The organism is Thiofilum flexile DSM 14609, from assembly GCF_000380185.1.
Taxonomy (GTDB): domain Bacteria; phylum Pseudomonadota; class Gammaproteobacteria; order Thiotrichales; family Thiotrichaceae; genus Thiofilum; species Thiofilum flexile.
In genome coordinates this window covers 115344-159159 of sequence record NZ_KB904802.1, presented here as the reverse complement: position 1 = coordinate 159159, position 43816 = coordinate 115344, and the positions used below count along the sequence as shown (strand labels likewise).

Below are 43816 nucleotides of genomic sequence, written 5' to 3'. Positions count from 1 at the left end.
CAGGGCAATCGCTTGAATCAAGTTATTGATTAAATTGAGATAGTTAAAAAGTCAAAAGTAAATTTTTCATGGAAAATTGCTCTGATTACTATCTCCCATTATGCTTAACTTCTGAAATATCATAGATTTACTTCAAGCGATTGCCCTGATTCCGCCCCCTCCTTTACCAATTGTCCCACCGCGCCCTATGAATGGATCAAAAGTCACCTACCACGATGACACCATTGCGATTAATGGCTATCGCATGGACTGGTGTTTGCAGTGGGGAAAATATTGTGGGCAAAACGCGGCAGATGTGTGGTGCCAACGCGTTAATAAAACCAAAAGCTCAGTACGCGCCACGAACTTTAAACGCGCCAATGACATCGGTCTGACATATGTCTTACAGACTAGAATGGTCTGTAATGCGCCTACTTGCGATGGTTTTGAATACATAACGTGTGAACTAACGGGTGACTAGCCCACTTGCGTTTGGCAGTGGGAAATCATTGCTACTGCCAAGCATTTGATACCGTTAATTGAGGAGATCGATCATGGTCAACAAACTCATAATCGCTATAACACTCATCGCCGTTTGCTCAATGGCTTCCGCTGCCAATGCCCAAGCTGTGCAACGCACGGTAGGTGGAACCTGTTACGCCTTTGGTAAGGCAGGGACATATATCCGCGAACCAATTTCTGGAAAACTGTGGTGTCGAGTCGGCACACGCGAAAGTGAATGTGGCGGTGTACCGGATCTATGCTCTGATCCGCCTCCGCCCAAAAGTCAGAAATACCGAGCACCTACCGGCTCATTCAAGAGTAAGCCGGACAAAACCTTACAATAAAAGAGGGCGTATCGAAAAGGAGATTTTCTATGAACCGCTTAACTTATATAGCACTGATAGGTTTATCACTATGGTCATCCGTGACCTTAGCCAACTCGCTAACTCATCAAACCTTCCCTGATTTAACTATCAAAGCCACTCAAGAGATTGAGTATTATGCAGCAGCAACTTGTAAGAACTCCGACAAACCTAAAAAGATAGGTTGTAAGTTCACCTGTAAACCCTGTGCCGTGCCTGTGTGTAATAACGGGGTGTGGGAGTTAGAGCAACAAGAGTTGGGTGATTCCTGTAAACCCCCACGTATTAAAATCCCCAACGACGACAGTATGACCTGCAAAATCAAATCTTATGAATTTTGTCCACCAAGTTGTCGCGACTGCACCCGTGAATAACCATGACCCATTGGATGCTTATCATGAAAAACTTATTACAACTGCTACTTCTAGCCAGTGTATTAGTATTTAGCTCAGAGGTGGCTGCTAGAGACAATGCGCCCACCACTCCACGCACTAGCTATACCTGCTCTGGTCTTACATGCCAATGTAGCGGTGAGGATGATTGCAATAAAATGTTTGAGGATAAGGTATGTGGTGATATAGCCACCTGTGATGATAGAACAGGTATTTGTAAGTGCTTTATTCTAAAGCGCATACCTAAGTATACCAGACCACCAACAGGCATTTATAAACCACCTACTCAGGTAAACTGAAATGGGTGTAAGAGGCTAAATAATTAAACCATCCAGACCTTGAATCAAAGCTAGATTACGGTGTAGCTCTAGCTCTTTTTGATTTAAACCCAGTTGAATACGCTGCTTAGCCTCGTTCAATTGGGTTTGATGGTTGGATAATAGGGGAATATTCAGGCGCTCAATTAAATGCTCAGCTAAAACAATAAACTGCCAAGCTTGCCTCAACTCACCCAGCTCAACTTTTGCCACGCCAATACCGCGCATGACCTCCACCTGCCCCGCTTGATCTCCCAAACGCAAATAATCATTGAGGCTCTGCTTAAAGCATTGCAGGGCAAGGGCTGGATTATGATCATGTAACTCTATCCAACCTAACATGCAGTGTGCTTGAGCGCGATACAGCAACATGCCTAACTTTTCTGTGACCTCTAAGCTTTGCTGTAGATAGGCACGAGCAAGTTTAGTTTGCTGTTGTTGCCAATGTACTCGCCCCAAATTAACCAATGCATAAGGCAAACTTAAAGTCACACCGAGTTGTTGATGTAAAGCGATACCTTGCTCCAAGGCTTCAACCGCCCTGTCATACTGCCCAAGCCCCAATAATGAATGCCCTATATTAACTAGATTGAGCTGGTAGCCCCCTTGATCACCTAGCTCGGTAAAAAGCTGCTTACCTTGCTCACCACATGCCAGCGCATCTTGATAACGCCCTTGTAAGCGCCGTAATACTCCAAGTGCCACCAAGCCACGCGCTAAGGACACCGATTCACCCTGACGCTTTACGACCTCGGTACCATGTATTAAATAGCGCTCAGCAATCTCATGCTGATCACTTAACGCTGCAATCCCTCCTGCTACTATTGCCACTCGTGCTTGATCTAGATGGGAAGACATCGTTTGATTAAGCGCCAAAAACTGCTCGGAACAGCGATAACCTTCTTGCCAGTGATTCGCTAAAAACCAAAACATACCCAAAGCACCCGCCAGTTTTAAACCTTGCTGGACTAAATCGGTGTTGTGATAAGTGCTGCACAAATGGAAACATTCACGAAAATTATCATGCTCACTTTCAAGCCTAGCAATCCCACTTAATTGCTGCTGCCCCAAAATGCCTGTATCCACGCTAGTGGCTAACTCAAGGTGATAATCCACAAAACGTTTCATGCTCAATAGCGGTTGCCGTTGAAAGCGGCGGGCACTGGAGTATTGACGCATAACTTCATGCAACGCAAACTGCCCATCCAAAGCACGACTAAGCATGGATTTATCCATGAGATTACGCACATCGTTTAAATTCGCCCCCGTTACATTAGCAGCAGCTTCTCGACTAAAACGCCCCCGAAACAAAGATAAGCCCTGCATAATGTGTTGCTCATGGGTACTTAGCATTTGCCAGCTTTGTTGCAAAACGGTATCTAAGGCAGGCGCACTAATAGCCTCTGTGGTCTGCACCCCCACCGTTTGAAAATAGCGCTGCAACTCCTGCAAAATCTCATGACAGGACAAACAACGCACCCAACTTGCAGCAATTTCAATCCCCAATGGCAAACCATCCACTAAATTACAAATGGCTTGAATCGCTTGCTGCTCATCCAATGAAAAAGTGCGTTGTGGGCTTAGTCGTTTAGCAGTGTGCAGAAATAGCTCATACCCTGCATCTTCTTCATAATCAAAAGCTTTTAAACCCGCTAACGGATAGAGCCACTCACCATAAATATGCAACAGCAAACGCGACGTAACTAAAATTTTAAGATTCGGATTAGTTTCTAAAAGCGCCTGACATACTCCATTTTCAGGTAATAAATGCTCCATATTATCCAAAACTAATAAGCATTGTTGTTTGCCTAAGGTGTATTGTAATTGAGCTAAAGGGCTGCGTTTACCTTGTAAGGAAATACCCATAGCGTTTGCGATGGCAAGAGGGATTAAATCAGGGTGCTGCACAGGGGCTAATTCCACCCACCATACCCCATGTTCAAATTGCCCGATCAAGCATTTAGCCACCGCTTTAGCTAAACGGGATTTACCAACCCCACCTAAACCTAATAGCGTCAATAACCGGCAACCAGAATCCTTAAGCCGCTGCTGCAAGTCATTTAATTCGGTAGTGCGCCCTAAAAAAGGTAATAAATCCTCTGGAAGATTAGTCGAGTGATTGACAGAAGTATTAATAGGTTTGGCAATTAATAGATAACCACGCCGTGGAATGGTTTGCAAAATCTCATGATTATGGTCATGTAGAGCACGACGAATATCTGCAATACATTGCACGAGAGAATCGTCAGTAACGTAAACCTCACTCCAAACTTCACTAAACAATTGCTGCTTAGATACTACGGTATTGGCACAGATAACCAACTGATGCAGAACACTTAATGATTGTTGGCGCAAAGGACAAACATGATTCTGTGTATCCAATAACTGTTGCTGCTGAAGATCATAGTGATAACTACCCAGTAGCACTTTTGTCATGACACTACTTTTAAATCCTAACCTTGACAAGATAAATAGAATTGTAGCATGCTGATTGTAGCTTCATATTACTATTTACCTAGCCGTTTTGGGTTTAGTGAATTTTCTCACTCTTAAAGCACGATTTTTTATTTTTCGTGTTATGCTTTAGAAGAGTTGAAAAATTCTGTTAATAAACTCCCGATCACTTTATCATGAATCTCCACGGATTTAGAAAAGTAAGTCGTCTTGCATGCCAGTCGCTTGATATGGGTGCGACAGTTAAGATTCTGATGCTCAATGGACTAGCTATAGAGCTACTAGCCATTTAACTCTTCTAAATCATAACTCTAGAGAGTAATGACATGGCAATCATTGTTGCAGGTAAATTGATAATTAAATCTGGCTCGCGAGATGAGTTCGTTGATAAATCTTGTGAAGCCATATTATTGGCTAGAAAAAATGAATCTTGTATGGATTTTTCGGTATCACCAGACCCTATTGATTTAAATAGAGTAAACATTTTTGAAAAATGGAAATCTCGTTCTGCACTGGATACCTTCCGAAAATCAGGCCCAGAAAATAATCTATTTTCACTCGTGGAATCTTTTGATGTAAGTGAGTACGAATTACTTTAAATCAAACTCTTAATCAAAATTCGATGGATTTTCCCGAAGGACGGCATATGTTGCTAGAGCTGGCTCATAATTTTTCTCCATCGCCTGTTTAATATACTTCAATGCCGTATTCCAATTCCTTTCAACACCATCTCCTCCTGACAGATAGCAACAGGCTAGCTGATAGGCAGCCTCTGGAACACCTGCATCAGCGGATTCAATTAACAATTTTACTCTTCTAGATTCACCTTGTTCATAAGACTCATTCCACTCCGTTAAACTTATAGTTGAATAAAAATAGGGGGCATAGGGATCATGTCTATCCAAATATTTTTTAATATAATTATAAAGTTTTCTAGCACTACCTTGATCATAAAGCTTTTTTGCTCTTGCGATTTCTAATGCGTTCATAACAATATCCAACTTAACGAAGTTTCATTATATCACCCTTCGGGCTAACGCATAGCCACTGGGCATTTGGATCTTATAAAAAATAGTATACAACCGTTATAGCTCATTAATTTCAATATATCGCTCAGCGCAAACTCCAACCCTGCTTCCTATTCCTTGCTATCATCACCGTCATTGAGAATAACGTAGACGAGGTTGAATAGAATGAATCTAGTCGTTGGAGCCAATCTGGCACTCAGTGGTACACGGTGGGACTTCTCCCTCTCCTTCCCTATTGATATTCGCTACGATCTGGGGCTTGCCGTATTACCCGTGGATGAAAGCAAGCACCTAGTCGCCGACACCGTACTCGCCCATCATCCCAACACCCATTGGCTCACCTCAGAACTCGTCAATAATGGCACCCAATTTAATCTCACCTTTGATACCAATCGCCTCCCCGACACCCGCATCACTCGCCTTCAACTCGTGCTGTATCGCTACGGTGCCAAAGGCCCACTCGACTTTGCCCAGCAAGTCACCCTACAGCAAGAAAACGTATTCACTCACACCCTTGACCTCAAACCCATTAGCGCCTCAGCACTCATTATTGCCGAACTCTATCAACGCAATGGGGCTTGGAAAATTCGTGCCCTCGCCGAAACCTCAGCCTATGGCTTAAGTGCATTAGGACGACGTATGGGGGCTGAGATTGATGAGCGCTCGCCTCACTCCCCCTCTAGTGGTAGCTATGGCGCTAGTAATGAACGCCCTGAGGCCTGGTCAGGTACAGGCTTTTTAGTCTCCCCTAATCTATTTATGACCAATGCCCATGTAGTCGAAGGCGCACGACAGCTACGTCTCACCTCAATTCAGGGCAAACTCGATGCCGAGGTCGTCATTAGCGATGAAACCAATGACCTTGCTTTAGTACGTGCCGCCTGCCCTAGTCACATTCACCCCCTAGCCTTTCGCAAAACCAGCATTGGCTTAGCCGAACCGATTACCACCCTAGGCTACCCACTCGCTAGTATTATGGGTTCTGGGATTCAAGCCACTCAGGGGGTAATTTCTGGCTTATTTGGTGCACAAAATGATATAAGGCTGCTGCAATTCACCGCCCCCATTCAACCCGGCTCTAGTGGCAGCCCCTTACTAGACAATACGGGCGCGGTGTTAGGGGTAGTGTCATCCAGTTTTGTTAATACCCAAAACATGAATTTTGCTGTGCGTAATGTGTTAGCGCTCGCTCTCCTTGAAGCGGTACAAGCCCCGTATCAGCTACAAGTGAATGAACGCACACTCAGCACCGCACAAATTGCCCAACAAACCCAAGCAGCGATCTGGCGCGTAGAATGTATGAGTTAATAAATGCAAATAGAAACCCAACAAGTTGAACTGACCACGGGCACTTTAACCCTACATATTGCCTCTCAGCATAGTACCTATACCCCTTATGATTTATTTGGCTTTGCGGAGCGCCGCAATCCTAAACGCTCTTTTTTATTTGTCTCTAAAGTATTAGGGCGGCATATTCCGGTTGCACCCTCCCTTATGCGCCGAGCGACCGATACCCTCGCACAACTCATACCGGATGACTTACCCACTCCCTTACTCGTAATCGGTATGGCTGAAACCGCGATTGCCCTAGGTGCGGGCGTGCATCAAGCTTTGAGTCGACGTTATCCGGATAGCCTCTACCTATGCACCACGCGCCACCCTTTAGCTCAACCGCTACTGGTGGAGTTTAAAGAAGAGCACAGCCACGCCACCCAACAAGTGCTACATTATCCCCACACTCCAGAGCATCAAACCCTACTCACTCAAGCCAAAACACTAGTCCTCGTCGATGATGAAGCTTCAACTGGTAAAACCTTTGCTAATTTAGTGGAGGCATTAAAGGGTAAGGGCTTAGAGTCCTTTGAACGTATTATCATAGTCACGTTAACAGACTGGTCAGGCGACCAAGCAGCTCAAAGCCTAGGCTCCAATGTGCAAAGTATTGCACTGCTCAAAGGCCACTGGGACTGGCAAGGCAATGGTCAACCCGCACCTGAAATGCCAGCAGTCGATGTCTTAGGCACAGGGGCCTGGCTCGCCAAAGCCGAAAATGATTGGGCGCGTTTAGGAGTGAGTACTCATAGGCTCCCTACTATAGCCGCAAGCATTACGGTTCAACCGCAAGAAAAAATCTTAGTCTTAGGTACGGGTGAATTTGTCTGGCCTTCCTTTTTACTCGCTGAGTATTTAGAGCAACAAGGTGCTACTGTGAAATTCAGTGCTACTACGCGCTCACCCATCGCCTTAGGGCATAGTATTCAAACGCGCTACTGTATTCACGATAACTATGGTCAGGGTATTGCTAACTTTTTATATAACGTTAGCCCTGAACACTACGACCGCATTCTACTTTGCACTGAAACACCCCAACATTTACTGGATCAAAGCCTGATCAAAGCCTTAAATGCTGAAGTAGTGGAGTTTTATCCATGAAGCCACTCATTCTGACCGACCTAGACGATACCCTCTTGCAAACCGCCCGCAAGATGCCGCCGGAGTCCGAAAAAATCGTGGCAGCTAATAATGCCGAGGGGCAACCTTTAAGCTTTATGCACCTGTGGCAAGCTGCTTTTGTGCAATGGGCGTTAGCACATACCACCCTGATTCCGGTCACGGCACGGGGCATTGAGTCATTTAAACGCGTACAAATTCCCTTTCGACACGGTGCGGTATGTCTGCATGGAGCAGCGATATTACAGCCGGACTACTCCCTCGATGTAGTCTGGCACGCACACATGCAAATCCAATTACACACCTATCAAACCCGTATCCCTACCCTACTCCAGCACCTATTGGATATAGGCCATGATCTTGGTTTAGAGCTACGCGGCTGGATTGAAGGGATTGAGGATTGGCATGCTTATGTAGTGATTAAAAGTACTCAGGCTAAGGCTGAAGAATTGGAGTACTTATGGCAACACGCACAGACCCAAGTAGACTGGAGCGGATTTTATCCGCATCAAAACGCTAATAATTTAGCTCTCATTCCTGATCCTGTGACTAAACAGGTGGCGGCAGCTGAAATCATTCGTCGCCAACAAGCCCACTATGGACGAGTCCCGATTTTAGGCTTAGGGGATAGTTCCTCTGATTTAGGGTTTATGGGTTTAGGTGATTTTGCTGCGTTTCCACCTGCAAGCCAAATCGGGAAACAATTATTATGATGCCTACGCCTTTACATGGTTCTTATGTGCCTGAAGATGTCACTTTTCTCTTACGCCTCACGCAAATGGACAGTACCGAGGTGGAAGAGAAAGAGCGTTTAATCCAAAGCGGAAAAAAGCATTATTCACAAATGATTAGTGTGGAAAAGCCACCCTCGCCTGAGCATCAAACCCTGTTTGAACACGCTTTAGCAGAGGGAGCCTTACGCTTAGCCACCGAAGTACAAACCCTCGCCCTAGCCTTAAAACAGCGCCGCCCTAATCGCCCCATTGTGCTAGTAAGCTTTGTCCGCGCGGGAATCCCTTTGGGGGTATTATTAGTGCGAGCGCTACGGGATTTAGGGATAGACAGCACGCATTACGGTATTAGCATTATTCGTGATAAAGGGATTGATATTGCGGCCTTAAATACCATTAGAGCGCAACATGATTTTGATGACCTTGTGTATGTCGATGGTTGGGTGGGTAAAGGGGCGATTCACTCCGAACTAGAGCGTTCGTTGCAACACTTCTATCCCCACACCCCAATTCCGTTTGTGGTACTGGCTGATCCTACGGGTAAAGCATGGCTTGCTGCATCGGGTGAGGATTGGTTAATACCTTTTAGTATCTTGGGTGCGACAGTATCAGGGCTGATTTCACGCTCGATTTTAAGTACCGATGGAGATTGGCATCAGTGCCTTTATTATCAGCACTTAGAACCCTATGATCGCACACAATACCTGATTGAAACCGTCGATGCTGTCCGTAAAACGCTCGGCACAAACCTAACACTACATTGGCCTGATACCCTACGCGCTGATTTACATACTCAAAGCCAAAACACTTTGCGCTTTATTCAAACTCAATACACGATTACTAATCTAAACCGTATTAAAACAGGGATTGCTGAGGCTACGCGAGCTGTGCTACGCCGTGTGCCTGAACGAATTTTAGTCCAAACCCCCGATGACCCTCATTTACAAATACTGAAACACTTAGCTAAGAACTATACTATTCCTTTTGAAGTACTCGGTCAGGATATTGCCCCGTATCGTGCCATTACTATCATTAAAAAAGCTATTTAGTCTCTCTAGTGTCAACCCTGTCAAAATAGGCTCAAATGGTATGATGTAACCCCTAAACACTCTACAATTCAAACCCCATTAGCCTGAAATCAACTATAACGACTCATTAAAACTATGCCAATAACACTATCCCCTTATCAGCTAGGTGCTACGTTATACGTGCCGGCTACTCATCACGATTTAGCTGATATTATTTTGCGTAATAAAATTCATGAACTGCGTTCTATGGTGATTTGTTTAGAGGACGCTATTCAAGAACATGATTTACAGGCCGCCTTTCACAATATTACCCAGTGCTTGCAACAGTGGGCGCATAGCCCTAACCCTAGCCGCCCTCTGGTTTTTATTCGCCCACGTTATAGTGCGATGGTGACGCAGCTCTTAGCGGCAATACCTCACATTGAGCTGATTGATGGTTTAGTACTGCCTAAATTTGATCAATACACCTTGCATACATGGACAACCGTTTTAGAATCCGCACCAGAGCATTGGGTTTATATGCCTACGCTTGAAACTAAAGCGATGTTAGATGCGGTACAAGTCCATCAATTACGAGAAATTTTGCAACAGCATCCGCTGCGAGAAAAAATTCTCGTACTCAGGATCGGGGGTAATGATTTGCTCTCGTGTTTAAAACTACGCCATAGTGCCGCTCATACCTTATATGATGGCCCCTTGGGTTATGTAGTAGCCATGTTAGTCAGCCAGTTCGTCCCCGATAATTTTTATTTAACCGCCCCTGTATTTGATTGCTTTAACAACGAACAGCTCTTAAAAGCAGAAGTGCAGCGCGATCTATTACATGGTTTGGTCGGTAAAACCGTTATTCACCCGCGTCAAATCGCCATTATTCATCAAGCCCTACAAATTGATGAGCACGATCTAGTTACCGCTCAACACATTTTAGATCGCTCTAAGCCTGCTGTGTTTCAATTTGAAGGAGCCATGTGTGAACCCTCCACTCATGAGCGTTGGGCCACGGAAATGCTAGAGCGAGCTAAATATTTTGGTTGCCGCTAACTATGTTGACTCCCCTTAGCCAGCCCTATGAGTGGGTCAAAGCCGGGGGTGATTGTTTCATTGGATAACGCTGCAAAGAATAATTTAAATAGCTGCGCTTGAGAGGAGATATTGAGTTTGAGATAGATATTGCGTCGATGGACGCGCTCAGTGGTCGGTGAAATACCTAATAATTTGGCACATGATTTAGAGGAGTGTCCTTGTAACATCATCTGTACCACTAATTGCTCTCGTTCAGTGAGTAACGACTTGCCAAAGAGCTGCATACTATCCTCCAACCATAAGGTTAGTTTAGTTGGAATAGGCAAGGTTACTAATGAGGTATGACGCTGAGTAGCTTTAATGACAATCGGGTAAAATAGTTGTAGATAGTTTCGTTCCACCCTTGAAAATGAGGGTAGCGCATCGGTACGCCCTAATGACAATAAGATAGCTCGCCGATGAGACAGAGGAATCAGAAAGCTCATTTCATCCTTTAAGCCAGAGCGCCCATAATAATCACGATAATAAACACTCTCAAAAAACCCCTGCGGCGCAATATCAACCAAGCGCTCAAGTGCATCCTCTAAAGGGGCATTTAGCCAACGCAAATAAAAGGGGCTTAATAAATAAGCACCTTTAAAATAATACGTTTGCATCGCAGTGCGATCACGCTCTGTCATCCAATCTAATAATATGACTGGGCTAGCCCCTCGTTGATACAGCAACACCACGGAACTATCCGCAGGTACTTGTAGATAGATAAAGCTCAACAACTTGTTATAAAACTCATCCGTACCCAAATCAGAAAATAAGGCTGCTAGTGGCTCATTTAAGGTCATTAAGGCGCATCGTTCCATCAAACAATCCTTTCGGGGGAGCAGTACTATTCATACCCTAGCATAATCCTTTAGCCCTAGCATAATCCTTTAGCTCCTTGATACGCTTGATTATAATCTGTTGTACTACTGCAAATGAGGTACATATCTCTCAACAGTGAATTGCTAGGCTGTATCTTATCAATGAGTTCTGCTGTTATAGTTTAAGGCTACTTCACTCACTTATTGGGCTAAGCTAAAGGAGAACAGGGTGTCTATGAGGCCATTTACTATCGCGGGTGTTCAAATGCAGTTATCTGCAACCTCATCCAACTTAGATCAAATGTACGCTAAGTTATCCCATCTTATGCTACGTTTTCCGTGGACACAAATGGTGGTCTTTAGTGAGCTAGCCGCCTTTGGGCCTTATCCTAGCTTCGCGCAACCCCTCCCCGGCCCTGCCGAACAAATCTTTCAACGCTGGGCCGAACAATTCAAAATTTGGTTAATTCCTGGATCGCTGTTTGAGGCCGTGGATGATAAAATTTACAACACTACCCCTATTATTAATCCGCAAGGCGAAGTGGTTGATCGTTATCGTAAGCAGTTTCCTTTTCTGCCTTTCGAGCGTGGTATTAGTGCTGGAGATCGCTTTGTAACCTTTGATATACCCGACGTAGGACGCTTTGGGGTATCGATTTGTTATGACATGTGGTTCCCCGAAACGACACGCTCTTTAGCGGCGTTAGGGGCTGAAATTATTATTCATCCGACCTTTACCGATACCATTGACCGTCAAGCAGAACTAACGATTGCGCGAGCCTCCGCTATTACTAATCAATGCTTTTTCTTTGATGTGAATGGCTTAGGAGGGTGTGGTAATGGACTATCGTGTGTGATTGATCCTTCTGGGCGGGTGTTGCATCAAGCGGGGACTATTGAAGAAGTATTCCCGCTGGAGATTAATTTAGAGCAAGTCCGGCACGAGCGCCAAAACGGCATTATGGGTTTGGGACAGGTATTAAAAAGCTTCCGTGATCGCGCGGTTGATTTCACTGTTTATGACAAAAGTACTGAACAATCTTACTTAGATAGCTTAGGCCCTATGCAATTACGCCGCCGCTCATAGGGTTTAACAGATGACTAAGTAACCGAGTAAAAGGAGTCGGGTATTGCCTCGGCAATCCTGAGCAGGGACGCTGCCTTCTAACATACAAGGATGTATGATTTGGCTTGCCCATGCACTTCTCAGGCTTGCGTGAAAAATCGTTTCGGATCATTTTTCACAGCCGTTGCAACAGCCTTAGCTAACGACTCTTGTGTGTCTACTGACAACAGTCAGGTATTTTGGTTATGAACACATAACCTCGCTTTTTTATTGCCCTACGTTTTCATCGCCTTTTTAGGAGCACCCTCGATGACAACCTTGCTACGTAATATTTCTGAAATACGCCGTTATTTTCATCGCAATGAAACCCCTATTTATTTTATTAGTGCCACTAACTTTAACCTTTTAGGGATTAATGAGTGGGTACGTAATTTTTACTATATCAACTATATTGACTGCTTTGATGGTCGCCACCCTGCCGTATTTGTACCAAGTGAAACACCACACCGCGAATTTGAAAGCATTGAAGATATTAATAATTACCTCCTGCAACATAAGGAAGTAATTGATTATTTAAAAAAACGCGGGGGTGATCCTAAAGCGGTCTTTTTAATGTTTGACGAAGAAACCGAGCAACTCTGCCAAGAGCTAGGGTTACAAGTCTGGTTTCCTAAAGCAGCTCTGCGTCAGCGCGTGGATAATAAAATCGAAACGGTACGGATTGGTAATCGCGCGGGTGTGCCTAGCATTCCTAATACCTTGGCAGAAGTACATAGCTATGCCCAACTGTGTGAGCTGGCAGAACAGGCCGGATTAGGGCGCGATCTGGTTTTACAAACGGCCTATGGTGATTCAGGGCATACGACTTTTTTCATTGCTAATGAAACCGATTTTGAACGCTATGCTGATCAAATTATTGGTGAGGGCGAAGTCAAAATCATGAAGCGCCTGCGAGTGCGGGGTTCTGCAATTGAGGCTTGTACTACTAAAAATGGCACCATTGTCGGCCCCCTCATGACTGAGCTGGTCGGCTTTAAAGAGCTAACCCCGTATAAAGGTGGTTGGTGTGGCAATGAAATTTTTGCCAATGCCTTTACACAAGCCATTCGTGATCAAGCGCGGGATTATACCTTTAAGTTTGGCGAAGCCTTACGTGAAGAAGGCTATCGCGGTTACTTTGAATTAGACTTTTTGATTGACCAAGATTCAGGACAACTCTATCTCGGCGAATTAAACCCACGGGTCACAGGGGCTAGTTCTATGACGAATCACGCCGCGTTTGCCCATGCCGACGCCCCCTTGTTTTTATTTCATTTATTGGAGATGAGTGATATTCCCTTTGAGCTGGATATTGCTGAAATGAATGAGCGCTGGGCACATCCGGATAATGTGGATAGCTGGAGTCAGTTAGTCATAAAACATACCGCTGAGAGTGTAGGCTATATTACCCATGCTCCCGAATCTGGCATTTGGCATATGGATGAACAAGGTCAAGTGACCTATGCCCGTTTTGATTATCATCGCCGCGCGGTAGAAACCGAACAAGAGGCGTTTTATTTACGCATTAGTAGCGTAGGTGATTATCACTATGAAGGGGCTGATTTAGGTATTTTAATTACCCGTGGGCGCTTGATGGATGATAATTTTGAGCTAAATGAGCGTGCTAGAGCGTGGATTAAAGGGATTCAGCAGTATTATCAAGCCGTACCGATTGAGAGTACCCCGCTGCAACCAGCCTATAACCTTGATGCGGGTGCCTTTAAAATCCTGTGATGATTAGCAACGGCATGAAATTACAATCTGGTTTTCATGCCATGCAAGAAGCATGGCCCGACGTACAATGGCAGGCTCTGTTTAATCGCACTTGGCCGCTCTATCAGCGCTGGTTTTTAAGACATGGCATGGGTCAGCAACCGACTTATTTACAAAGCCTACGCCAATTACGCGCCTATATGCCGGAGCTATTATCGGTTTATGAGCGCCTCTGTGAATTAGCTGGAGGAGGAGATACGGCCGCACGCTTTTTAAGTATGTATTGCCCTCCCCCCTATTATGTCAGTTGCTCACAGGCGGTTTGGACTAAAACCACACCCTTTTTGATTCGTAACTATGATTATCACCCCGCATTATTAGAGGGTACGGTGATACACAGTAGCTGGCTCGGAAAACCCGTGATGGCTAATGGCGACTGTCTGTGGGGGGTATTAGATGGCATGAATAGTGCAGGTTTAGTGGTGTCATTAGCCTTTGGTGGACGCAAGTTGGTTGGTATAGGGTTTGGTATTCCACTGATTTTACGTTATATCTTAGAGACTTGTCGGGATGTAGCGGATGCGGTGGCCGTACTGCGTCATATTCCGAGTCATATGGCTTATAACATCACCTTATTGGATCGTTTAGGGCAATCATGCACCGTATTAGTCGCCCCCGATCGACAAATACAAGTCAATGCATTAGCCATTGCTACCAATCATCAACAACAGATTGAATGGACACAACATGCGCAAGCTACAGCCACATTAGAACGCGAAAGCTTTTTAATTCACAGTTTGACTATACCAGAGCAAACAGAAGAACAGTTTATTCAAAGCTTTCTTCAGCCACCTTTGTATAGCACTCAATATGCTCGTGGTTTTGGCACACTCTATACCGCTTTGTATCGCCCTAGCGCTGACAGTATGACCTTACTGTGGCCACAACGTCAGTGGCAACAACACTTAGAGGTTAATTTAGCACCGGAAGGATAATGCCTTCTATCTTCCTGATAACCCCATAAGCCCCAGGCTTCGATAAAAGCCTAAGGAGGAAAAATAATGAGTACTCTCTCTTCGATGATGCGCAAAAAGCCCATCCAACCGGAACGAACTCAGCTAGAACCTAGCATGGGACTCTTTCAACTCACCATGCTAGGGGTGGGTGCAACCATCGGCACGGGTATTTTTGTCGTTTTAAATGATGTCGTCCCACAAGCCGGTCCTGCGGTTATTTTTGCGTTTATTATTGCGGCGATTACAGCGGCTCTCACGGCTTTAGCCTATGCGGAAATGGCCTCTTGTATCCCCGCATCAGGCTCTTCGTATTCGTATGCCTATGCCACCTTAGGTGAATATCTCGCTTATTTAGTCGCGTGGTGTTTGCTCTTGGAGTATGGTGTCTCAGCCGCTGCGATTGCGGTAGGCAGTGGTGAATATCTCAATAAATTTCTGGAAATTACCATAGGGTTTAAATTCCCGGATAGTCTCAGTAATGTACCCGCCTTAGGAGGTATTATGAATCTACCCTCTATGATTGTGGTCGCCCTTTGCTGCTTATTACTATTACGTGGCTCTAAAGAATCTACCGTAGTCAATACCATTATGGTTGTAGTTAAGCTGCTCATTTTATGTATGTTTATTGGGATTGCTTTCACTGCCTACAAAAGCGAAAACATGACACCTTTTGCCCCGCATGGCTACAGTGGCGTATGGATTGCAACCGCCACGGTATTTTTCTCTTTCATTGGGATTGATGCGATTTCAACAGCCGGTGAGGAAGTGAAAAACCCTAAACGTAATTTACCCTTAGCCATTATTCTTGCCCTGACTATCGTCACACTCTTTTATATTCTGATTAGCCTAACTGCGATTGGTGCTCAGCCTGCGGCTGAGTTTGAAGGACAAAAAGCGGGTTTAGCGCAAATTCTACAAAATGTTACCGGCTCAACCTGGCCTGCAACTATCTTTGCTTTTGGTGCGGTGATCTCAACCTTTAGCGTTATTTTAATTGTGTTATATGGTCAAACTCGGATTCTGTATGCCATGGGACGTGATGGTATGATTCCGACTTTCTTTGAGCGCTTAAATACTAGAAGTACACCGGTTAATAATATTTTATTAGTCTCCATTGCCGTGATGTTAGCCTCTGGTTTTACGCCTGCGGATGTCTTATTTGATCTCACCAGTATTGGTACTTTAGTGGCCTTTTCGGTCGTATCACTAGGTGTCATGATTTTACGCCGTACTCATCCTGACTTACCACGCAGCTTTAAAGTACCCTTTTATCCCATTACACCGATTCTAGCCATAGGGTCTTGTGTCTATGTGTTATCAGGTTTGCCATTGATAACCTTCTTCTATTTTGCTATTTGGATTGGAATCGCCACCCTGACCTATTTCACGTTTAGCATGCAGCACTCTCGCTTAAATCAAGTGACTATGTCTGATGTAGTACGCTATCCAGTGGAAAAAGATTAGCGTATAACCTTGTTATTAAACACTCGTTCTCGCGCTAGAGGACGAGTCTTAACCTAGGAGGAGAACCTTAGTGGCAACTGCATTTAATCAGCCCTTAGGGGGTAATGAAATGATTCGCTCCGGTGGCATTGCTACCATGATGCGTCTACCCACCACAACCGACTATGCCGATATTGATGTGGGCTTCATTGGAGTACCGTTTGATATTGGTACGTCCAATCGTACCGGCGCACGCTTTGGCCCGCGTGCGATTCGTGCCGAATCTAGCCTCCTACGTCCTTACAATATGTCCACCGGAGCCGCACCTTTTGACTCGCTCCAAGTAGCCGATTTAGGCGATTGCTCTATTAATACGTTTAACCTTCTAGACTCCATCCGCCTGATTGAGGAGTTTTATGCCAAGGTATTCGCGGCCAATATCAAGCCGATTAGTCTAGGCGGTGATCATACGATTGTGCTACCTATCCTCCGCGCCCTCAATCGCCACCTCAAAAAGCCGGTGGCTATTGTGCATGTGGATGCTCATGCGGATGTGAATGACACTATGTACGGAGAAAAAATCGCCCACGGCACACCGTTTCGCCGCGCGATTGAAGAGGGGTTGATTGATACTCATAAAATGGTACAGATTGGCCTACGTGGTACGGGTTATTCGGCGGAAGATTTTGATTGGTGTCGAAACCAAGGGATTAAAGTAGTACAAGCCGAATCCTGCTGGTATCAGTCACTCGCTCCCTTGATGCAAGAAGTACGGATGCTGATTGGTGATACCCCTACTTATATTTCCTTTGATATTGATGGCTTAGATCCAAGCTTCGCCCCCGGCACCGGAACCCCAGAAGTCGGTGGTTTAACCGTCACCCAAGGGTTAGAAATTATTCGCGGCTGCCGTGGTTTAAATCTGGTGGGCGGCGATGTCGTCGAGGTATCTCCACCTTATGACACTACAGGCAATACCGCTTTAGTCGGTGCAAATATGGCCTATGAAATATTGTGTGTAATGCCGGGGGTACGTTATGCCTAATAGCGTCGCTAAAACCTGTGGCGAGTATTTAGTTGAACTCTTAGAAGCCTATGGCGTGGATACGGTGTTTGGTATTCCGGGGGTGCATACGGTTGAACTCTATCGCGGCCTCCCTGCCACTTCGATTAAACATATTACCCCACGCCATGAGCAAGGGGCGGGTTTTATGGCAGATGGTTATGCTCGTACCACGGGCAAAATTGCCGCCTGTTTTATTATCACAGGCCCCGGCATGACGAATATTGCCACCGCTATGGGGCAAGCCTACGCGGACTCTATTCCTATGCTTGTGATCTCTGCGGTCAATGCGCGTCATGAATTAGCTTTAGGTACGGGCAGACTACACGAACTCCCCTCACAACGTAATTTAGTAGCCGGAGTCAGTGCCTTTAGTCATACCCTCTTACGCCCTGATGAACTGAATGAAGTCATGGCGCGAGCGTTTGCCATTTTCAACTCAGCACGCCCGCGTCCTGTACATATTGAACTACCCCTTGATGTGATTACAGCTTCGGCTGCGCATTTAACGCTACCCATCATTACCAAAAGCTCCCGCCCTGCTCCTAGTAATGGAGCCATTCACCAAGCGGCTCAATTATTAGCGCAAGCTAAAAAACCTTTACTAGTGTTTGGCGGTGGAGCAGCTCATGCAGCTAAAGCGGCACAACTACTCACCGAACGCTTAGGCGCACTCACTGTAACCACGATTAATGGCAAAGGCATCCTCCCCCCTGCACATCCCTTATCACTCGGAAGCACCCTACCTCAAAAGCCCGTATTAGACTTATTGCGTGATGCGGATGTTGTGCTCGCAGTCGGTACGGAATTAGGCGAAACCGACACCCTTTTATTTGATGGCAAACCCGATATTCGAGGGAAACTGATTCGGATTGATCTGGATCCTGAGCAGCTCTATCGCAATGCTATACCTACTCTTGCGATTACCTCAGATGCACAATCAGCCTTAGAGGCCTTACTGGTGGCTCTAGATAATCATCAGCCACTCACCCATACCACAACGCAAGCACAACAGTTACGTCAACAACTACAAGCGTTATTAAGCCCCACTCAATTAGCTCATCAACGCGTTATTGCACAGCTACGCGCAGTTAAACCAGCCACCATTATAGTGGGCGACCAAAATCAGCCGGTTTATACGGGCAATCTCACTGATGAACCTGATACTACCCATGCGTGGTTTAACTCCAGTACCGGATACGGCACTTTAGGTTATGCCTTACCCGCTGCTATTGGGGCTAAAATTGCGCATCCTGAGCGAGCCGTTATCAGTCTCATTGGGGATGGTGGCTTGCAATTTACCTTACCCGAACTCGCCACGGCGGTAGAGCAAGGTTTAGCCCTACCCATTGTCGTGTGGAATAATCACTGTTATGGCGAAATTAAACGCTATATGCAGGAGCGCGATATTCCTACGATTGGTGTTGATATTTATACCCCTGACTTACTCACCATTGCACGCGGCTATGGCTGTCATGCGGTTAGAGCGAACAGCTTAAATGACTTACAACTACAACTAGAACAAGCCTATCAAGCCACCAAGCCTACCCTGATTGAAATTAACGAAGCCGAAGCCCTGCAGTGGTAGGAGGACACACATGCATAACCCACTCCTAGAGCGCCCCTTAAGTTTATATAGTAATGGTCAATTTATAGCAGGTGAAGGCGAAGATATTACTGTCTATGACCCCTCAAACGCGACCCCTATTACCACACTTAAAGCCGCAAGTGCCATACAAGTTGAACAAGCCATAACAGCCGCTAATAAGGCCTTTCCTGCTTGGTGTGCGTTAGGCGGGCCTAAACGTGCGGAATACTTACGCCGCATCGCTCAAGCCTTAGAACAGCGGCGCGAACGCTTAATCAATGTACAAATGCGTAATAATGGCAAACCTCAGTTTGAGGCGGATCTGGATGTCTCAGATGCGATTGCTACTTTTAACTATTACGCCGAGCAAGCCGAGCAATTAGAGACACGGCAAAATACCCCCTTTAGCCTCCCCGACCCTTATTATCAAGGCCAAACTCGCCTTGAGCCGGTCGGTGCGGTGGGTATGATTGTGCCGTGGAATTTTCCGCTGGTGACCAGTGCGTGGAAAATCGCCCCTGCTCTTGCTGCCGGTTGCACCATTGTCTTAAAAACCTCGGAATATACCCCGTTAGCAGAGTTGGTTTATGCTGATATTGCTCAAGAAATTGAGTTACCACAGGGTGTACTCAATATTCTCACGGGTGCAGCCAGCACTGGAATAGCTCTGACCCAAAGCAAAAAACTGGCTAAGTTATCCTTTACGGGTAGTAATCAGGTAGGTTCACGCGTGATGCAAAGTGCGGCAGAGCGTTGCCAACCTGTATCATTAGAGCTAGGGGGTAAATCCGCCATTTTAGTCTTTAAAGATGCGCCGGTTGAGCAAGCGGTTGAGCAAATTGTCGCTGGTATTTTCTTTAATTGTGGGCAAATGTGCTCTGCAACGTCGCGGCTACTGGTGGAGCGTAGCTTTGCTCAACAACTCATACCCGCACTCGTTGAGCGTACTCGCCATCTCAAAGTAGGTTCCCCCTTCACCGAAGGTGTGGAAATGGGGCCACTGAGTAATCTACCGCAATATCAAAAAGTCACCCGCCTACTCAAACAAGCACAACACGACGGTTTAGAGTGCTTAGTCGGTGGTGAGGTCAATAAGTCACAAACCGGCTGGTTTGTACCCCCCACTATTTATGATCATATTGACCGCCAGCATCCCTTTTGGCGCGAAGAAATTTTTGGCCCAGTATTAGTGATCACCTATTTTGATACCGAAGACGAAGCCATTGAGCTGGCTAATGATTCGGATTATGGCTTAGTCGCTACCATTTTGAGTGCTGATTTAGAACGTGCCCAACGCGTGGCTAATCAAATCTGGGCGGGGCATATCTGGATTAATTCACTACAAATTATTTTCCCCCAAACTGCATGGGGGGGATTTAAGGGTAGTGGTATTGGGCGTGAATTAGGGCCTTGGGGTCTGTCGGCCTATCTCGGCGTTAAACATATTAGTATCTATGATACGCAAGGATAAGTTATGAAAGTGATCGTTCTGGGTGCGGGGGTTGTTGGGGTTGCCACCGCCTATCATTTAGCACAGGCAGGGTGCGAGGTCATTGTCATTGATCGTCAAGCCGCCGCCGCTTCAGAGACAAGCTATGGTAACGCTGGTTTAATCACGCCGGGGGACTCCTTTGCGTGGGCCTCCCCTGCAGCACTTAAAACCTTTATGCGAGCACTCATTAATCCTGATCTGGGGATTAAAGTTAAATTACGCTGGGATCCACGCTTTTTTGCATGGACCTTGCGCTTTTTAATGGAATGCACTCAGCAAAAATCACAAGACAATACGCGCAAAAAACTACGCCTTGCCATCTATGCACGCGAGCAAATGCAGCAGATCGCCGAGCATACCCAGATTGATTTTAATCGCACCCAGCAAGGTGTGCTCTATTTCTACCGCTCGGAGCAAACGCTAGCGCATGGCATCCAGTACATGCAGTTTATGGCCGATCAAGGCTTACCCATTGAGGTCTTAGATCGCCAGCAAATTGTCGCACTAGATCCGGGGTTTAAAGGTTCCGCAGATAAAATTGCCGGGGGTATTTTATGTACTATTGATCAAACCGGAGACTCTTGTCGTTTTAGCCGTGAGTTAGCGGCTTGGAGTACTGCGCATCAAGGGGTGCAGTTTAATTGGCAAACCACTATTCAAGGTTTTGAAACCCAAAACGACAAAGTGACGGCGGTACTCACCGATAAGGGGCGCTTTAGTGCAGATGCGTTTATTATGACCGCAGGCTGTGATAGCCCCTTACTATTGGAAAAAATCGGGGTAAAATTACCGCTCTATCCGGTCAAAGGTTACTCCATTACGGCTCCCATTCTAGACCCCACACAAGCGCCTACCGTGGGTGGGGTGGATGATGATCGTTTGATTGCTTATTCACGTTTAGGGGATCGGTTACGGGTGGCTTGTACCGCTGAATTTGCGGGCTATGATCGCAGCCATAAGCCTAAGGACTTTAGCGCCTTACTCACCACCATTAAAGAACTATTCCCGCAAGGGGCGGATTATGATAAGGCCGAGTATTGGGCAGGATTGCGCCCTATGATGCCAAGCTCCGTTCCCGTCCTAGGACGTACTCAGCGCTTTAGTAATTTGCTCCTCAATACCGGACATGGGCATGTTGGTTGGACTATGAGCTGTGGCAGCGGTAAAGTCGTGACCGATTTACTCTTGCAGCGTAAGCCTGATATTGATACTAGCGGTTTAATTTTCCAAGGATGAATCCAATGCCAGGCCCACACGTTTTGGTCGATCTGGATATTATTGAAGCGAATGCACGGGCGATTACTCAAGTCTGCACAGCACAGGGGATTGAGGTATTTGGGGTCACTAAGGGAACCTGTGGTATGCCGCAGGTGGCACGGGCAATGTTGCGCGGTGGGGTGACTGGGATTGGGGAATCGCGCTTTGAAAACATTCGCCGTTTACGTGCCTCTGGCATTAATTGCCCCATACTCTTATTGCGCAGTGCGCCTTTAGCCTTAGCCGATGAAGTCGTGCGCTATGTGGACATGAGCCTAAACTCCGAACTGCCCACTATTCAAGCATTATCCGAGGCGGCACTGCGGCGTGGCAAAGTGCATGATGTGATTCTCATGGTAGATTTGGGAGATTTACGCGAGGGGATTTGGCCGGATGATCTGCAGGATACCGTCGAGCAGGTATTGAAATTGCGCGGGGTGCGGATCGCAGGCTTAGGGACTAATTTGCTTTGCTTATCGGCGGTAAAACCTACCCATACTAACTTGGGCAAATTATCGGAATATGCTCAGCAAATAGAGCAACATTTTAATCTTAAACTGCGCTATATCTCTGGCGGTAATTCTGGCTCTTTACCACTCTTGCTAGAGCAAGGTTTACCTGAGGGGATTAATCACCTGCGTATTGGCGAGGCGATTTTACAAGGCGGGCGTGATACCTTTTATGATGAGCCTTGGGAAGCACTGAATCGTAATGCCTTTATTTTACAAGGCGAACTATTAGAGGTAAAACGCAAACCCTCCCTGCCCATTGGCGAGACTGCTGTGGATGCTTTTGGTAATACTCCCGTGTTTGTAGATCGTGGAGAGCGCCTGCGCGGGATTTTAAATATTGGACGCGAAGATGTATCTCCCGAACATTTAGTTCCGCTGGATCCTCGTATTGAACTAATTGGTGCTTCGAGCGATCATTTGATTTTAGATATTGAGGTGGTCAGCCCTCCTCCTCAAGTGGGTGAAACGGTATCTTTTTATATGAGTTACCCCGCCCTACTTGCCGCTATGACTTCCGAATATGTGCGCAAAATACCCGTACTCGCTCAAAATGATCCCGCCGATCCTGATGAACGCCTGTTGGCACAATTGATTGAGCCAGAGTTAGGCGATGTATTGAGTCGCAATGATATTAGTGCTCATCTTGCCGCTCTGCGTTTTACCGCCTCCCCCTATAGCTGTTACTGTATTAATGCCGAGGAAGTCTACGAGGCTGTGACGAGCGCTTTACAGGCGAATGCTTTTCCGCTGATTATTAGCGCGGACTCGCTCTATACGCTGGCTGCACTGCAAGCGGCTACTCAGCAAACGGATAGTATGGGGTTGATTTGGATTGCTGCCACTGCCGCCTATGAACCACTGCATGCGATAAGCCCGCATAGTCTGCTGTATCACGCCATGCAAGCCGCTAGCCCTGAAGTGCGACTTACCCCGCAGCTCAGCCCAGAAAATATTGCCCTGGTGGGATTAAGAAATACCACATCGGATGAGGCCGAGGCATTGCATCATTCGGGTATGCAAGTATTTACCATGTCTGATATTGATATTTTGGGCATGCACGAGGTGATTAACCGCGCGATTCGTGGTGCCAGTAGTGGTACTCAAGGTGTCTGGCTACACTATAGCCCCACTGCTACCGATATGCGTACTGATCGCGGCGAGGGTGAAGGTGGCCTGACCTTTCGGGAAACCCATCAAGCGATGGAAAGTATCGCTCAATCGGCGCAGGTAATAGGGATTAGTGTGAGTCATCTCAATGCTGATGATCACCCGCAACGAGTACGTAGCATTTTACACTTTATCTTGTCCGCTTTAGGGCAGCAAATTATTTAGCTTTTTTATCATTAGGAAAAAATCATTATGATCAAACGTTTACACAGTGGCGCTCGTATGAGCCAAATCGTAATTCATAATCAAGTTGTACATCTAGCCGGACAGGTCGATGAAACTGAAAAAGGCGGCCCCGCTGATGAGCAAACCCGCAATATTTTAAGCCAAATTGATGCTCTACTCGCCGAGGCAGGCACGAATAAGTCCAAGCTTCTAACTGCAACCATTTATATGACCAATATGAAAGAGTTTGGCCTGATGAATAAAGCGTGGGAGGCTTGGGTTGATCCGGCTAATGCTCCTACTCGTGCAACGGTAGGCGTATCGGCTCTTGCTGGTGATGAGTTTACGGTTGAGATTGTGGTTTCTGCGGCATTGTAAGCTTATGTTTGTTAGCAGGGTGTTTGAGCATCCTGCTAGCTATGCTTTAGCTGGGTCTTGTGCTTCCAGAAGACTAAGTGTGTCATTATTTACAACTCTTTCATATAAGGCTTGTACGGTTAGAGTAATATTGACCGACTCCAAATGAATACTATCCTCCCAATAATAATATTCTGGTTTCCAGCCCTGACTGCGGCGCAGTACCTCAACCTCGACCGAATCTTGTTCGATTAAAATATATTCCTGCAAGCTCGGTAACTGTAAGTATTCTAACAGTTTTTCCTTACGATCCGTCTGGCGCGTGCCTTTCGATAAGACCTCGACTAAAAGCACAGGGTTATCGGTACTAGTGGTATTTTGATCGGTGTGATAACACACCACCATGACATCAGGGTAACGATAGCGGTTTTTGCCGGTTTTAAGCATCATGTCGCTGCTGAATACTTCACAAGGCTGGTTAGCTAACTGATTACCGAGATGGCGCACTAAATTATTGGCAATGCGATTATGATTCATACTCGCCCCCGCCATCGCGTAGACTTTCCCGTCTACATATTCGTGGCGGATTTCGCTAGTTTGTTCACCGGCTAAGTATTCCTCGACGGGTAGTACATTGTCCGTCTGGCTTAGTGCTTGGGTATTGCTCGTCATGTAGCTAGTCTCCCATCTGTGCTGAGTTACTACTTCAGTATACTCGGTATAGACAGAATTGGGGTTAGGGATTTCCAGAGAACCATGCTTCCAATTTTTGCAGTGTTTAGCCCGTATTCGAGTTCAACAAACTTTGATAACACTGAAACAAATACCCCAACCGCTCCATATCATCGGTAAATTTCTCCTTCCGATAAGCCTGCTCCACTGTCTTGTCGAGGGTTTTGTGTGCCTTACGCAGATCAGGCGGCATGGTGCGTGGGTCGTATAAGTCTGCCAATGTAGACTCTGGATAGTTTTTCCTTGTGTCCAGCACGGATTGCGCCGCAGCTTCGATCTTTTTACGCTGTTTGACGTCAGGCTCAGGCCATGGGAAATTGTTATAGACCAGCTTGGCGGAATAGCGATAATCGCTTTTCAGGCGTCCGCAAACTGTACGCATCCAAGCCATATGCATTTGGGACTCAAGTACACCAAACTCGTACAAACTGGCATCAGGAATCATTAGGTTCAAGTTGGTGGAAATTGTATTGCTATCGAAGAACCCCATGGGCACGTATTCGCGCCGCTCGGATGACACACTGGGAACGAGGATATAATGGCCTGCTGGATGTCGATTTTCGCCAAATAGGTATGATGTTTCTGCACGTTTGCGGGTCGCTGCTTTCGGACTTGCCAAACGCATTTGCTTGACAGCCTCCACTCGCCTCATTACCTCTGGCAAGGCACGTAATTCATGCGGTTGAATACCAACTAACCACAAACACCAGCGCTCCTTACTGTTGAGAAATTCTTCTGCACCAAGGATAGGCTTCAGCCATTTTGTAGTAGCTGGCTCTTTTTGAAGGAGATCATCTTTTTCTTCAGGTGAGAGCAGCAAATATCCGCCATCAGTAGGCTCATTGCCTTTCACCATTAGAGAAACTTTGCAGATTGGCTTGCTACGTTCATTCACAATCACGTCCGACGTATTGACCAGATAGGGGTTGATATTGCCAGCCAAAATTTCAACAGGTTCCCCCTTGAGATCGGAGTAGTCAAAAATGCGTTTAGTCTCGGTATCATAATCGGCAAACCCAACGATAACCACATGCACAGCGGCTTTGCCACGAGCCTCTGAATCCCATGCAAAAGTACGGTGGGCAAAATGAATGTGAATGCCCGTATCCAGCAGAGGCTGCCATAACGGTGCCACTTGCTCGCCCTGAGTGATTGAATTGGTAGCGACAAATGCGACACTGATACGAGTACCCTGCACGAAATTGGCTGCCTTTTTGAACCAGCAGGCTACGTAGTCCAGTTGCTTGGCGTTTTGTACCTGACCGAAAAGACTTATAAGCTCCTGCTTTTGCGCTTCCGTTTGCATTTTTGAGCCACGAAAAGGAGGATTACCGATAATATGGGCAAGGGACTTAGGTGCAGCAATACTGCTCCAGTCAAGTTGTAGTGCATTGCCGATAGTAATTTGTGCTGCCGATTTCAGCGGAAGCAAATCAGGCTCTCGCCCAAACTGGCGGGCAAATTCGCGGTTCATCTGGTGCTGGGTCAACCACATGGCGACTTCGGCAATCCGAGCAGGCCATTCCTCAATTTCAATACCGTGGAAATGCTCCAATCGAATGGCTGGTTCAATCGTGATAGCAATCCCACCAATATGTGTAGTATCAAGCTGGTCGCCATGTTGGGCTTGTAGAACCAATAGCTCCAGTCGCCGCAGCTCCCGATAAGTGATGATTAAGAAGTTCCCACAACCACAAGCAGGATCAAAAAACTGCAACTGGGTCAACTTCCTCTGAAAATCAATCAGCTTTTGCTGACGTACATGCCGCTGTTTAAGCTGCTGAATAGCCTCAAACTCCGCCCATAGTGCATCAAGGAACAGCGGTTTAATGAGACGCAAAATATGCTTTTCGCTAGTGTAGTGTGCTCCTAGATTACGCCGAGCTTCCTTGTCCATGATTGACTGGAACAGGGAGCCGAAAATAGCAGGGGATATTCCACTCCAGTCAAAATGAGCGCAATTCAACAACATCTCACGCATGGGAGCATCAAAGGACGGCATATCAAGCCGCTCTTGGTATAAATGCCCATTGACATAAGGAAAAGCATCCAATTCTGCCAGCAGGTTTTTACTGCGTTTGGCAGCAGGTGTATCCAATATCTGAAATAGCCGCGTCAAATGCATGTCCGTATCGGAGCCATCTTCTGACGTGAAGCTCAGTAAGTAATGGATAAACTGATGATGCTGAAAAATCCCTGTATCTTCTGCAAACAAGCAGAATAGGATACGTACCAAAAAGATTTCCAGTGCATGCCCACCATAACCAGATGCTGCCAGCATATCGTGCAAACTACCCAATAGCTCTGCTGCCTGAATATTCAGCACTTTCTCCGGCTCTGCTGCATCGTAATACTGCAAGCCAGACATAAAATCGAACAGGTGCACACGATCTGGGAATTCGTCAATAGTGAAATGGTGATCCTGTTTACGCCGAAGGTCATATAAACGGAAGGTAGCAAAGTCCGACAGCAGGATGTAGTTGGGTTTTTCTTTATCTGATAAACCCAAATAATATTCAAATGCCTGTGATTCTGCTTTGCCCAGTGATTTGCCACGTGACTTATGTTCGACCAGCAGCATACCTTTCCAAAAAAGGTCAATGAAACCGAGCTTGTTATCCTGTTTGGCAACAGACCACTCAAACACAGCTACATCCTTGCGATCAATCCCAAACACATTGAAAAATGCGTCCCAGAAAGACTTAGCCTCAGCTTCTTCACGGCTTTCATTACGCCATTTCTGCACGAAGGCATGTGAACGGTTACGGATTTCGTTGTGATGGAGTCGTATCGTCATACTACAAAAGCCAAAAATCAGTGAACGACGATCATAACGGAATATTAGCCAGATTGTGAGTGTCAACTAGGCATATCACTTGAAGCCAATTCATGATGTAGTTAATCTATCACCAGCACTGAATTTTGATTACTTTTATTAAAAATCAAAATTTTAAACCATATGGCAATTGTGCATCTACGATAAACTTCATTAAGCTGCTCTGAGTACAGGGTGATCAAATTGGCGGGCGGCATATAATAGTACTGCTTTAATATCCTCTTTTTCGAGATAGGGGTAATCTTCTAAGATTTCATCAGGTAGCATCCCCTCCGCTAGCATACTCAACACATCACTCACCCGAATACGCATATTACGAATACAAGGACGACTGCCACACTTGCCCGCCTCAATGGTAATTCTATTGAGTAATAATTCATTAGTAAGCATAAGGTATCCTCAGTCAATAGGAGTGGCTTCAGTGTAACATAGGAGGGTATTGCTTTAAGGAAAATACGGCGGCTATCAATCACTCTCCCGCTCTGGTCTGTACCTGCTCAAACGTCAGCCCAAAGCGCTGCAAATAGGTACGCACCCGATGGGAATCATTGGCACTGGTTTTTTGGGTGCGGCTCACTTGAAATAACGTGCGCCCCGCTTCGGCTAAACTTTTACACTGCCGACATACGCGAATCACTGCGGCTAACTGAGCACGATCAAAGACATCAATTTGCTCCAACGCGTCACTATCGAGGATTTGCAATAACAACGGCAAATCAGCGGTATCGGAGGATGGTTCCTGATAACTACTCCAATCCGAGCGCAGGCGCACTATTTCTCCGCACACAATATCCTCGGTAATTCGCCCCCCACTCGCGAGCGTTGCCATGCGCGTAATACTTGAATTGAGATCACGGAAATTCGCCTGCCACAAAGCTTCGCTGGCATGAGCGAACATTAAATACTTAGCACGCGCGTCTTGATTAAAACTGACCTTGTGCCCCATTTTATAGGCGAACTGCTGTAATTCATGCTCAATATTCGGCTCTAAATCCTCCATGCGCTCCTTCAGCGAGGGCAAGGTATAACTCCATAAATTAATCCGCGCTAATAAATCCTCACGAAACAACCCTTGCTTTACCCGCTCGGCTAAATGGCGATTCGTACCCGCAATCAATTGAAACTCGCTCGATACCTCGCGGTCACTCCCCAAAGGCATAAAAGTTTTATCTTCAATCGCCCGCAATAACATGGCCTGCTCATCTAGCCCTAGCTCACCAATTTCATCTAGAAATAACAAGCCCTTATGTGCCTCACGTAATAGCCCCATGCGTTCATGAGCCGCTCCGGTGTATGCCCCTTTCACATGCCCAAATAAGGCTGACATGGCATTATCACCGCGCAAGGTTGCACAATTGACCTCTACCAAACGCCCCGATAATTGCCCGCGCTGTTTTTTTAGCTCATAAATCCGTTTAGCAAGCTGCGACTTCCCCGCACCCGTGGCACCCGTGATTAAAATAGGTGCAGTCGACTTAATCGATACCTGCTCGATCTGAGCAATCAGGGCATTAAAAGCAGTGTTACGGGTGGCGATACCGCTTTTTAAATAGGCAATCGCTTCTTGTGCTTCACGCTCAAAGCGCATAGCAATTTGATCATAACGGGTGAGATTAAGATCAATAATCAGGCAACTCCCCTGAGCGTGGTTACGTTGCATATCTTTAGGCGAGGTTTGCAGGAGCTGTCCGGGGATAAAATTCGCCTCGACTAATAAAAATAGGCAAATCTGGGCGACATGTGTTCCGGTAGTAATATGGACTAAATAGCGCTCCCGCTCCGGGTCAAACTCATATTCACGGGTGAAATTATGCAGTTGCTCATAGACCTGACCAAAATCCCAAGGATCTTCATAGTTTACCGCATAGCCCACCGCATCAATACCGGGGCGTAATTCGCGCATATCACTTAAGGTGAGTTCAGCCAAGTCGCGCTCATTAGCGTGGTAGAGCAGTAAGAATTTATCGACCGGAAATTGATCTTGCAGCAAAATAGAAATAGAGGGACGCCAGCGATGCCAACGCCGCTGCCCTAAGCCCTGATGATCTAAGCGTGCACCTAAAATGCCAATAACTACCGTTTTCATGCGTCTGTCTTTTATTTAGCCGCCCGTGCAGCCTCTTTGACTAATTTGGATTGATTATAACCATCTATTAGCATCTCGGTAGCATATTGCTCTAGAAAGGCTTTATGCCCAATTTGCTCAATCTTAGCCACATAGCCCAATAGATGAGCGAGCAATTGCTGATTATTGGCATATTGAGGGCGTATTAATAAGGCATAACCCATGGCTCGCCCGGTTTCGTGAGCGGTACTGGCTTTAAATAAGACGGTCATAGAGCCTAATAGGTCATTAGGGATCGGCATATCATCCGTAATAATAACTCGCACGCGATAAGCATTTCTGACCCCAATTTTTTCGGCTAGGTTTTTTTCCATGCGTGTCAAAGTGCGCCCCTGAGGCAAGAGCACTTGCTCCACCCCCATATACCATTCCGTAGCAGGTCTTAAATAACGCCCTACCATAAAGCTCACTAGCATACTGCTGTCTTTTTTATCGCCCTTGATGGCTTTACCCATTAATACCTGCTTAGCGAGACATTGCACAATGTTATCCGAGCGTTGAGCATTGGCTTTATCGGCCTCAGCCGGTTTAACGGTTTTACACCAAGCGACTTGATCTAAATAGCCCTTATTCCATAATGCCCCACTTAAACCACAGCTAGCACTTTTATTCGTATCCGCTTGGGTAGAGGCTTCGAGTGCGTATTTTTCACAGAAAGTTAAAGGTTGTGTAGTAGCCGCCCAAGTACTCACCGCTGATAGAGACAGTAATACCCCTATAGCCGCAGGAAAAATACCTTTCATAGTGTGATCTCCTAATAGATGCCAATGTACTCGACAGGAATACAAGTATTTGCTGGTAAGGGTTATTCATAGACTAAAGCTTTGTGGAATACCAGCTTTTGATATTTGACCTAGGAGGATTATTTAGCTTGGTGAAATAGGACTCTGAGGAAGCGCGAGCACCTTTCGCTGCTTCCTCAGTCAATGCAGTAAGATCAACTTAGTGTTGAGCTGATGCGGTATTTTTAGTGTAAAGTAGGTTTTGGTGCATCAGGAGCATCTGGAACACCTAGAACATCTGAAGCATCTGAGGTATCTGAAGCATCTGAAGTATGTAGTACCTTGGGAGGAATATAGCGAATTGCCCCGCTCCTCTTAGTAGTATCCACTTTTAAAGCCACTTCTGCTTTAGTAACTTCTTTCTCTTTAACAGATATAGTGCTCATGGCTGCTTGAGGAGTACTGGGGTTATTAAGCGTTGGAGGAGTCGTAGTACTGCGTGGCATTTCTAAACCCAGCGGAACCGCTAGCTTTAGCATTTTTTCCCGCAGCTTAATAGCCAACGTTTGCTCTGCAGATAATAGCTCTAGGCTCTGGATATAATTTAATTTTAATTTTAAAATCTTGAGATTTTGCTCAATGGGTGTGATCAGACTTAAAGCACTAGCTATTTTCCTTTCTTTAGTGCATTGAGTAATATTTTTGATATATTCTGAAATATTTTTACATTCTACTTTTTCAATATCACTTGAAGCATTATTGAGTTCATAATCTACATTGTAATTTTCATCGGGACTAACAGGATCTTTTTTTTGAAACTCGGCTTCAGCCAGCTTAATATCTTGCCTTTTGATAGAAACATCTCTTCTATACTCTCGCAGATTTTCTTTATTTTTACGCAATGATTCTACTAATTCTTGAAGCGCCTCTTCAATACTATGCTGTACTTCGGGTGTATCAGGAAATATTATGAGTTGAGATGGTGTAACTTTAATAACACTAGCAGGATCTAAGCATTGTTGTGCTTTGTTTAAAAACGCAGCGACGGATACATTGCTTATCTTTTGTTTTTCCAACCACTTTTCTGCATCCTCATGTGTTCCCGCATACAGCAGAATTTGTTCCTCTTGATACATCAATGTCACTAAACGACAGCCGCTACCTAGGTCATACTTTATACAATTTGGGACTCTACGTTCTTTATTCGGTCTAGGTGGTAAATGACTAACCTCTTTATTGGCAAATTTTCCTTGTGCGTGTATCTTTCCTAACACGGCTAGAGCCTTTATAGCTGCCTTTTTGCCATTTCCTTCATTTTCATGCAGAGTATATAAGGAACTAATAAAGTTGGGGTGTGTATAATATTTCATATTATGGGTTCCTCTAGATGGTTGACACTTATCGAACTGAAAGCAAATAACAGGGGTAGGCTTTGGCTCCAAAGGGGAAGTTGAAGCCAAAGCAAAAAAGTCAAAAAATAAGTTTTTTAATTTTTAGTAATAGCCATCGAAAAAATATCCGATAAGGATTGAAATCGTGATCCCACTTTATCTTCCTTATTTTTAACCTCAAGGTATTCTTTCATTTGTCCATCAAGCTCTTCTGCTACTTGAATATAACGTACTATATTTGCAATTAAATTAGACTCTTGCTCAATAGCCTTCAATAAATCTGTGTGAGAAAAATCACTAGGTAACATTTTGCCACTAAGCTTCTCTGTTATCTCAACAATTCGTCTACAAGCACGTTCTTTTTCTTTTATAGCCGTATCGATTGTTATTACCCCATCATTACTATCAGTCCCTAGAGGAAACTGTGCAGTTTGTTGAACAGCATTCCATAGAATTTTTTTCTCTTCCTGCCTTTTATCGATTTCCACCTTTAATTTATTAGTACGCATACGCAAATCCGTATGTAATTTTCTAGCCTTATCAATATTACTCAATAAAGTATCGTGAATCGCATCAATTTCATCGAAAACTTGTTGGTATTCATTCACTTTATTCGTTACAGGTTGGTGTGGTGCAATAGACTCTTGATGACTGGATTCATGAGAAGAGACTCTTTGATGGGAAGCATTTTGCTGGCTAGACTCTTGAGAAGAGGACTCTTGATGATGGGAATCCTGCTGCGAAGCCCCCTGATGCGTCAGCATGGGAGTGGATTGTTCGGAGTTTTGATTTAAGTTATCCATGATTACCTTCTAGTTTTTATTGTTTATAAAATAAATTAATAGAATATAACTAGGAGTTTTATCAGTAACAACTCAGGCAGACAAATGGGAGGGCAGCAATAATTTAGTGTAAAAAGGTAACTAAAAACCTAAGCACTCTGAAGGATATGGTATTTAAGTGGCTGATTTTAAACGTGGCCCCAGCAGGAATCGAACCTGCAATTGCCCCTTAGGAGGGGGCCGTTATATCCATTTAACTATGAGGCCTCAGAAGAGGTAAGTTAATTTTAACGGATTTAACGCGGAGTGTCAGGTCATTTTTCGTTTTCACATGACAAATCCATTATAAGCATGTATAGTGTTTGCCTCTTAGGTCAAGTGACCACGGGGGCGATCCGGCTTCGACGTGGATTACAAAACCTGGGGAGCATGCAGTGGATGTGGTGACCACTTTAACACTAGTCACAACTTATAGTCGCAAACGACGACTCTTACGCTCTCGCCGCTTAATAACCGGTTGAGTGCTGTCTGACAGAGGCCGTGCTTGTGCGCTCGAATCAGGCATAATCTCTCACAAGATCGTATCAAGGCTTGCTCAGGGCTGCGATACTAAAAAATTACTGGGACCGCCCAACATGCCAGCTTGTCTATTAGCGGGACGCGGGTTAAATAAAAGATAGACTAAGCATGTAGTGCCTTCAGGCAGAGGATTTACGGACGCGGGTTCAATTCCCGCCGCCTCCACCAATATTTTGTTTCTGGTTGTCCCAGAACGTTCCAAAAGCCCCTACAGGCCGCAATCTGTAGGGGTTTTTGTGTTTCAGGTTGTCTCAGGTTGTCCCATACTATCCCACCGAAAACATTGTGTTATCCATTGCTTTTGGACATGATTCAGAGACAAAGCAATGAAAATGTATAAAAAACTAACAGACTCAATGCTTAAGGGCTTAAAGCCTAAAGAAAAGGAATACATGAGTGATAGCGGTAAAATTTTAAATAGCCCATAATTTTTTACTGTCCCAATCTAATCAATTTATCTTGCCCACAGCCTACTCTTTCATCCTTCTTAATAGAAAAACTTTTCTTACTAGCAAAATCAATGAACCTAAAAGAGCACCTAGAGTCACCTTTTCTTAATCTAACTTTTCTTTCTACTTCCTTTAAAATTTTTGTTCCTTCATGAAAATAAATATAATAACTTATCTCAAAATAAATAGGTTTTTTATTTAAATCCTCACACCTTAAGTTATTAACAAAGTATCCGTGATAATCTTCTGAATCTATATGTCTTACTATCTTACTACAATCAAGGCTCTGAACATAAACCAGATCCTCATCAATCTCTGGCATACGCCCATGCTTTTCGGCGAAATCGGCTGCAAAATTAATGTAGTCATGCATCATGCCCTCCAATTTATTTCTTTGTAAGAAAGTATAGATATTATAGACACTACACCCCGTTGGAATTAGTAGAATAATAATCAGAATTATATAACGTTTTTTAATACCCACTATTTATTTATCCATTAAAGCTTATTATTAATTCATTTATACTGAGAAGCTCAGTTTTTACATAATTTTCTGCCAGCAGATTATAAAAATAAAAAGTATCCTTGCAGGATTAAATATTATAAAACTATAACCTCTTTAGCCTATTTGTGTAATTATTCAAAAATTAGCTAAATCTCGTAGCTTAGCTCCCGATATCAGTAGCGAGCTTAGTCGAGTAGTATAGAACATAGCACACTATAACAATAGTTAAAAAAACAGGGCATTTCAAACCATGACGGAATCGTTTCACGAGTCTAAAGGACAATCAGCGCTTTAATCGGGAGGGTAGCGAGGCTGATACGATCCAAGACTATGAGATCAGCCACGTATTGAATAAGTTGGCTAAGCGTAAGAGGTGAGCCAGAAGTTCACTCTTAGCCTTTAGATGAAATCACCTAGGATTATTTTGTATTGAGCTGTTTCAAGGCTTTTTGAGCCTCAGCATTGCCTTGTTCTGCCGCTTTGGTCATCCACTCCACAGCCTTGCTTTTATCTTGCGCGACTCCCTCACCCTTGATGTACATATTTCCTAGGTTGAATTGAGCGTCAACAAGTCCTTGTTCGGCTGCTTTGGTATACCACTCTACGGCCTTGCTTTTATCTTGCGCGACTCCCTCGCCCTTAGCATACATATCCCCTAGGAGGAGTTGAGCCTGAGTATCGCCTTGTTCGGCTGCTTTGGTATACCACTGCACAGCTTTACTTTTATCTTGCTCGACCCCCTCGCCCTTAGCATATATAACCCCTAGGAGGAGTTGAGCCGGAGCCAGTCCTTGCTCTGCGGCCTTAGTCATCCACTGTGCGGCTTTGCTATAATCGTGCTCGACCCTGTTGCCTCTGTAATACAGGGATCCCAGGTTGAATTGAGCTTGAACATCACCTTGTTCGGCGGCTTTGGTATACCATTGTATGGCTTCACTATAATCTTGCTCGACCCCCTCACCATCGGCATACATAAGCCCTAGGTGGTATTGCGCTTTAGCATCACCTTGCTCGGCTAGAGGCTTAAAAAGCTCAAACGCTGTCGCATAATTTTGCTCTTCATGAGCAGTGACAGCTCGCTGGTAATCCTGATTCATATTAATGAATACTACTAAACCAACAATGACCAAACCTAAGCATACAATCGGTATAAAACGCCTCACGCTTCTCTCCTGCATCAAATAGAATGAATCCAAGTGAATATAACATGCTATAAAAATAGATACGTGGGGATGAACCAGATAGGGGACTATAGCGAAGCATATCGCTAACACCCAATGTAGAAGAGACCGTTGACAGCCTATTCATTGAGGGTGAAATGATGGAAAGCAGACGGATCGAGCTTCGCGCTCTATGAACAACTCACCCAACTAATATAGCTTATTAAGAGTATGAAGGAAGTAAGGTTGAATCATTTATTATCCTTATAGAATCCCTAAAAAATACGATTTTAGAGAAAGGATAATAACATCAAGAAGACAAATGGTCGGGGCGAGAGGATTTGAACCTCCGACCCCCACAACCCCATTGTGGTGCGCTACCAAGCTGCGCTACGCCCCGACCGAAGAGGCGCACAAGATACCCTAACTCTCCCCAAAGTACAAGAGTTATTGTTTAAAAAACCCAAGGTTAAGGACGTAATACCTTCACGGCGGCCTCTAATTGACGAATTAACTGCTCTAAATCTAAACCGTCTGGAAAAGGCCTCAATACCTTAGGGGTTTGAGATACTTTAACGACCTCAATGCTAGCCAGTTTTTCTACTATAGAAATCAGGGGTTGTGCGGGTACAGCACTCTCTAACAATTGCTGACGCGCACCACTAATCGTATAACCTTGCTCATACAATAAGGCGCGAATACGCCGTATCATCAACACATCAGAGCGCTGATAATAACGCCGATTACCACGCCGCTTCATGGGTTTTAGAGTGGGGAATTCTTGTTCCCAGTAGCGTAAGACATGAGCCTTAACGCTACACAGGTGGCTTACCTCACCAATGGTGAAGTAACGCTTATTGGGGATTTCAGGTAGTTGTGCATTAGGAATCAATGCTTCCTGCATAGGCTTCCACACGTTGTTTAAGTTTTTGTCCCGGACGGAAAGTCACCACGCGCCGCGCAGACACGGGAATTTCCTCGCCTGTTTTGGGGTTACGTCCCGGACGCTGAGTTTTATCCCGTAACATAAAATTACCAAAACCTGATAATTTCACATTACGCCCCTCCCCTAGTGCTTGGCGGATTTCCTCAAAAAATAATTCCACCAGATCTTTAGCCTCACGTTTGTTTAAACCCAATTCTTCATATAATTGTTCAACCATATCAGCTTTGGTCAAAGTCGCCATTTCTATTAATCTCCTTTTTAACGTAAGGTAGCCCCGGTTTCTGCTTCTAAGGCGGCTACTACGGTTGCGACGATAGTATTGACTTCCGAGTCCTCAAGAGTGCGAGAAGCGTCCTGAATAATCAAGTTTAAAGCAACACTTTTTTTACCTAATTCAACACCTTGTCCGGTGTAAATATCAAAAATAGTCCAACTTACTACCTGTGGTGGGGCAACGTTGGCAATTATACGTTCTAAGGATTGTGCCAATACATGACTATCCATTACTAAGGATAGATCACGACGCAGCGCAGGGAACTTAGAAACCGCCGTATAGTGAGGCACACGAGCCTTTTGTAAGTACGCTAAGTCTAGCTCAAATAAGAACACCGATTGATCTAAACCTAAAGTACTCTCTAACTGGGGATGCAAGGCACCGACCCAACCCACCACTTGCTCTTTAGTCGCAATTTGGGCGCATTGCCCCGGATGGAGTGCGGCATGTACGACGGGGATAAAGTAAAAGGTTTCACCCGAAACGGCTGCTAAAATCGCTTCGACATCACCTTTTATATCAAAAAAATCAACCTTACGCTTAGGCGCTGCCCATTGCTCTGGCTCATTGAATCCTGTTACCACACCCGCGATTTTACGCCGTTGTTGTAACTGACCCTCTTCTAAACTAAACGCAGCCCCTACCTCAAATAAGCGCACACGAGTTTGCTGCCGATTGAGGTTATAACTCACCGCCCGCAGTAGTCCCGACCATAAGGTACTACGCATCAGGCCTAGTTCTGCCGACAGTGGATTCAGTAGACGAATACGGTCTATACCCGGACTCAATTGCTCTTCAATCGCTTCATCCACAAAACTGAAAGTAACCGCTTCTTGATAGCCGCGTGCGATTAAAGGAGCGCGTAACTGCTCTAATCTAACCGACTCTTGTGAAGGCAAATGCAGCATAGGCGTTAAGGGACGCATGACCGCAGGAATCGCATCATAGCCATACACACGCGCGACTTCCTCCAGCAGATCCTCTTCGATGGTAATATCAAAACGCGCTAAGGGTACTAATACTTGCCACCCCTCGGCTGTATCAGTCACTTCACAACCTAGACGCTCTAATAAGGCTTTAACTTCCGCGTGCTCTAAGGTAATACCGAGCACACGCTTAATACGCGCTGCCCGTAGTGTGACACTGCGCTTAGTTAAGGCGGATGCCTCTGCTACATTATCAACAATAGGCCCTGCTTGACCGCCACAAATCTCTAGTACTAATTGTGTAGCCCGCTCTAATGCTTGCACACACAAATCAGCAGCCACTCCGCGCTCATAGCGATAGGACGCATCGGTTTGCAAACCATATTGACGCGCTCGACCGGCAATCGCAGATGGTGCAAAATGCGCACTTTCTAGAAATAGATCCGTAGTCTCTAAACTGACCGCAGTACGCTGCCCACCCATAATACCCGCGATTGCCACCGCACCAGCCTGATCGGTAATCAATAAGGTATTATCTTTTAATTCAATAGATTGCCCATCGAGCAATGTAATCTGCTCACCATTGTGGGCGAGTCGTACCGTAATCTCGCCTTGTAGCTGATTGAGATCAAAGGCATGCATAGGTTGCCCTAATTCAATCAGCACATAGTTCGTGATATCCACTAAGGGGGCAATACTCCGCAGACCTTGGCGACGTAACTTTTCTTTCATCCAAAGTGGAGTACTAGCTTTGGCGTTTACCCCGCGAACCACGCGACCTGCATAGCGTGGACAAGCCTCTGTAGCCGCTATTGTGACTTTAAAGGTATCCTGAGTACTCGCCGCAATAGTAGGAATAGCAGGTGGTACTAGTGGGGCGCTGGTGAGCAAACTGGCTTCACGCGCTACTCCCGCAATACTCAAACAATCGCCACGATTAGGGGTGATATTTAGTTCTAAGACTTGATCATCTAGCTTTAAATATTCACGTAGTGGCGTACCTACGGGCGCATCCGCTGGCAGATCTAATAAGCCATCAGATTTATCACTCATCCCCATTTCTGCGGCTGAGCACAGCATCCCTTGGGATTCAACACCGCGTAATTTGCCCTTTTTAATGGTGAGTGTACTACCATCCGGCATAGGTAATTTAGCCCCGATGAGGGCTAAAGGTGCTTTCATACCCGCACGCACATTCGGCGCACCGCACACAATTTGCAGCACCTCATCCGTACCATAAGACACCGTACAGACATTAAGCTTGTCGGCATCGGGGTGCTTAGTCACAGTTAAGACTTCAGCCACCACAATACCAGAGAAGGCGGTTGCAACAGGCTCGACACCCTCAACTTCACAACCTGCCATCGTTAATTGATGTCCCAATGCATCCAAGGCTAGGGACGGGTTACACCACTCGCGTAACCAAGACTCACTGACTTTCATGGTAACGACCTCGGATTAATGGAATTGAGTTAAGAAGCGTACATCATTATCAAACATGACACGCAAATCATTAATCTGATAGCGCAGCATCGCTAAACGCTCCACGCCCATACCAAAGGCAAAGCCGGTGTAAGCTTCACTATCTACACCCACATTTTTTAGTACATTCGGATGTACCATGCCGCAGCCCATGACCTCTAACCAGCCAGTATTTTTACAGACCCGACAGCCTTTGCCTTGGCAATGTACGCAGGTGATATCGGTTTCAGCCGATGGCTCAGTAAAGGGGAAAAAGCTCGCACGGAAACGGGTTTCTAAATCATCCACCTCAAAAAACTCACGGAAGAAAGTTTTTAGAATCCCTTTTAAATCGGCAAAGGTAATATCGGTATCGACCATTAAGCCTTCCATTTGATGGAACATGGGGCTATGGGTCATATCGGAATCACAACGATAAACACGTCCGGCGGCGATAACGCGCACAGGAGGTTTATGGTTCATGAGATAGCGCACTTGTACGGGGGAGGTATGAGTACGCAGTAATAAGCCATTTTCTAGATAAAAAGTATCGTGCATCGCACGTGCTGGATGCGTTTCTGGGATATTCAGCGCAGTAAAATTATGAAAATCGTCTTCAATCTCAGGGCCTTCCGCCATTTCAAAACCTAACTGTCCAAAAATCTCACTCATGCGTTGGATAGTTAAGGTAATGGGGTGTAAGCCCCCTTGGCTCATACCGCGCCCCGGCAACGTGACATCAACCGCCTCGGATTGCAAACGCGCATTCAATGCTTCCGCTTGCAAAGACTCACGTCGTGCCTCTAAGGCCTCAATGAGCACTTGTTTAGCGTTATTGATCTCTTGACCGGCTGCTTTACGCTCGTCTGGCGATAATTTGCCTAACTGCTTGAGTTGACCCGTTAATAAGCCACTTTTCCCTAGATAATGCACACGGACTTGATCAAGTGCAGCAAGACTGGCTGCTTGAGAGAGTTGCTCATGTGCCTGCCCCATGAGTTCCAGCAAACTTTGCACAATAATTCCCTTCTAGTTTGAAAACAAAAAGCGGGAAAGGCGATAAACCTTCCCCGCTCAAGACTTTCACTGTTCAATTAGCAAAAGATTAAGCAGCCAAGGCAGCCTTTGCTTTTTCCGCTAATTGTCCAAATGCAGCAATGTCATGGACTGCTAAATCAGCCATCACTTTACGGTCAACTTTAATACCTGCTTTAGTTAAGCCATTAATGAAACGGCTATAAGACAGATCATATAACCGTGCAGCGGCATTAATACGTACAATCCATAGTGCACGGAATTGACGTTTTTTCTGACGACGGTCACGGTAAGCATATTGACCCGCTTTGATCACCGCTTGGTGAGCTGAGCGATAAGAACGGCTACGGTTACCATAATAACCTTTAGCCTTTTTCATGATTTTCTTGTGACGGGCTCCAGCCTGTACACCACGTTTAACTCTTGCCATTTCTCAAATACTCCCTAAGCGTAAGGTAATAAGCGGTCAACCATTTTTTGATCGGATTCGTGTACACGATCCACACCTACTCGTAATTGACGTTTACGCTTTGTTGACTTTTTGGTCAAAATATGGCGCATATGAGATTGCTTACGTTTAAACGTGCCATTGGCTGATTTGCGGAAACGTTTAGACGCCCCGCTATGCGATTTCATCTTAGGCATCTTTAACTCCTAAATAAGAGAGACTAACAACATTCTGCGAGAGTGCCTAACCTCAACAGAATGACAACTAACTAAGCAGAGGGTGTAGTACCTGCAGGCGCACCATTCGTACTAGGTGGCGTATTGTTTCCACCCCCTGTGCTCGACTGAGGCTTTTTCTTAGGTGCTAACACCATCACCATTTGGCGACCTTCGAGCTTAGGGAACTGCTCAACGACACCATAGTCGATTAAATCTGCTTCAATACGCTTTAACACTTGCAAGCCAATGTCACGATGTGCCATTTCACGTCCACGGAACCGGAGAGTGATTTTAGTTTTATCACCCTCTTCAAGGAATTCCATCAGCTTACGTAGCTTAATGTTATAATCCCCATCGTCAGTGCCCGGACGCAATTTGATTTCTTTGACTTGCACTTGTTTTTGCTTTTTGCGAGCAATACTAGCTTTCTTGCTCTCATCAAAGCGGAATTTGCCGTAATCCATGATCCGACAGACCGGCGGTTTGGCATTAGGCACAATCTCCACCAGATCTAATTCCGCTTCATAAGCCATAGCCAACGCATCACGCGTGGATACGACGCCTTTATTCTCACCGTCCGCATCAATTAAACGAATTTTCGGGATATTAATATCACCGTTTATGCGGTGTTCTTTTTCGGCAATTATGGGCTAATCCTCCAATAATGATAAAGTGCGGCTTGTTATTTGTTGAGTGATACGCTGAGTTATATCAGCGAGGGATAATGATCCTAACTCTTCACCACTACGTGTCCGCACTGAGACAGTATGTGTTTCGACCTCGCGGTCACCAACTACCAGCAAATAGGGTATACGCTGCATAGTCCGTTCGCGGATTTTAAAGCCTATTTTCTCATTTCTCAAGTCAGCAATGACACGAATCCCTGCATTACGTAACTGATCTACGACTAATTGCACGTAATCGGCTTGGCTATCGGTAATATTCATCACCGCAACCTGCACTGGCGCTAACCAAACCGGGAATTTACCTTCATAGTGTTCAATCAAAATTCCCACAAAGCGCTCAAGCGAACCAAACAAGGCACGATGTAACATAACTGGACGTTGACGTGAATTATCTTCTGCAATATAGGCTAAATCAAAACGTTCCGGCAAGTTCATATCGACTTGTAAAGTACCGCATTGCCAATCACGTCCGATGGCATCACGTAATACAAACTCTAATTTAGGGCCATAAAAGGCACCTTCACCGGGGAATAATGTATAGGGCATACCTAAGTTATCTAAGGCACTAGCTAAGGCATTTTCTAATTTATCCCAAGTCTCATCCGAACCAATGCGATTCTCAGGACGTGTAGAGAGTTTAATAATGATATTATCAAACCCAAACTCGCGATAAATATCGAGTACCAGCCCTACTACCTTTTTGCACTCGTCTTCCATTTGACTTTCAGTACAGAAGATGTGCGCATCGTCTTGGGTGAAATGACGCACGCGCATCAGGCCATGTAACGCCCCGGAAGGCTCGTAGCGATGCACTTTACCAAACTCTGCCATACGCATGGGCAGATCACGATAACTACGCAACCCTTGGGCAAACATTAACATGCATCCGGGGCAGTTCATCGGTTTCAGGGCAAAAACCCGCTCATCCTCGGTTTGGGTAGTAAACATATTTTCACGGTAATTAAACCAGTGTCCTGATGTTTCCCACAGCGCACGATCCATGACATCGGGTGTATTAATTTCGGTGTAACCGGCTTGCTCTTGGCGCTTACGCATGTAGTTGATTAAAGTTTGGAATAAAGTCCAACCTTTAGGATGCCAGAATACCGAGCCGGGAGCATTTTCATCAAAATGGAATAAATCTAATTGGCGACCTAGTTTACGGTGATCACGCTTCTCGGCTTCCTCTAACATATGGAGGTAGTCGTTTAATTCTTTCTTATCGCCCCATGCAGTACCATAAATGCGCTGCAACATGGCGTTTTTAGAATCACCGCGCCAATACGCACCGGCTACCTTCATTAATTTAAAGGCTTGAATTTTACCCGTACTAGGCACATGAGGGCCGCGACAGAGATCAATAAAATCACCTTGTTTATACAGGGATAGCGTCTCACCGGCGGGAATATCACGAATAATTTCAGCCTTATAATGCTCGCCCATGTTTTCAAAAAACTGGATCGCCTCATCACGCGGCATAGTACTACGTTCTACCGGAAGGTTTTGGCGCACAATGTCCTGCATGCGTTTTTCAATCGCTGCTAAATCTTCCGGTGTAAAAGGGTGCGAAGTCGCAAAATCATAATAAAACCCCTTATCAATCACGGGGCCTATAGTGACTTGTACATCGGGAAATAATTGCTTCACTGCTTGTGCCATCAGATGTGCAGTTGAGTGACGAATCACATCCACACCTTCCGGGTCTTTAGCAGTGACAATACTTAATTGGGTATCTTGATCAACAATATAAGAAGTATCGACGAGCTGACCATTCACTTTTGCAGCTAAAGCAGCCTTACCTAAACTAGGGGCAATGCTACTAGCAATGTCTTGAACGGAAAGCGGTTGATCAAATTGGCGTTGATTGCCATCGGGTAGAGTAATGACAGGCATTATTATGCTCCAGTGGTGATCCATACGACAGATCACATAGTTTGTAAAGGGCGCATCATAGAGGGAATTACCGGCAAATGCAAAACTTAGTGCATGTGATGCTCACTATGCCCGCTATGATTATTATTCATAGGCTGAGTGACCTCTTGAATCGGCACATCCAGTTTTAATTGGCTATTATCACTAAAGGTCAGTGTGACCGAGGTTTTCTCGCCCACTTTCAAATCTTGCTTTAGTCCAATCAGCATCATATGCAAACTACCGGGCTTTAATACCACCTCCCCTGCTGCGGGAAGATCAATTTTTGATACTTGGTGCATTTGCATGACACCATTATGATTTTGGGTGATATGTAGCTCAGTTACTTTAGCGGCAGGACTACTGGCGGATTTAACACTCCACGGTGTTGAAGTAGTATTCACTAGGGTCATAAATACAGCACCATTAGGCTGTCCCGGAGGCACAGCTCGCGCATACTGACTATGTACTTTAATGACATTAGCCGCTATAGGTTTAGGGGGTACTTTAGCGTAGGCCACACCTAGGGAGCTAACACTCGCTATCAACAAACTTACTAATACCTTATTCATCTTAAATACTCCTAAAGGGATCTTTTCGCATGGTGGATTAATGCGACGAACTAT

Annotated in this window: 40 protein-coding genes, 2 tRNA genes, 1 other RNA gene and 2 pseudogenes; 21 read left to right on the top strand and 24 right to left on the bottom strand. The window is 45.3% G+C overall.

The annotated features are described in order from the left end of the window. Positions 1-187: 187 nt before the first annotated feature. From A3IK_RS21405 to A3IK_RS0115850, 4 genes are all read left to right on the top strand, one after another. The gene (locus A3IK_RS21405) at positions 188-460 is read left to right on the top strand and encodes a hypothetical protein (RefSeq protein ID WP_162596662.1); all 273 of its coding nucleotides are present in this window, start codon (positions 188-190) and stop codon (positions 458-460) included. 73 nt (positions 461-533) lie between these two features. Further along, positions 534-827, top strand: coding sequence for a hypothetical protein (locus A3IK_RS0115860; protein WP_020560558.1), 294 nt, complete (start codon positions 534-536; stop codon positions 825-827). A gap of 29 nt (positions 828-856) precedes the next feature. Beyond that, positions 857-1219 carry a hypothetical protein gene (locus A3IK_RS0115855; RefSeq protein ID WP_020560559.1) on the top strand — a complete coding sequence of 121 codons (363 nt, stop codon included), beginning with the start codon at positions 857-859 and terminating at the stop codon, positions 1217-1219. Positions 1220-1242: 23 nt separating this feature from the next. Next, positions 1243-1536: a hypothetical protein gene (locus tag A3IK_RS0115850; RefSeq protein WP_020560560.1), complete on the top strand. Its 294-nt coding sequence runs from the start codon at positions 1243-1245 to the stop codon at positions 1534-1536. Between the two features lie 15 nt (positions 1537-1551). Here the strand turns inward: A3IK_RS0115850 and A3IK_RS0115845 are convergent, their stop codons facing one another. Together A3IK_RS0115845 and A3IK_RS20960 are read right to left on the bottom strand one after the other, a co-directional pair. Beyond that, positions 1552-3990, bottom strand: a complete 2439-nt coding sequence (locus A3IK_RS0115845) for an ATP-binding protein (protein ID WP_020560561.1) — start codon at positions 3988-3990, stop codon at positions 1552-1554. A gap of 140 nt (positions 3991-4130) precedes the next feature. Beyond that, positions 4131-4271: pseudogene (locus tag A3IK_RS20960) on the bottom strand (IS1 family transposase); the annotation flags it as partial. Positions 4272-4334: 63 nt separating this feature from the next. Here A3IK_RS20960 and A3IK_RS0115840 point away from each other — a divergent pair. Further along, positions 4335-4607 (top strand): putative quinol monooxygenase, encoded by a 273-nt coding sequence (locus A3IK_RS0115840; protein ID WP_020560562.1) that lies wholly within the window; start codon positions 4335-4337, stop codon positions 4605-4607. 9 nt (positions 4608-4616) lie between these two features. On the opposite strand, the gene A3IK_RS0115835 is transcribed toward A3IK_RS0115840, so the two are convergent. Further along, the gene (locus A3IK_RS0115835) at positions 4617-4997 is read right to left on the bottom strand and encodes an SEL1-like repeat protein (protein WP_020560563.1); all 381 of its coding nucleotides are present in this window, start codon (positions 4995-4997) and stop codon (positions 4617-4619) included. A 204-nt stretch (positions 4998-5201) separates the two neighbouring features. Between A3IK_RS0115835 and A3IK_RS0115830 the strand changes: the two genes are divergently transcribed. The 5 genes from A3IK_RS0115830 to A3IK_RS0115810 all read left to right on the top strand — a co-directional run bounded on the left by A3IK_RS0115830 (position 5202) and on the right by A3IK_RS0115810 (position 10287). Continuing rightward, a complete protein-coding gene (locus tag A3IK_RS0115830; RefSeq protein WP_020560564.1) occupies positions 5202-6344 on the top strand; it encodes a trypsin-like peptidase domain-containing protein in 1143 nt (380 codons plus the stop codon). Between the two features lie 3 nt (positions 6345-6347). Continuing rightward, positions 6348-7469, top strand: a complete 1122-nt coding sequence (locus A3IK_RS0115825) for a phosphoribosyltransferase domain-containing protein (protein WP_020560961.1) — start codon at positions 6348-6350, stop codon at positions 7467-7469. Further along, positions 7466-8200, top strand: a complete 735-nt coding sequence (locus A3IK_RS0115820) for an HAD family hydrolase (RefSeq protein WP_020560960.1) — start codon at positions 7466-7468, stop codon at positions 8198-8200. The genes A3IK_RS0115825 and A3IK_RS0115820 overlap by 4 nt, the downstream gene beginning before the upstream one ends. Then, positions 8197-9267: a cysteine protease StiP domain-containing protein gene (locus A3IK_RS0115815; RefSeq protein WP_020560959.1), complete on the top strand. Its 1071-nt coding sequence runs from the start codon at positions 8197-8199 to the stop codon at positions 9265-9267. Before A3IK_RS0115820 ends, A3IK_RS0115815 begins: the two co-directional genes overlap by 4 nt. A gap of 114 nt (positions 9268-9381) precedes the next feature. Further along, a complete protein-coding gene (locus tag A3IK_RS0115810) occupies positions 9382-10287 on the top strand; it encodes an HpcH/HpaI aldolase/citrate lyase family protein (protein ID WP_026221023.1) in 906 nt (301 codons plus the stop codon). Here the strand turns inward: A3IK_RS0115810 and A3IK_RS20540 are convergent. Continuing rightward, positions 10284-11126 carry a helix-turn-helix transcriptional regulator gene (locus A3IK_RS20540; protein WP_020560957.1) on the bottom strand — a complete coding sequence of 281 codons (843 nt, stop codon included), beginning with the start codon at positions 11124-11126 and terminating at the stop codon, positions 10284-10286. The genes A3IK_RS0115810 and A3IK_RS20540 overlap by 4 nt on opposite strands. Before the next feature lie 235 nt (positions 11127-11361). Between A3IK_RS20540 and A3IK_RS0115800 the strand changes: the two genes are divergently transcribed. The 10 genes from A3IK_RS0115800 (at position 11362) to A3IK_RS0115755 (ending at position 24025) form a co-directional block, all read left to right on the top strand. Beyond that, the gene (locus tag A3IK_RS0115800; protein WP_020560956.1) at positions 11362-12213 is read left to right on the top strand and encodes a carbon-nitrogen hydrolase family protein; all 852 of its coding nucleotides are present in this window, start codon (positions 11362-11364) and stop codon (positions 12211-12213) included. Between the two features lie 288 nt (positions 12214-12501). Next, positions 12502-13965: a biotin carboxylase gene (locus tag A3IK_RS0115795; RefSeq protein ID WP_020560955.1), complete on the top strand. Its 1464-nt coding sequence runs from the start codon at positions 12502-12504 to the stop codon at positions 13963-13965. A gap of 14 nt (positions 13966-13979) precedes the next feature. Further along, positions 13980-14939, top strand: coding sequence for a C45 family autoproteolytic acyltransferase/hydrolase (locus tag A3IK_RS0115790; protein WP_020560954.1), 960 nt, complete (start codon positions 13980-13982; stop codon positions 14937-14939). A 66-nt stretch (positions 14940-15005) separates the two neighbouring features. Further along, positions 15006-16424, top strand: a complete 1419-nt coding sequence (locus A3IK_RS0115785; protein ID WP_020560953.1) for an APC family permease — start codon at positions 15006-15008, stop codon at positions 16422-16424. 70 nt (positions 16425-16494) lie between these two features. Then, the gene (gene speB, locus A3IK_RS0115780; protein ID WP_020560952.1) at positions 16495-17448 is read left to right on the top strand and encodes an agmatinase; all 954 of its coding nucleotides are present in this window, start codon (positions 16495-16497) and stop codon (positions 17446-17448) included. Beyond that, complete coding sequence (locus A3IK_RS0115775; RefSeq protein WP_020560951.1) at positions 17441-19054, top strand: 5-guanidino-2-oxopentanoate decarboxylase; 1614 nt, start codon at positions 17441-17443, stop codon at positions 19052-19054. Before speB ends, A3IK_RS0115775 begins: the two co-directional genes overlap by 8 nt. Positions 19055-19064: 10 nt before the next feature. Further along, positions 19065-20525 carry an aldehyde dehydrogenase family protein gene (locus A3IK_RS0115770; RefSeq protein ID WP_020560950.1) on the top strand — a complete coding sequence of 487 codons (1461 nt, stop codon included), beginning with the start codon at positions 19065-19067 and terminating at the stop codon, positions 20523-20525. A gap of 3 nt (positions 20526-20528) precedes the next feature. Next, positions 20529-21782 carry a D-amino acid dehydrogenase gene (locus tag A3IK_RS0115765; protein WP_020560949.1) on the top strand — a complete coding sequence of 418 codons (1254 nt, stop codon included), beginning with the start codon at positions 20529-20531 and terminating at the stop codon, positions 21780-21782. Positions 21783-21787: 5 nt separating this feature from the next. Further along, positions 21788-23647, top strand: coding sequence for an alanine racemase (locus A3IK_RS0115760; RefSeq protein WP_020560948.1), 1860 nt, complete (start codon positions 21788-21790; stop codon positions 23645-23647). A 27-nt stretch (positions 23648-23674) separates the two neighbouring features. Then, positions 23675-24025: a RidA family protein gene (locus tag A3IK_RS0115755; RefSeq protein WP_020560947.1), complete on the top strand. Its 351-nt coding sequence runs from the start codon at positions 23675-23677 to the stop codon at positions 24023-24025. A 39-nt stretch (positions 24026-24064) separates the two neighbouring features. Here the strand turns inward: A3IK_RS0115755 and A3IK_RS0115750 are convergent, their stop codons facing one another. The 8 genes from A3IK_RS0115750 to A3IK_RS0115715 all read right to left on the bottom strand — a co-directional run bounded on the left by A3IK_RS0115750 (position 24065) and on the right by A3IK_RS0115715 (position 32859). Then, a complete protein-coding gene (locus A3IK_RS0115750; RefSeq protein WP_020560946.1) occupies positions 24065-24676 on the bottom strand; it encodes a Uma2 family endonuclease in 612 nt (203 codons plus the stop codon). 106 nt (positions 24677-24782) lie between these two features. Then, positions 24783-27533 carry a class I SAM-dependent DNA methyltransferase gene (locus A3IK_RS0115745; RefSeq protein WP_020560945.1) on the bottom strand — a complete coding sequence of 917 codons (2751 nt, stop codon included), beginning with the start codon at positions 27531-27533 and terminating at the stop codon, positions 24783-24785. A 192-nt stretch (positions 27534-27725) separates the two neighbouring features. Next, positions 27726-27962: a DUF433 domain-containing protein gene (locus tag A3IK_RS0115740; RefSeq protein WP_020560944.1), complete on the bottom strand. Its 237-nt coding sequence runs from the start codon at positions 27960-27962 to the stop codon at positions 27726-27728. A gap of 79 nt (positions 27963-28041) precedes the next feature. Continuing rightward, the gene (gene rtcR / locus A3IK_RS0115735; protein WP_020560943.1) at positions 28042-29658 is read right to left on the bottom strand and encodes an RNA repair transcriptional activator RtcR; all 1617 of its coding nucleotides are present in this window, start codon (positions 29656-29658) and stop codon (positions 28042-28044) included. Between the two features lie 11 nt (positions 29659-29669). Further along, positions 29670-30440 carry a hypothetical protein gene (locus tag A3IK_RS20535; RefSeq protein ID WP_020560942.1) on the bottom strand — a complete coding sequence of 257 codons (771 nt, stop codon included), beginning with the start codon at positions 30438-30440 and terminating at the stop codon, positions 29670-29672. Between the two features lie 224 nt (positions 30441-30664). Next, positions 30665-31789, bottom strand: a complete 1125-nt coding sequence (locus tag A3IK_RS0115725; RefSeq protein WP_020560941.1) for a hypothetical protein — start codon at positions 31787-31789, stop codon at positions 30665-30667. A 116-nt stretch (positions 31790-31905) separates the two neighbouring features. Beyond that, the gene (locus tag A3IK_RS0115720; RefSeq protein ID WP_020560940.1) at positions 31906-32613 is read right to left on the bottom strand and encodes a hypothetical protein; all 708 of its coding nucleotides are present in this window, start codon (positions 32611-32613) and stop codon (positions 31906-31908) included. 174 nt (positions 32614-32787) lie between these two features. Beyond that, positions 32788-32859 (bottom strand) — tRNA-Arg (locus A3IK_RS0115715). A 119-nt stretch (positions 32860-32978) separates the two neighbouring features. Between A3IK_RS0115715 and ssrA the strand changes: the two genes are divergently transcribed. Then, positions 32979-33339: a transfer-messenger RNA gene (gene ssrA, locus A3IK_RS20955) on the top strand. 264 nt (positions 33340-33603) lie between these two features. On the opposite strand, the gene A3IK_RS0115710 is transcribed toward ssrA, so the two are convergent. The 12 genes and pseudogenes from A3IK_RS0115710 to A3IK_RS0115655 form a co-directional block, all read right to left on the bottom strand. Beyond that, entirely contained in the window at positions 33604-33996 is a 393-nt protein-coding gene (locus tag A3IK_RS0115710) for a hypothetical protein (RefSeq protein WP_162596674.1), read from the bottom strand. Positions 33997-34544: 548 nt separating this feature from the next. Then, positions 34545-35288: a tetratricopeptide repeat protein gene (locus tag A3IK_RS0115705; protein WP_020560938.1), complete on the bottom strand. Its 744-nt coding sequence runs from the start codon at positions 35286-35288 to the stop codon at positions 34545-34547. A gap of 320 nt (positions 35289-35608) precedes the next feature. After that, positions 35609-35685: transfer RNA gene (locus A3IK_RS0115700), tRNA-Pro, on the bottom strand. 69 nt (positions 35686-35754) lie between these two features. After that, on the bottom strand, positions 35755-36189 hold the full coding sequence (locus tag A3IK_RS0115695; protein WP_020560937.1) for a MerR family transcriptional regulator: 435 nt from the start codon (positions 36187-36189) through the stop codon (positions 35755-35757). Then, on the bottom strand, positions 36167-36472 hold the full coding sequence (gene ihfA / locus A3IK_RS0115690) for an integration host factor subunit alpha (RefSeq protein ID WP_020560936.1): 306 nt from the start codon (positions 36470-36472) through the stop codon (positions 36167-36169). Before ihfA ends, A3IK_RS0115695 begins: the two co-directional genes overlap by 23 nt. A gap of 17 nt (positions 36473-36489) precedes the next feature. After that, a complete protein-coding gene (gene pheT, locus A3IK_RS0115685) occupies positions 36490-38874 on the bottom strand; it encodes a phenylalanine--tRNA ligase subunit beta (protein ID WP_020560935.1) in 2385 nt (794 codons plus the stop codon). A gap of 15 nt (positions 38875-38889) precedes the next feature. Next, positions 38890-39909: a phenylalanine--tRNA ligase subunit alpha gene (gene pheS / locus A3IK_RS0115680; protein WP_020560934.1), complete on the bottom strand. Its 1020-nt coding sequence runs from the start codon at positions 39907-39909 to the stop codon at positions 38890-38892. A gap of 88 nt (positions 39910-39997) precedes the next feature. Beyond that, the gene (gene rplT / locus A3IK_RS0115675; protein WP_020560933.1) at positions 39998-40357 is read right to left on the bottom strand and encodes a 50S ribosomal protein L20; all 360 of its coding nucleotides are present in this window, start codon (positions 40355-40357) and stop codon (positions 39998-40000) included. 14 nt (positions 40358-40371) lie between these two features. Beyond that, positions 40372-40572 carry a 50S ribosomal protein L35 gene (gene rpmI, locus A3IK_RS0115670; protein ID WP_020560932.1) on the bottom strand — a complete coding sequence of 67 codons (201 nt, stop codon included), beginning with the start codon at positions 40570-40572 and terminating at the stop codon, positions 40372-40374. Between the two features lie 152 nt (positions 40573-40724). Further along, positions 40725-41240: pseudogene (gene infC, locus A3IK_RS19760) on the bottom strand (translation initiation factor IF-3); the annotation flags it as partial. A gap of 3 nt (positions 41241-41243) precedes the next feature. Beyond that, positions 41244-43172 (bottom strand): threonine--tRNA ligase, encoded by a 1929-nt coding sequence (gene thrS / locus A3IK_RS0115660; RefSeq protein ID WP_020560930.1) that lies wholly within the window; start codon positions 43170-43172, stop codon positions 41244-41246. An 86-nt stretch (positions 43173-43258) separates the two neighbouring features. After that, positions 43259-43762, bottom strand: a complete 504-nt coding sequence (locus tag A3IK_RS0115655) for a copper chaperone PCu(A)C (RefSeq protein ID WP_020560929.1) — start codon at positions 43760-43762, stop codon at positions 43259-43261. Positions 43763-43816: the final 54 nt, after the last annotated feature.

Bases quoted from the DNA above. Each gene is read 5' to 3' on its own strand.
- A3IK_RS21405 (WP_162596662.1), top strand. From the start codon at position 188: ATGAATGGATCAAAAGTCACCTACCACGATGACACCATTGCGATTAAT.
- A3IK_RS0115860 (WP_020560558.1), top strand. From the start codon at position 534: ATGGTCAACAAACTCATAATCGCTATAACACTCATCGCCGTTTGCTCA.
- A3IK_RS0115855 (WP_020560559.1), top strand. From the start codon at position 857: ATGAACCGCTTAACTTATATAGCACTGATAGGTTTATCACTATGGTCA.
- A3IK_RS0115850 (WP_020560560.1), top strand. From the start codon at position 1,243: ATGAAAAACTTATTACAACTGCTACTTCTAGCCAGTGTATTAGTATTT.
- A3IK_RS0115845 (WP_020560561.1), bottom strand. From the start codon at position 3,990: ATGACAAAAGTGCTACTGGGTAGTTATCACTATGATCTTCAGCAGCAA.
- A3IK_RS0115840 (WP_020560562.1), top strand. From the start codon at position 4,335: ATGGCAATCATTGTTGCAGGTAAATTGATAATTAAATCTGGCTCGCGA.
- A3IK_RS0115835 (WP_020560563.1), bottom strand. From the start codon at position 4,997: ATGAACGCATTAGAAATCGCAAGAGCAAAAAAGCTTTATGATCAAGGT.
- A3IK_RS0115830 (WP_020560564.1), top strand. From the start codon at position 5,202: ATGAATCTAGTCGTTGGAGCCAATCTGGCACTCAGTGGTACACGGTGG.
- A3IK_RS0115825 (WP_020560961.1), top strand. From the start codon at position 6,348: ATGCAAATAGAAACCCAACAAGTTGAACTGACCACGGGCACTTTAACC.
- A3IK_RS0115820 (WP_020560960.1), top strand. From the start codon at position 7,466: ATGAAGCCACTCATTCTGACCGACCTAGACGATACCCTCTTGCAAACC.
- A3IK_RS0115815 (WP_020560959.1), top strand. From the start codon at position 8,197: ATGATGCCTACGCCTTTACATGGTTCTTATGTGCCTGAAGATGTCACT.
- A3IK_RS0115810 (WP_026221023.1), top strand. From the start codon at position 9,382: ATGCCAATAACACTATCCCCTTATCAGCTAGGTGCTACGTTATACGTG.
- A3IK_RS20540 (WP_020560957.1), bottom strand. From the start codon at position 11,126: ATGGAACGATGCGCCTTAATGACCTTAAATGAGCCACTAGCAGCCTTA.
- A3IK_RS0115800 (WP_020560956.1), top strand. From the start codon at position 11,362: ATGAGGCCATTTACTATCGCGGGTGTTCAAATGCAGTTATCTGCAACC.
- A3IK_RS0115795 (WP_020560955.1), top strand. From the start codon at position 12,502: ATGACAACCTTGCTACGTAATATTTCTGAAATACGCCGTTATTTTCAT.
- A3IK_RS0115790 (WP_020560954.1), top strand. From the start codon at position 13,980: ATGAAATTACAATCTGGTTTTCATGCCATGCAAGAAGCATGGCCCGAC.
- A3IK_RS0115785 (WP_020560953.1), top strand. From the start codon at position 15,006: ATGAGTACTCTCTCTTCGATGATGCGCAAAAAGCCCATCCAACCGGAA.
- A3IK_RS0115775 (WP_020560951.1), top strand. From the start codon at position 17,441: ATGCCTAATAGCGTCGCTAAAACCTGTGGCGAGTATTTAGTTGAACTC.
- A3IK_RS0115770 (WP_020560950.1), top strand. From the start codon at position 19,065: ATGCATAACCCACTCCTAGAGCGCCCCTTAAGTTTATATAGTAATGGT.
- A3IK_RS0115765 (WP_020560949.1), top strand. From the start codon at position 20,529: ATGAAAGTGATCGTTCTGGGTGCGGGGGTTGTTGGGGTTGCCACCGCC.
- A3IK_RS0115760 (WP_020560948.1), top strand. From the start codon at position 21,788: ATGCCAGGCCCACACGTTTTGGTCGATCTGGATATTATTGAAGCGAAT.
- A3IK_RS0115755 (WP_020560947.1), top strand. From the start codon at position 23,675: ATGATCAAACGTTTACACAGTGGCGCTCGTATGAGCCAAATCGTAATT.
- A3IK_RS0115750 (WP_020560946.1), bottom strand. From the start codon at position 24,676: ATGACGAGCAATACCCAAGCACTAAGCCAGACGGACAATGTACTACCC.
- A3IK_RS0115745 (WP_020560945.1), bottom strand. From the start codon at position 27,533: ATGACGATACGACTCCATCACAACGAAATCCGTAACCGTTCACATGCC.
- A3IK_RS0115740 (WP_020560944.1), bottom strand. From the start codon at position 27,962: ATGCTTACTAATGAATTATTACTCAATAGAATTACCATTGAGGCGGGC.
- rtcR (WP_020560943.1), bottom strand. From the start codon at position 29,658: ATGAAAACGGTAGTTATTGGCATTTTAGGTGCACGCTTAGATCATCAG.
- A3IK_RS20535 (WP_020560942.1), bottom strand. From the start codon at position 30,440: ATGAAAGGTATTTTTCCTGCGGCTATAGGGGTATTACTGTCTCTATCA.
- A3IK_RS0115725 (WP_020560941.1), bottom strand. From the start codon at position 31,789: ATGAAATATTATACACACCCCAACTTTATTAGTTCCTTATATACTCTG.
- A3IK_RS0115720 (WP_020560940.1), bottom strand. From the start codon at position 32,613: ATGGATAACTTAAATCAAAACTCCGAACAATCCACTCCCATGCTGACG.
- A3IK_RS0115710 (WP_162596674.1), bottom strand. From the start codon at position 33,996: ATGATGCATGACTACATTAATTTTGCAGCCGATTTCGCCGAAAAGCAT.
- A3IK_RS0115695 (WP_020560937.1), bottom strand. From the start codon at position 36,189: ATGCAGGAAGCATTGATTCCTAATGCACAACTACCTGAAATCCCCAAT.
- ihfA (WP_020560936.1), bottom strand. From the start codon at position 36,472: ATGGCGACTTTGACCAAAGCTGATATGGTTGAACAATTATATGAAGAA.
- pheT (WP_020560935.1), bottom strand. From the start codon at position 38,874: ATGAAAGTCAGTGAGTCTTGGTTACGCGAGTGGTGTAACCCGTCCCTA.
- rplT (WP_020560933.1), bottom strand. From the start codon at position 40,357: ATGGCAAGAGTTAAACGTGGTGTACAGGCTGGAGCCCGTCACAAGAAA.
- rpmI (WP_020560932.1), bottom strand. From the start codon at position 40,572: ATGCCTAAGATGAAATCGCATAGCGGGGCGTCTAAACGTTTCCGCAAA.
- thrS (WP_020560930.1), bottom strand. From the start codon at position 43,172: ATGCCTGTCATTACTCTACCCGATGGCAATCAACGCCAATTTGATCAA.
- A3IK_RS0115655 (WP_020560929.1), bottom strand. From the start codon at position 43,762: ATGAATAAGGTATTAGTAAGTTTGTTGATAGCGAGTGTTAGCTCCCTA.